This is a genomic window from Colwellia sp. SU-HH01217, from assembly GCF_057543495.1.
Map to the genome: position 1 here is coordinate 1 of NZ_BAAJLX010000010.1, position 57,671 is coordinate 57,671.

A 57,671-nucleotide genomic window follows, 5' to 3' on the forward strand; every position below is an offset into this window, starting at 1 on the left:
AAAGCCCGTTACGAAAGTGACGGGCTTTTTGCTAAAGTTTTAATTATTTAGCTTACTTTATGATTTCTCTTAAAGTTATTTAAATAATTAAAGTTTCTGTCTAGCGACAATAGCGACATAGTCCCACCTGATCCCATTCCGAACTCAGAAGTGAAATGTGTTAGCGCCGATGGTAGTGTGGGAGTTCCCATGTGAGAGTAGGACATTGCTAGGCTTCCTTTTAGAAAAGCCCGTTACGAAAGTGACGGGCTTTTTGCTAAAGTTTTATTATTTAGCTTACTTTATAATTTTTCTTAAAGTTATTTAAATAATTAAAGTTTCTGTCTAGCGATAATAGCGAAATAGTCATACCTGATCCCATTTCGAACTCAGAAGTGAAATGTGTCAGCGCCGATGGTTGTGTGACTTATGTTACAAAAAAGCCTATATGAGAGCGTAGCGTGACATTGCTAAACTTCTAATTTAAGCCCTTGTCTATCGACAAGGGCTTTTTTCGTTTAAAGTTTATATTATTTTAATTCGTAATTTTATTATCAAACAAGAAAATCAGGATCACTTATATGTCATGGCAACCAACACTTTCTTGGGAAAATGCAAAGGAACGTATGAAAATACTTCAATCGATCAGATCGTTCTTTATAACGCGAGATGTGGTAGAAGTTGAAACGCCACAGTTAACAAGTAACACTACGACAGATGTTCATTTAGAAGCTTTTACATGCAACTATAAATTTCTTAGCGATTCATGCGATGAACAGTCCACTCCACTTTATTTACAGACTTCACCTGAATTTGCCATGAAACGATTAATTGCCGCTGGTTATGGCTCTATTTTTCAAATCTGTAAAGCTTTTAGACATGAAGAATATGGGCGATTTCATAACCCTGAGTTCACAATACTTGAATGGTATCGTTTAGGCTTTGATCATTTTGAATTAATGGATGAAGTAGCAGAATTACTGATTGTAACTCTTAAATGTGAAAAACCTGAAAAAATTACCTATCAAGATGCTTTTTTAAACATTGTTGATATTGACCCTTTAACGGCATCTCGTAACCAGTTAATTAAGATAATTAAAGACAATAACAAGTTATCTAACTGGTTAGAAGTTGAATCTAATATTGATACCTTATTGCAGTACGTTTTTAGCGAAATTATTGAGCCTTGTATAGGGCAAGAAGTTCCTTGTTTTGTTTATAATTTTCCAAGCTCTCAAGCCTCCCTTGCGCAACTTTGTGAGGATGATCCACGAGTTGCGCATAGATTTGAATGCTACTTTAAAGGGGTAGAGTTAGTTAATGGTTTTAATGAGTTAACTGATGCTAAGCAGCAGTTAACTCGCTTTAATTTAGATAATGAGAAGCGGAAAGCAAATGGCCTTGTTGAAAAGCCGATTGATAGAAAATTTTTGGCAGCGCTAAATTCAGGTCTGCCTCAATGCTCCGGTGTAGCTTTAGGGATAGATCGCTTGTTAATGTTAGCATTAGATTTAGAGCATATTAAACAAGTGATGAGTTTTACTGTAGAAAACGGGTAAATTAAATAATGTGATATTATATCAATTGTGATACTATCTCATATTGAAATTTCATGATCCGATAGTTTGCTTACAGGTTTTAAATTAATGCTCGATAGAATAGGAATTACAGCGACATCGTTATGTGCCTTACATTGCATATTGCTGCCTGTGTTGTTACCTGCTTTACCTTTATTAGGGTTGGGCTTTTTAGCTGATCATTCTTGGGAACATATGTTCTTAATCTCTACTGCAATCTTAGGCTCAATTGCTTTGTTTTCAGGATTTAAACGTTATCATCGTAAACTATACCCATTTTACTTACTTTTTTTAGGCGTTGGAATTTATTGGGTTAAACATGATTTTTCTGAAGAACTAGAAGTGTTCTTCATTGTTATAGGTGCTTCATTAATTGTTGCTGCCCACTTTATCAATTTAAAACTATGTAATAGTTGTAAAGCATGTACAGATGAAGGTTGCCAATCTAGCTAATTAATTAGCAACCTACATATTATTAAACGCTGCTATAGCGTAATATCTAAATCTTTTAATTTTCTTGTTAAAGTATTTCTTCCCCAACCTAGTTTTTTAGCTGCTTCTTGCTTATGTCCTTGAGTGTAAACTAAGGCTCTATCGAGCATAATTCTTTCAAATTCAGGCAGAGCATCATCTAAAATAGCACTACGTCCCGAGGCCAATTGTTCATCCATCCAGAAGCTAAGTGATTCCTGCCAAGTTTGTCCTGTAGTTACTTCCGTCGCGCGTTGGTTTAATTCTGAAGGCATATCTTCGACAAGAATTTCTTTACCGCTCGCCATTACTGTTAAGAATCGACAAATATTTTCTAATTGTCGAACATTGCCAGGCCAATTTGATTGAGTCAGATATTTAACAGCATCTTTATGTAGAAGCTTCTGTTCGACACTGAGTTCCTGTGATGCTAATTTTAAAAAGTGATTTGCAAGCTGTTCTATATCTTCTTTTCTTTCTCTTAAACTTGGTAACTGTATTCTGATTACATTAAGTCGATGAAATAGATCTTCTCTAAATTCATTCTTGTTAACTCTTTCTTCAAGATTTTGATGGGTTGCAGCAATTATTCTAACATCTACTTTTATCGGAGAGTGACCGCCAACACGGTAAAATTGCCCTTCAGCTAGTACACGTAAAAGACGGGTTTGAATATCAAGGGGCATATCGCCTATTTCATCAAGAAAGAGTGTGCCATTATGGGCTTGTTCAAATCTTCCGTGTCTAACAGCATTTGCTCCTGTAAATGCACCTTTCTCATGGCCAAAAAGCTCTGATTCGATTAAATCTTTGGGTATTGCAGCCATGTTAAGGGGGATAAAAGGTTGTTTTGCTCTAGGGCTATGCATGTGCAAGGCGTGGGCAACTAACTCTTTACCTGTTCCAGATTCACCATTGATTAATACACTAATACTTGAACGTGATAACCGACCGATAGCACGAAAAACCTCCTGCATAGCTGGAGCTTCACCAATGATCCCAACAGGTGCAGGGGAATCATCTTGTTTCTTATTTTTGGCTTTTGTCTCTCTAGCATGTGTAATTGCACGTTTACTTAGGGCGACAGCGTCATCAATATCAAAAGGTTTTGGCAGGTATTCAAAGGCCCCACCTTGGTAAGCATTTACAGCACTATCAAGATCAGAATGTGCAGTTATAATAATAACGGGTATATTAGGATGTTGTTCACTAATTTTATTGAGTAAAGTCATCCCGTCCATATTCGGCATACGTATATCTGAAATAATAACTTCAGGTTGATCGTGTAATAATGCGCTAAGTAAATTATCCGCACTGTCAAAAGAAGCTGAGCTGATATTGGCGCCTGTTAATGCCTTTTCAAGGACCCATCTTATCGAACTGTCATCGTCTACTATCCAAACTTGTTCAGTGTTCATGATTAATTCTCTGCGCTATAGTTTTCAAAAAGGGGTAATAAAATTTTAAATTCTGTGTGACCGGGTCGACTAATACATGATAATTTTCCTTGATGTTGGTGTATAAGGGTTTGTGATATAGATAAGCCTAAACCCGTACCATTTTCTCGGCCCGAAACCATTGGATAAAATAGTGTATCTTGTATGTTTAAAGGAATACCTGGCCCATTATCGATAATGCTTATTTGAATACATAACTTTATGCGCTTACCATTAATGGTTTGATTACTCGCAATTCTAGTTTTTAAAGTAATGATCCCTTTATGATCTAATACTTGGCTGGCATTGTTAGCTATATTTAATATAGCCTGTTGTAACTTGTCTTCATCGAAGACAATATCAGGAATAGAAGGGTCGTAGTCGCGTTTTAGCGCGATTCCTTTACTTTCATCATATGAAATAAGCTGATGGACTTTTTCTAATACTAAATGGACATTTTGTTCAGTCATTTTAGGAAGTTGATTAGGGCCTAACAAACGGTCAACTAAGTTGGTGAGTCGGTCTGCTTGCTCAATAATCATTTCGGTATATTCTTGCTGATCTTGATTCAATTCTTTACTAAGTAACTGTGCAGCACCTCTTAATCCGCCTAACGGGTTTTTAATTTCATGTGCTAACCCTTTTATTAAGTCTCGAGCTGATTCCCATTGCTGTTGTTGAAATACATCTAAACTGATTTGTTTTTGTTGATCTATGCGCTTAAATTCTAATAAAAGGTGATTCGTTTTATTAAACTCAACAGAGGATGCTGTTACTTCAATCGTAATACGGCCTCCATCTATAAACTCAACAATAACATCGTTATTAGTAAACTCTTGCCCTGTATCAAATAACTCTGTTAAGCAATTACTGTCAAGTTCTTTGGAGAGAAAAACATCAGTAAATTTTAAACCGAATAGTTTGTTTAAACTTTTTATTAATAACGCTTCAGCTGCAGGGTTTAAATATTGAATGGTTAATTTTTCGTCAAGTACCACAACAGCGTTAACCATTTGATTGGCTAACTGTTGTTGGTAACTTAATTTCAAGTCTTGAATTTTCTGGCGATTGTGCAAGCTAAAACCTTTTGCACCAATTTGGTGCTCTATTTAATTCAGTTTACTGAATAATTGCTTTATTTGCACTGAATAGGCTAATTAACCGAGGCTCTGTGCATATAAAAGGTAGTTACCTCTGATGATGCAATAACCTTGCCTGCTTTATCAATTAGTTCCATTTTGATTTGATGTTCACCTCTATCAATATTTTTTAATGAAAATAGGGTGTGTTTTTGTGGTCCTTGGTGAGCTTTACCATCTACGTATAGCTGTATTTTAAAACCCCGTTGAAAGATAGGCTTTATTCCCCCGCTAATAAATATTGATCCCGTGTTATCTCTTATGGTGGCATTATTTTTAGGTTGAGTTATTATAACACTATATTCATCGTTGAGTTCTTTGGGCTTTATATCAAGAAGGGAAGTTTCGACTTTCATCATTGGTACTACGGCAGATTCTGGTTTTAATTTTACTTCTTCAGCGCCAGCACGAGGGCTGTCAGAAAAAACTAATACACCAGCTTCATTGCGCCAAACGTATATTTTCGTCGAGGCCGCCCACACAGGTGTTGCGAGGCAAAAGATTAATAAAGTTGCGACGAAATATTTAATCATGATTTAATTTACTGTCTCCATACAAGTAATTATTTAATAATCTATCCAAATTATCGTATATTAGCTACAAAAAAGCTCACCTAAGTGAGCTTTTTTTATCATTACGAGTAAATAAAACGTAATATTAATAATTCATTAACAATTAAACGCTGTAATATAATTCAAACTCTAATGGATGAGTTGTCATGTTTACAAGTTGAGACTCTTCACGTTTAAGTTGAACATATGCATCAATCATGTCTTTGTCCATTACACCACCTGCAGTTAAGAATTCATAATCAGCTTCTAAACTTTGAAGTGCATCTTCAAGCGATGTAGCTACTTGAGGGATCGTTGCTGCTTCTTCTGCCGGTAAGTCGTATAAATCTTTATCCATAGCATCGCCAGGGTGGATTTTATTTTTAATACCGTCAAGGCCAGCCATTAATAAAGCAGTGAAAGCTAAATATGGGTTAGCTGCTGGATCAGGGAAGCGAGCTTCAATACGCATAGCTTTTGGAGAAGGAACAATTGGAATACGAATAGACGCAGAACGGTTACGAGCTGAATAAGCAAGCATTACCGGTGCTTCAAAATGAGGAACTAAGCGCTTATAAGAGTTAGTTGAAGGGTTAGTAAATGCATTAAGTGCTTTAGCATGCTTGATGATACCGCCAATGTAGTAAATAGCTAATTCAGATAAACCGCCGTATTTATCACCAGCAAATAAGTTTACACCGTCTTTCGCTAATGATTGGTGAACATGCATACCTGAACCGTTATCGCCAACAAGTGGTTTAGGCATAAAGGTAGCTGTTTTGCCGTATGCATGAGCTACGTTATGAACAACGTATTTATAAATTTGAACTTCATCGGCTTTTTTAACTAAAGTATTAAAACGGCAAGCGATTTCATTTTGACCACAAGTAGCAACTTCATGATGATGTGCTTCAACAACTAAGCCCATTTCTTCCATAACTAAACACATCGCAGAACGTAAGTCTTGTGATGAATCCACTGGTGATACTGGGAAATAACCGCCTTTAACACCAGGACGATGTCCCATGTTGCCTTCTTCGTATTCTGTACCTGAATTCCAAGCAGCTTCTTTGTCATCAATTTTGTAGAAAGAACCGCTCATGTCAGTACTAAAACGTACGTCATCAAATAAGAAGAACTCTGGTTCAGGACCAATTAATACAGTATCTGCAATACCCGTGCTACATAAATATTCTTCAGCACGCTTTGCAACAGAGCGTGGATCGCGGCTATAACCTTGCATTGTATTTGGTTCAACAATGTCACAACGGATATTTAAAGTTACCGCATCAGTAAATGGGTCTAATACCACAGAATCAGCATCAGGCATAAGCACCATGTCAGACTCATCTATACCTTTCCAGCCTTCAATAGATGAACCATCAAACATTTTTCCATCTTCGAAAAAATCTTCATCAACTTGGTGATGAGGAATTGAAACATGTTGTTCTTTACCTTTCGAATCAGTAAAACGAAGGTCTACAAATTTAACATCCTGTTCTTTGATTAGATCTAAAACTGCTTGTGACATAAATTGTCTCCGATATTTTTAGTAAGTTTATGTATAAATTAATCTGTTAGCCCTATAAAGCTAGAACCATGCCAATGATAATGTTATTGATATTTAAGACTTTTTTGTTTTCCTTATCCATCTTTTGCACTGTGTTGGTGCGTTCGGTGGATCAGGTTGGTGCACTCTGGTTTTTGTTGCACTAAATGTAAGCTATAGCTTAACGATAGTTGGTAAAATAGCCATCTTTTTTGATATAAAACTAATTGTTATCTTTATTTGAATTACTCCTGTATAATATGCGCCCAATTAAAGCCCTATTAAATTTTTGAAATATTCTAGAGCTATTTTAGAATTATTTTTATTAAAGTGAGTAACGCCAGTGTTAGATAAATTACGTAATGTAGCCATCATCGCCCATGTCGATCATGGTAAAACCACCTTAGTTGATAAGTTACTTGAGCAATCAGGGACTTTGGATGCACGTGTAGGGCATGACGAACGTGTAATGGATTCAAATGATATCGAAAAAGAACGTGGTATTACGATTCTAGCCAAGAATACGGCTGTAAACTGGAACGATTACCGTATTAATATCGTAGACACTCCTGGTCACGCCGATTTCGGTGGCGAGGTTGAGCGTGTTATGTCGATGGTTGATTCAGTGTTATTAATTGTTGATGCTCAAGAAGGCCCTATGCCACAAACGCGTTTTGTTACGCAAAAAGCTTTTGCTCAAGGGTTAAAGCCTATTGTTGTTATTAACAAAATTGACAAGCCAGGTTCTCGTCCTGATTGGGTAATGGATCAAGTATTTGAATTGTTTGATAACCTTGGCGCTACAGATGAACAACTTGACTTTAAAGTTGTCTATGCATCAGCAATCAATGGTTGGGCTACATTAGATGAAGGTGAAACAGGCACAGACATGATGCCATTGTTTAACACTATTGTTAGCGAAGTTCCTTCACCACAAGCTGATCCAGATGGTGCCTTCCAAATGCAAATTTCTCAACTTGATTACAGCTCATATTTAGGTGTAATTGGTGTTGGACGAATCACTCGTGGTAGCGTTAAGCCTAACCAACAAGTGACAGTAAAATGTGCAGCAGGCAACCTACATAACGGTAAAGTTGGTAAAGTGTTTGGTTACCTAGGACTTGATCGCCATGAAACAGAGCTAGCTCAAGCAGGTGACATTATTGCGATTACCGGTTTAGGTGAGTTAAAAATTTCAGATACGATTTGTTGTCCAAATGAAGTTGAAAGCTTACCAGCGCTTTCAATCGATGAGCCGACTATCAACATGACTTTCCAAGTAAATACTTCACCATTTTGTGGTAAAGAAGGTAAGTTTGTTACTTCAAGAAACATTAAAGATCGTTTAGAAAAAGAATTAGTACATAATGTTGCGCTTCGTGTTGAGCAATTAGATGATCCGGATAAATTTAAAGTATCAGGCCGTGGTGAACTTCACCTAGGTATATTAATTGAAAACATGCGTCGTGAAGGTTATGAGTTAGCGGTATCTCGTCCAGAAGTTATTGAACGTGAAATTGACGGCGTATTACACGAACCTTATGAAACGGTAACGATTGATGTGGAAGAACAGCATCAAGGTTCCATCATGGAAAAAATGGGTGTTCGTAAAGCTGAACTAACAGACATGGCACCAGATGGTACTGGCCGTATCCGTATGGATTTCATTATGCCAAGTCGTGGTTTAATCGGTTTCCAAACTGAATTTATGACATTAACGTCAGGTTCAGGCTTAATTTATCATACGTTCTATGAATATGGCCCCCATAAAGGTGGCGATATTGGTCAACGTTTAAATGGTGTAATGATAGCGAATGCGACAGGTAAAGCATTAACCAACGCATTATTTAATTTACAATCTCGCGGACGCATGATGATCGGTCATGGATTAGAAATCTATGAAGGACAGATTATCGGAATTCATAGTCGTGATAACGATTTAACTGTTAATGCACTTAAAGGTAAGCAGTTAACTAACGTTCGTTCATCAGGTACCGATGAAGCACAAGTATTAACACCACCTATTATTATGACGTTAGAGCAAGCTCTAGAATTTATTGATAATGATGAATTAGTTGAAGTTACACCTGAAAGCATACGTATTCGTAAAAAATTCTTGAAAGAGAGCGATCGTAAGCGTGAAGGCAGAGCTGCTAAATAATTGGTCATGTTATTAATTTAAAAGCATTGCGATAAAAAAAACCGTGTAATAGCTTAATATTACACGGTTTTTTTTATTAAGCGCTAAGTCATTGTAGATAAGTCAATCTTCAAATTTAGTTAACGGTTTATCCACCACTAATGATATGTTTTTTAATGACTTTACTCATCGATAACGCTTCGTTTTCAGGTAAAGGCTCAAAACCAGCTAAAAAGTAAATAACCTTTTGTCCTTTCTCTGCTAATTCAATGGCATGCTGAAAATTAATCATCAGTGAGGAAGCAATACTTTGCGGGTATTTATCAGCATCACGTCTTACATACTCAATTAACGCAATATTAACTTCATCATCATAAAATACAGCATCGGCAAATTGTAATTCCCTATGCGCTTTTAATGTTAGGTTATCTGGATTTCCATCTTGAGTATGAACGAAAACAATCTCACCTGTAGGAGGAAGGACTTCGGTTTTTAAACTGCTAATAAGTTGTTGCTCAGCAGAGTTTGTATCTCCTGCTAAAATTTGTTCTCCAATAGCGCCTCTTAAAGTGTTTTCCCAAAAAGTACGACGATTTCTAATTCCTTTAATTCTTGCTTTTACATGATCACGAAATTTTAAAGAAAAATCGGCAAGCAAGCCGTAATTGTCTGGTAATACTTTCTCTATTTGCTCACGCAACATCCTGATCAAAATTGGTGCACTGCCAGAACTCGACAACGCGATGATCATCGGGGCACGATCAATTATCGAAGGCGTGATGTAGCTACATAATTGAGGTTGGTCAACAACATTAACCAAAATTTTTAACGCACTTGCTTCTTGATATACTAATGTATTGATTTCGGTATTGTCAGTGGCAGCTATCACTAAATTCTTGTCACTGAGTAATCCAGCTTGATAATTATGGGGCAACCAAGTTAACTGATGCTTATCTATTAAAGCATCAACACTGGCGCTCAGTTGCGCTGACATAATAGTAATTTTAGTCGTCGACTTTAACAATAAGTCAATTTTACGCGCGGCTACATCACCCCCGCCAATAATTATTGCGTTAATGTTTTTAGCATCAAGGAAAATAGGAAAATATTTCATTGTAATATCATGGTTAACTGTAAGGGAAATTCGCTTAACTATCCTACTATGAAGACTTTGCTGAGTATAGCTTCTAACAACAAGATGTTGGATAGCACTATATTTTGTTGAGTCATGAATGATAAACTAACGCAATAAAATATTTAACAGATCAACAGAGATTTATCATGCCTTGGATACAACTTAGATTAAGTGCCGATGAAGAAACCGCAGAAAAGTACAGTGATTGGCTTTCTGCTTGCGGTGCAAAGGCAGTCACTTTTATTGATGCGCAAGATACTCCAATATACGAGCCATTACCTGGCGATGAAGTCATTTATTGGTCGAATACCGTTGTTATGGGTTTGTATGATGCAAGCTACGATATGGATAAAGTATTAACTTACCTCAAAAGTATCCATCCTGATAAAGAATCGATGCAATACAAGCTAGAGCAACTCGAGGATAAAGATTGGGAGAGGGAATGGATGGATAACTTTCACCCAATGAAATTTGGCGAGCGATTATGGATCTGTCCTAGCTGGCGAGATGTACCTGAGCCTGATGCTGTAAATGTTATGTTAGATCCAGGTTTGGCTTTTGGTACAGGTACTCATCCAACAACGGCATTGTGTTTAACTTGGTTAGATGGTTTAGATTTAGCCGATAAAACGGTTGTCGATTTTGGTTGTGGCTCAGGAATTTTATCACTTGCTGCATTGAAATTAGGCGCGAAAAAGGTCATCGGAATTGATATTGACCCACAAGCATTGCAAGCGAGTCTGGCTAATGCGCAACGGAACAAGGTTGAAGACAGACTTGAGTTGTATCTACCAAAAGATCAACCCAGCTTAACGGCCGATGTAGTCGTGGCTAATATTCTGGCCGGTCCATTACGAGAATTAGCGCCCACCATTATGCAATTTGTCGGTGAGAAAGGCGATTTAGCACTTTCGGGAGTACTGGAAAACCAAGCTCAGGAATTACAAACTATTTATGGGCAATGGTGCAATATGTCTCAGGTGACAATTCAAGAAGAGTGGGTGCGATTAAATGGCACGCGTAAATAACAAAATCTACTAGAAAATTCATTAAAAATGTGTACGAAATTTGTGATTAAACGTACGAATTTCGCACGCATCAATCATTTAGAAAAAGTCAATATTAAAAACGCGAAAAAAATCAAATATTGTTCAATTTATATGCTTTGCAATTGCAATAAAAACGCGTACACTGAGCGCCCTTTTGACCAAGAGCTCAAAAAAACAGCACTGTGAATATAGGTCCTTACCAATTAGCCAATAATGTAATTTTAGCGCCCATGGCGGGAATTACTGATCAACCTTTTAGACAACTGTGTTGTCGAATGGGGGCTGGTATGGCGGTATCCGAAATGCTTTCAGCTAACCCTAAAGTATGGAATACCGAAAAATCTAAACTCAGAATGTTACATGGCGATGAGGCAGGAATTAGAGCGGTACAAATCGCGGGTTCTGATCCTGAAGAAATGGCACATGCAGCTCAGGTTAATGCAAATAATGGCGCTCAAATTATTGATATCAATATGGGGTGCCCTGCAAAAAAGGTAAATAAAAAATTAGCGGGATCTGCATTACTTAAAGCTCCATCACAAGTTGAACAAATTGTTAAAGCTGTGGTGAATGCGGTAAGTATTCCAGTCACTCTAAAAATTCGCACAGGTTGGTGTGAAAATTCGCGCAATGGTATTGAAATTGCGAAAATTGCAGAAGCTAATGGTATTCAATCTTTAGCTGTACATGGTCGAACTCGCTGTGACTTTTATAAAGGTGCAGCTGAATACGATACGATTAGAGCAATTAAGCAAGCAGTGTCAATTCCTGTTGTTGCGAATGGTGATATAACCTCAGTAGAAAAAGCTGAGCAAGTATTAAGTTACACCGGAGCTGATGCAATAATGATTGGTCGTGCAGCCCAAGGACGTCCTTGGATATTCAGGGAAATTAATCATTTCTTGAAAACTGGCACGCATTTATCGGCTCCAACTATAGAAGAAGTTGGTTCAATTTTAATTGGCCACGTAAAGGAATTACACGCCTTCTATGGTGAATTTATGGGTGTAAGAATTGCCCGAAAGCATGTTTCTTGGTATATGCAACAGCATGATCAAGAGAAAACGTTTAGATCTGCTTTTAATGGTTTGTTGTCAGTTGAAGAACAACTCGAATCATTAAATTTGTATTTTGAACACTGATTTTATTTAATTTAAGAAAGAGTCTAACTTTTATGTTTGAACAAAATATTTCCTCTCCATTTGTTACCGGTGACTTACAAGCACAAACTAAAGCTTCACCATTGCGCACACAAGCTAAAATAGCGATCAGTAACTACTTATCGCAATTAAATGGCAATGATGTTGATGACATGTACGACCTTGTACTTTCTGAAATTGAAGCGCCGATGCTTGAAGAAGTAATGAAGTATACGCGTGGTAACCAAACCCGTGCAGCTAACTTGTTAGGTATTAACCGCGGTACTTTACGTAAGAAGTTAAAAAAATACGGCATGAATTAATAGTAAGCAATTATTGTTTGCTTTTGAAAGCACCTTCGGGTGCTTTTTGACATTTTAAAGGATTAAAATGTAGGGAAGGAAAAAAGTTTTCTTTCACACTCTCAAATGAGAACCGCCAAGGATATATGTCATAGGCCAGACACAACTTATTTTAAGGTTACAAGATAGTAATGGATACTCCACGCCCAATTAAACGCGCACTACTTAGTGTTTCTGATAAAACTGGTATTGTTGATTTTGCTCGTAGTTTAGCTCAAAAAGGTGTTGATATTTTATCAACTGGCGGTACTGCCAAATTATTAGCCGACAGCGGCATTAAAGTTACCGAAGTTTCTGAATACACCGGACACCCTGAGATTATGGACGGCCGTGTAAAAACGCTTCACCCTAAAGTACACGGTGGGATCTTAGCACGTCGTGGTACAGACGAAGCTGTGATGGCAGAAAACAATATTAGCGCAATTGATATTGTAGTGGTTAACTTGTATCCATTTGCTAATGCAGTAGCTGATGAAAACTGTTCATTAGAAAATGCGATTGAAAACATCGATATCGGCGGACCGACAATGGTACGTGCGGCAGCAAAAAATCATAAAGATGTTACCATCGTTGTTAATGCAAGCGACTATACACGCGTATTAGCAGAAATGGACAGTAACAATGATTCATTGTCTTACCAAACACGTTTCGATTTAGCTATTGCCGCTTACGAACATACTGCTGCTTATGACGGCATGATTGCTAATTATTTTGGTAAAATGTTACCGGCTCATCATAGCGAAGCAGGCACTGAAGCAAGTAAGTTTCCACGCACGTTTAATAGTCAATTTATTAAAACTGAAGATTTACGCTATGGTGAAAACTCTCATCAACAAGCAGCGTTTTATGTAGAAGCGAACCCTGAAGAAGCATCCGTATCAACCGCAAAACAATTACAAGGTAAAGCATTATCGTATAATAATATTGCTGATACAGATGCAGCACTTGAATGTGTGAAAGAATTTGATGAACCTGCTTGTGTTATTGTTAAGCACGCTAACCCTTGTGGTGTTTCAATTGGCGATAATATTTTAGCTGCTTACGAAGGTGCCTATAAAACCGATCCAACGTCAGCCTTTGGTGGTATTATTGCTTTTAACCGTGAATTAGACGCTGATACTGCAGAAGCTATTGTTTCTCGTCAATTTGTTGAAGTGATTATTGCACCTAGTGTATCAGCTGCAGCAGCACAAATTGTGTCAGCTAAACCTAACCTTCGTTTATTAGAGTGTGGTCAGTGGGATACTCAAACAACAGGTTTAGATTATAAGCGCGTTAATGGTGGCTTATTGGTTCAAGATCGCGATCAAGGCAGTGTTTCAAGTGATGACTTAAAAGTAGTCACTAAACGCCAACCTACTGAAGACGAATTTAGAGATTTACAATTTTGTTGGAAAGTAGCTAAGTATGTTAAGTCAAATGCGATTGTCTATGTAAAAAACAGTATGACTATTGGTGTAGGCGCAGGTCAAATGAGCCGAGTATATTCTGCTAAAGTTGCCGGTATTAAAGCAGCAGATGAAAACTTAGAAGTAAAAGGCTCTGTTATGGCATCTGATGCATTTTTCCCATTCCGTGATGGATTAGATGCGGCGGCTGAAGCCGGTATAACTGCTGTTATTCAGCCTGGTGGTTCAATGCGTGATGATGAAGTTATTGCCGCAGCAGATGAGCATGGCATTGCTATGGTCTTTACCGGTATGCGTCACTTCCGTCACTAAGCTTGTTGAGGCTCGCAAGAGCCTCATTTAAGAGTTAATGCATGACATTTAGATAAAGAGTCGTTATCACACGATAATTACACTTTATCTATAAGTTATTTCTGTTATAACTAGTCTAGTTCTTTTGAGTTACTCAAATAAATTCGCCTATTTACTTAAAGTTAATGGAAAATAAACTATGTTATTTACTAAAAAAGTATTCAAAAAAAATAATCTAATGTCAATATTAAGCGCATCTGTGCTTAGTGTGAGCCTTTTATCATCCGGTTTAGCTAACGCTCATGGCCCTACAGATCTTCAAAGTGCTATTGAAAGCGGTGCCCGAAGCGATAAAAATAAAGCGCGTGATGTTTATCGCCATCCAGAAGCAACATTAAAATTCTTTGGTTTTGAGCCATCAATGACAGTTGTTGAAATTACTCCTGGTGGTGGCTGGTATACTGAAATTCTAGCGCCTGCTTTAAAAGATCATGGTAAATTATACGGTGCACATTACCCTGATACTGGTGAAGATAATTACTACAGTAAATCACGTCAACGTTTAGAAAAAAAGATTGCCGATAATGCTATTTTTAGTGAAGTAGAATTAACCGATTTTACCCCTAAAAAAGAAAGCACTTTAGCGCCGAAAAACAGTGCTGATTTAGTCCTTACATTCCGTAATTTACATAACTGGGGTGAGGAAGGGGTTGCCCAAGTGTTTAAAGACTCTTTTAATGCATTGAAAGCGGGTGGCATTTTAGGTGTCGTTGAACACCGTATGCCTGCTTCTCAAGATTGGGAAGCCAACAAGAAAAGCGGTTATATGCCTACAGCCATGGTAGTTAAATTAGCGAAAGATGCAGGCTTTGTATTAGCTGCTAGTAGTGAAATAAATGCTAATGCTAAAGATAATGCCAACCACCCTAAAGGTGTTTGGACATTACCGCCAAGTTTAGCTTTAGGCGATAAAGATAAAGAAAAATACCTCGCGATTGGCGAAAGCGATCGCATGACATTAAAATTTATAAAGCCAGCACTTAAATAAGTGCTGTTTCTAATATTCTAGGAAATAAAAATGAAAGTATTGGTTATTGGTGGTGGTGGTCGTGAACATGCTTTGGCGTGGAAAGCAGCGCAATCGGCAAACGTTTCACAGGTTTTTGTTGCGCCAGGTAATGCAGGCACAACAACAGAAGATAAGTTAGAAAATGTAGCAATTAGCGCTACCGATATTCCTGCTTTATTAACTTTTGTTAAAGAAAATAATGTTGAATTAACCATTGTTGGTCCTGAAGCACCTTTAGTTGATGGTGTTGTTGATACTTTCAGAGCACAAGGACTCGCTATTTTTGGACCGACTAAAGGCGCTGCACAGCTTGAAGGTTCAAAAGCTTTTTCAAAAGATTTCTTCGCTCGTCATAAAATACCTACGGCGACTTATCAAAACTTTACTAACATTAGTGAAGCCAAAGAATATGTTCGTCAACAGGGGACGCCTATTGTCATTAAAGCGGATGGTTTAGCAGCAGGCAAAGGCGTTATTATTGCTGAAAATGAACAACAAGCTTTTATTGCCATTGATGATATGCTTGAAGGCAACAAATTCGGTGATGCTGGCTCTCGTGTGGTTATTGAAGAGTTTTTAACAGGTGAAGAAGCGAGTTTTATTGTCATGATTGATGGCGAAAATATTTTGCCATTCGCTTCATCACAAGATCACAAAGCTCGTGATAATGGAGATAAAGGTCCAAACACAGGTGGTATGGGGGCTTATTCTCCGGCACCTGTTGTTACACAAGCTGTGAATGACTGGGCAATTGAAAATGTAATACGTCCAACAGTTGATGGCATGAAAGCTGAAGGCAATACTTATACTGGTTTTCTTTATGCAGGATTAATGATTGCTGAAGATGGCACAGCTAAAGTTTTAGAGTATAACTGTCGTTTTGGCGACCCTGAAACACAACCTATTATGATGCGTTTGCAATCTGATTTAGTTGAGCTTTGTTTAATGGCTTGTAATGGCGAGTTAGATAAAGCAACAATCGAGTTTGATCAACGAGCAGCCGTTGGTGTTGTGTTGGCAGCAGGCGGTTACCCTAATGATTATGCTAAAGGTATGGTTATTTCTGGTTTGCAAACAAATACCCGTGAAAACGCTAAAGTGTTTCATGCTGGTACTTCAATGAAAGGCGGAAACGTTGTTACCGCAGGCGGTCGTGTTTTATGCGCTACTGCTTTAGGTCATTCAGTTACAGAAGCTCAGCAGCTTGCTTATGAGTTAGTCAATGAAATAAGTTGGGACGATATGTTTTATCGTACCGATATTGCTTATCGTGCGATTTCTCGAGAAATAACAAAATAGTTTAACTGATAATCCAAGTTAATCTCTGGATCGGTGATCGTTATATTTCAGGTAGTTAAAAGATTTTCACCAAGATCGAATTAATTATTATGCAGGTTAAAGCTCGGATCTTTACCTGCTTTCCAAAACACCTCTCGGATCACCTTTATAATTAGTACGTTTTTTAATCAGTCTGGCTATGATTAATAAATCAAATTTTACCACGCAGCCCATGTATACCAACACATGTCACTCTTTAATAGTATACTAAAAATCTAATATTTTCCATTGTTTTTGACTGTGTTCCAATTGTTGATTGTGACTGTTAATAGGGAGTGTTTTGAAGAGGGAGTTATAAAGGAGTTTATTCATTTCGGAAAGAAACTTATAAAGTGAGTGAGGATAGGATGATTATCTGATCTTATAATTTGATGAAAGCTCATCAATCATTTGAAACTATATCGTTTGCGTTGATTAGACTACCTTTCAAGCCATGTCATGAATTGAGGTTTAGATACTATTATTGAATCTAACATCAAAGGAGACGCCATGCATCCATTAATGTCACCTGTCCAAGTTGAATGAAGTAAATCACCATAAGTTAGATTATTTTTTATTAATAATGGCTCGCTTGCATTAACTGTTATTGTTTCTCCCTCTCCTTTAATATTTGTACTCATATGTTTTAGTAATAACTTGGCAACATCCAGGGTATTAAAAAGTCGATTTTCAATAGTTTCAGCGTTAACAGCACAAGGAATAAAGCCGTCACTGGTTAGATAATTTAAATCAGCAACAGACAAACCTAATGAAGTGGCTAAATTGAAAAGATTGATATAATAACGGCCTATATTTGGTTCTTGCTCAGCTTCATCTTTTGAATCTTCTTTAACTTCGTATTCATTTCGCTCAACTAGTGGATATTTTGGAAGCCTGCGACCATTTTTTAAAAGGGTATTATACCCTACATGCCTTTTGAACATACTAATGGGGCTTGGCTCATTTGGTAAAGCTCTCTTTCGGTTATCAGTTATTGCTTGCTCCCAATCAGGAAACGTTTTTCGGTGTAAAACTGACATTGCTTGCAAGACCAGCGTTGAGTGTTCTTTAGTATAAGGCATTGTGGCTCTTGGAACATAAGCTGTATCAAATGGTCTAGCCATTGCAGCAATTGCTGCACAAATATGAGACAAATATATTGGTTGTGTAATATCTCCGGTTAAACTTGGCCAAGTAGCCTTTTCTGCACCATATCTGCGAATTACAGGAGTTGTCGGTACTGGTAAATCAGCCCATTTTAATTGGCAATTAGGACAACATTTTAAAATGTTGCTATGCCACTTATATGCCTTGTCGCATAATGGGCAAGTATCTAAGAGGTTGCACTTATGCTCATAACAACGGGCAACTGTACCTAGTGACCAGCGCCAATCGAAACGTTCATGCTCAAGTATGCATTTTGGACAAACCCTTGGGAAATCAACTAGTAGCTTTTTGAACATTCTACCTGGTTCATTTAGCCAAGATAAATCTCCAATTGTCATTAAACTATTTATTTCTTCAGTCATATCTCTACGGCAGACCTTTGATAATGCTGAAATTAAATTCTGTTGTTGTTGCGTGTTCCACTCATACCATCTAGTGAGCTTAGGTTTTTCCATGCCTATTGCTTGTAAGAATTGAGGTAGTGTTCCTATACCGTGTGCATAGGCTAATCTAAGTAAGTAATCTATATGTGTATCTCCCTGCAAAGGTGATGGGCGATAACCTAAGAGCGCATTCAAGATGACTCTCCCTCTCTAGTGCCTGGTTTAGCTGAAGGTTTTTTCGGTTTCTCTTTCAACGAATCGATATAAGCGAGATATTTTGTTTCGACAATGGTGAGTGTAGCTTCAAAAGGGTCAAACTTACCTAAATGTTCATTAATACACATAGTTTGGTAAACTGAGCCTATATCCTCTTTAGTAATGACTGGTTTATTTGGGTTGCGAATAAGTGTCTTTAATAGAAGACGAGAGATAAAACGAGGTATGCCACGTGTTGCTAATAGTAGTCTTATTAACATATCAGGATCAGATAAAGGAATAATTGAAAAACCAAGTTCAGTAAGTGTATTATCTATGGACTTAACAAACGCAATAAAATCTAACTTATTTTCTTCTTTTACTACATTAAACGGAGTTAATGTTACTCGCTCAGTACAAACGCGCTGGTTAAGCTCAGGAAACATTTTTAAATAGTCAATGCCTTCAGATGAGCCAGAAAAAACTACTGATAAGCCTAAATCATCTATTAGCACTTTCATAAAGGTGACTACATCATTGGTAGATACTTGAGCATATCTGCGAAGTAAATGTTGAAATTCATCAAAGATGATCATGCGTACTTGTTGATATTCAATCATCCGGTATAACTTAACTAAGATAGAATCTGTTTTTTTACTTGATGGAGAAATATGTACGCCATTGTAAAGCAGTTTTTCTGCTACTCTATTGACTGTGGGCCTGCCTGGTACTCGAATTTTTAAAATTGGCAGTTTTGTAAGCTCTTTTGTAGGTTGATACTGTTCAAGCGCATATATTTCACCGATAAATGTTTCTAGAGCAAAAGTTTTACCGACTCCTGGTGAGCCATCAATGACGCAACCGATACCATCTGTACCTCCCAATAGGCCCATTTGAAAATTTTCATGTAATACTGAAATGGCGCGTTCAAAAGTATTGTGCTTAATGGTTGCGTGGTAAAATGAACGAATATTTTCAGGTAGTAAGCTTGGATCAAACTTGGCGGTGTTATGATGGCTTAGCCTAATAGGAACATGTTCAAACATTTTTATGTGCCTTAGTGTTATTGATGTCGTCAGCGCTGAAAATAGAGCCGGATTGAGTAGAATCATTTGATTCTGGTGTATTCGTTGGTGTATTTGATTCACCTGGTTTGTATTGCTCTTCTGCGTTAGCTACTGCTTGTTCAATATCTTCTGGGTTGGCGTCACGCTGCTTTTTGCTGATATTTGCTTTGCGTTGTTTCTCTGATTGTTTCTTTGCTTCTATCAACATTTGGTTGTCAGTTAGTACATTACCGCCAGTGAAGCCTTTGTTTTTATAAGGAGAAGGGGCTATTGCGTTAAACTCAGCCAAAGACATACCAGGCTTAACTCTTGGATCTTCAGTAACAACTACAAATTCATCCCCCATCACATCATCGATGACCGTGATTGAGTACAAGTCAACAGTGGAGTATTTACACTTAACTGTTGGCGGCTCTCCAGAAGCTTTTAAACGCATACCTATTGCCTTTATACGCCCATCCCAGTCGTTGTATTTAACGCGGTTAATCACTACACCGTCTTGAGAGTCGTCTCCTAAAATACGTGCTACTCGTATTTGTCCTGCTGGGTGCATTATTCTTTCATGATTAACTGGTGTTTCTGGTGTCCATCCATCGGCAATGCATTGGTCGTATTTTTCTTGAGGGGATAATCCATTAAGACCTGAATGAGAGCGTTGGTGGTAATCGTCTGTTACCCAAAGTTCAAATAAGTCACGCACCTCTTTAGCGGTTAAAACAGCTTCAGTTTCTGCATCAAAGTCAGTTTCTTTTTGCTCCTCAACAGTACCTCCATATCCTGCAATATTAACTGCATAACGTTTACGAATACTGTAATTTAGACGCTCAATAAATGGCTTGAGCCAAGGAGCGTAGCTTTGTACGATATTTATTGTACTACCTGACATTAATACAAAGCCCTGTGTCTCCATCGCGACAAATCCTGGGCCACCATCAACCACTAGTTCTTCAATCACGCCATAAAGTGGCATTCCATTGGTGCATTCAGGATTTAAGCTTTCTTTAGGCTTTGGACAAATGGCGTGTCGAATCGCAGATACGACAGTCGAGGCAGGCTCTCCTTTTCCTATTTGCATCTCATATCCCAATATCATACGTGTGTGACAGTCAATCAAAATTATAAACAGCAATGTACCTAGGTAATTGCCTTCTTCATCTCTGACACCAATAGCCAAATTCAACCCATCGGCTTCCACGCGTTGGAGAGGGCGGGAGGTGATGTAACGCTTTACAGAGTTTCTCAGGATGCGCTTGACTTCTTTACGGCTTAAATGCTTTTTAATTAACAATTCAGGAGATAGTCCGTGTACCCAATTGCGAAAAGTCTCTCGACAAGGAAGCTGATCTAAAGTCAATTTAAGAGTATTCTTGGCTCTAATTATAAAGGCATCAAAGACATCTTGAATTGAAGGTGGGCGGGGCTTTAAAAACAACTCATCAACGACTTTAAGTGCAAAATGTTTAATTTTTTCATCGTACTTAGACTTTCTAGTTTTATGGCCTGTTTTCATTACAGAAGCTGCTACACCCATTGAGTGTGTATTTTGAAGTCGTGCCCATTCACCTAACTGTGAAATGCTTGGTGGTTTTCTACCACTAAATTGTGCTTTACTGTTAAGTGTTTCCGTGGCATTGCGTATAGCTTTTTTACGAACTTCTACACCGCCCACTTTGCCAGGCCCAGTTAGTTTGTGAAGCTCATCGACAAAAAAACGTCTATATTTAGTTTCAATTTGTTGTTCAAGTGTTAGTGTATTAGAGCCTTGGAAAGGTGATTTGTCTTCAACAAAAAACAAATGATTATTGAGTGCATTATCGTATTCATCATTGGTCATCATCTGCGGTGTTAAACTTTCGTCATCAAATGCGATCGCAACATGATTTGTATCGACTATTTTCAATGTGCCGTTCTGGTCATGATAGCGAATACGTGCGCCTGTTATTTTTTTATTCATATCGTTACTTCCAGCTCAAAACAAGATTCGACCAATGTTGTGTTAGATCACAGTCAAAAAGTTTATGAGCAATACAGCGCTTTACTAACCAAATTGGTAGCTTCTTCTTACTAGCAGTCTCTTGTAGTGCTTCGATATGAAGGCGCTTCCATTTAAGCCCATGTACTAATTGATTAAATAAAGCTTGTGGTGGTTCATGTAGGGTTGAAGGATGTAATTGACGAATATTATCTACGCGATACCCTACACGAATGTCTACTTCCGTCATCACTCGAAAAATATTATTTTTATTCAAGGCTTTGTAATGAAGTTTTAACAGTCCATGCTTGATTAAATTTTCCGGCTCATTTGCATTTTCTACGTACTTAATTTCATCTTTGTAGTTTAAAGTGCTTTCATGGTATGCGCCATCAGGTGTGTAGCGTTGAAGGTTACCATTGATATCATGATATTCAGTATGCTCTGGTTGCATCATAAAGCCTGAATCAGCGGGTAGATCAAATCGCTTCCATTCAAAATAGTCCCGCTCTAAATCACTATCGAATATCCCAGCTTTTCTGTGTGTATTTGAAAAACCAATTCTGGTGTTCCTAACAAAGGATTGTTTTGCTTGAATTCGTGCTTTCATTTTTTAACCTATTAATGAGTCATATATCTTTATAGTCTAGTAGATAAAAATCATTTTTAAACAGGTAAGATGTTGAATTAATTGTATATAAAATAAATTTAGATTTATTTTATATATTTTGAATGTGAGATAAATAATTGAATATAGAAGGATTAATATGTGAAACAAAAAAGTGAAATTAATAAGGCTTATAATATATCTAATTAACTGTTTTAAAACTAAATTCAACTTTTTTTCAGTGTGTTGGCGGTAAAATTAAAGAAAATAGTGAATTAATAAACATTATAATATTTATAAATAGTCATGAAGTTTGAAATATCATTATATTTCAGTTTGATAGTGTTTTATTCTAAAAAGGAAGAGAATGATGCCTTACTCGACCTTTGTTGAAAAAGGTAGGGATGAAACGATTAAAGCGCTATATCATCTGAAATATTACAGAAACTTCGTTGTTTTTTAACTGTATATGCCCAATCGAAGGTTATTTAAATAAAGTAGTGCGCGTGGCTAGAGAGGAGGCATCAGATTAAATACTTTGTCCGTCACCCAAAGTAAGTTGACGGTGTATACCCTATAAAATCTTACCTGACCTTAAGAATGCAAATATTGTAATTATCAAGTAAGTGCCTAAAAGATATTGACATAATAACTTTAATTAGATGATAATCGTAACAATGGTCGGCTCAACCAGCGGTTGAATTTTACTTCTTTCAAACAAAGAGTCATCCCCTAAAATTATTCAGGGTTACTGTTTTTATATCCTTAAGCCAAGGAGTAAGGCGATTTGCGTCTGGCAAAGTTACAGGTGTAAACCATGAATAATTCTACTTCGACACGCTCGAAAAAAAATAATGCACAAAACTCATATCTAGTATTTAATGAATTCCACTTCGCTGAATTAAGAGGTTTGTCCCCAGACTCTATTAAGTCAACTGCGAAAGATGTTAGTCAAAACTCTAAAAAACATAGTAATGAACATCGGAAGCAAATTAAAAAAACAACTGCTCTTAATTGGATTGCAAGAACTCTAGGTGTTAAAGGAGGATTCTCTGGTTACAACAAATGTTATCAAGATGAAATCCTTCCTTTTATGGCTAAACATAACCTACTAAATAGAAGTGATTTGTTTACTTTTAGGCAGAAGGGCTACTGCATGCCTGTCACAAGTATTTCCCCACAAAAGTTATCAGAACGTTTGTTTTTTAACGGAACCAAAGTACCTTCAAAAATTTTCACAGGATATAACTTTCCATTTGATAACACTTTTTCTGATGGGCATTACTTGGTTAATGTTTACGGGCCTGAAACGGTTGATGACCTTAAAACGGTGGGGATAAAAAGAATAACGACTAAGTGTAAGTCCTCTATTGATAAAGATCAGAAGATTGTACAGCAATATCGTAATGTAACTCTTAAGCATTTGCCAAGCGACTATAAAAATCGAAGCGTAATTGATGTCATTATTGGTAAATATTTGATGGATTTGAGGTTGGGTTTCAATTTATTAGGTGATCTGCTTATTGAGCCAAATAACTATGGTGTCGAACTTCAACTGTATTCAACAAAAGATCATGATTGTGAAGTTGAATCCTATATTGCAACTAAGGCATGTGAGTTATTTGGTGAGCGAATAAGAGAGTTTTCCGAGGGGTGGTTAGAAGTCATTCCTTTTAATGAAAGTTTGATTTTTCTGAAAGGACAAAATGGTGAATATGATTTTGTCTTTAAAAATATGCGTGATAAACCTTTTGTGTTCAACTTTCGTGATGGTGCTCTTAAGCTAAAAGACTTACCTACTTGTATTAATGATTATGACTTTTCGCGTTGGTATTATTTTAACTATCAAGGGCAAAGGGAGCTTGATGAACATCATGCAGAGCAGCTCCACTACCAATGTGGTGGTAGTGGAATGGATTATCCTGACTATAGCTTACTTAAGGCTTTCTACACTGAAAATGAGACCTACTCAAGTGAAAGACATAAAACAACTACAGCAACACCTAGAGGTGATGAGTTCAAGGCTGTTTCTAATACGGGCTTAAAAATTACAGATTTAGTTACTATTGCGGAATTTGATGAATTTATTAATGCTAACCCCGAATATTATCGATATCGAGAACAGAGCTTTCCTTGGGAGCGAGAAGAGAAAGAAATAAAAGGGATAGATAGAAATAATTTAGATAAGGATAAGTCTCTTCCTGTAGCCTGCACTTGGTATGATGCTATGGCTTATATCAACTGGAAAGAGCAAAAAACTGGAATTCCGTTAAGGTTACTTACAAAAGTTGAGTTTGAAACCATTCGTGGAAAAGGGGCATTACTTACTAATAAAAAGCCAAAGGATAATTTACCCGGCATAGAGGTTCGTGAAAAAAGGGAAGTAGACATGGATGTTGTCGAAAAGGAGATGGGGGGGCCAGATACATTTGTTAGATTCCCTAGAGAATTAAAATGGGATGTCATGGAAGATGGTACTAAATTTATTCTATTAAACTTTTTCGCAGAATGGGTAATGGAAAATACTTGTGTAAGAAGTGGGGACTTATCTAGTTTCTATGGTGATCATTGCTTTAGAGGTATGAGTCTAACAACAACAGGTGCATATAAGAAAACAAAGATAGGCTTTCGTTTGTGTTACGAGGTTGAACACGAAGAGTAGTTTCGTTGAATTCGAAATTTAACTTTTATGTAATCAATCTTTATAACAGGAATAAAAAATGTCTTATATTGACGAAAGCCAAGCCAAAGGGCTTGTTAAACGTATATTTAGAAGCTTATATGCAGCCCGAGATAAGTTCTATGTCCATAGCTTAGACTCATCTCAAAGAAAAATATGCAAGAAAATCAAGAGGGAGTGCCAAGATAAACCAAGTACAGTGTTTATAGCCGAGCGTTTTGAGAATACGAATAAATGGCAGGTAATTTGGGGGGAGTGGTGTTTATTTAGTACAAGTGTTGATGTCTTTTCAGTGTGTAATGATATAGAGAATTACGACAAAATTGCATTTGATTTGACTATTAATGTAAAAGGAAAGTTTAGCTTTAAAAACTTTTATGTTGTGTTATCTAAACACGCATTAAAGCGCTTAATCATGAGGAGTAAGGAATCCTTAAAAAACTCTCATGATTTGAATATGTTTCTAAAAAAACTGACAAAAAAACTAGTTTTTTCCGCGGTCGAATTGTCAGATCAATTTATCAAAAACAGTGGGAAACCTGTTAGTGGTTATACCGTAATTGATGATGTATTTTTACCGCTAGCTTTTGAGATGGGAATAAATAAAAGTGGAAAGCTAGCTGCAACTTGTACGATTAAAACGTTCATGCCTGCACATTATGAAGGTGCAGTAGCAGAATTAAAGAAAAGGAACCCTATAAAATATAAAGCAAACTTTTTTGATTATGAAAGTAATTTTATCATCTTAGATACCTGAAATTAATAATTATAGTAACGCAACCAATTGTTTTGGTTGTGATTTCCTCACTCTGTCGGTTGTCAAGCGAACGAGTGAGGATGGTTATGAGAAGAGCCAACCCTATTTTGAAACTACTCATATTGATTTAAAAACTCTTCATTCTTTTTGTTGTTATTTTCTACATCGGCCAGTAACATCTCTTTTTCATTATCACTTAATATCGATAATAATGACCTAGAGTGTTCCTCAAGGTAGTTATGTAACTTAACTCGTTGCTCTTTGTTCATTTCTTGATAAGTCGAATACAATGGATAGATATTGATAAAATAGACAGTTTATCAATCGCTTTTGATCATAAGATGATTATTGAACAAGCCAAAGAGCGCCTTCAACAAAAAGCACTTTATTCGGTGGTTCTTGTTTATGGTTTACCTGAGTATTTCACTATGGGCCAGCTAAAGTCTGTTATTGAAACGATCATCGGAAATACGATACAACGTAAAAGCTTAATTAGACGTATTGAATCGGCAGACATGTTTGAAACAATCGGTGAAAAAGTAAAATCAGGTGGTCGTTTAGCCCAGCAGTACAAAGTGAAAGCTGGCGTTGATATAGTTAATTTTGAGCGTAATTTGAGTAGTTAAGTTTTGCTACCCCCAAGGATAGGATAAGGTTTATTTTGAAACTAGTATTATTACCAGGAATGGATGGAACAGGAGAGCTATTTGATGAGTTCTTGTCATACCATGATGGTGATTATTTAGTTATTGCCTTGCCACAACAGGGACCTCAAGATCATTCTTATTTAGCTAAATCATTAGAGAGGCAACTGCCAAAAGAAGACTATATCTTACTGGCAGAGTCGTTTTCGGGGGGCATAGTTCCAGAGTTACTAAAGCAAGGTCTCACTAATATGAAAGGGGTTATATTTGTAGCTAGCTTTCTAAGTTGTCCTAATAGATACCTGCTACCGTTAGCTAAGGTTTTGCCAATAAAAGCGTTGGCTTCAGCCCCATTATCCCAAATTGGTCATAAGTTCTTATTATTTGGCAAAGGTGCATCAAAAGCACTTCTGTCTAAATTTATAAAAGTAACTGAATCAATCCCCGAGCATATTTTAAAAAATAGATTAGCTGTAATGAACCAGCAAATAGTTCCCTCAACTACCTTTGATGTCCCCACCGTTTATATTCAAGCGCTTTCAGATAGGCTTATATCACCTGGAAAAAGTCGAGAGCTTAGCAATGTATTTAGAAATATTGAGTACATTGAAATAGATGGGCCTCACTTTCTATTACAAGCAAAACCGAAAGAATCCTCACAAGCAGTTGCTACTGCCGCTGTATTAATTATGAATAATCAAGGGAGTTCATAATGCCATTCACGCCAATACACATGGGACCCGGAATCCTCATTAAATCATTACTGCAAGGCAGTTTTAGTTTAATGGTATTTGGCTGGACTCAAATTGTTATGGATATCCAACCACTTAATAAACTGTTAAGATTTTCAGAGAAGAAAAATGACACAATCACATAAACATCATTATGTTCCTGAGTGGTATCAAAGAGGATTTATGTTCGATGGACAAAAATCCTACTTTAGGCTAGATCTATCTCCTGAAACCATTAAAAGACCTGACGGTAAAACAATTAAAAAAGGTGAAATACTCACTAAAGGACCTACTAGGTTTTTCTATGAAAAAGATTTATATACAACCAAATATTTCGAGCACGAAAACGATGATATAGAGCGATATTTATTTGGAAAAATTGACACTGATGGAGCAGCCGCAATACCTGCGATGGCATCACCAGATTGGATGAAGTTAATTCACCCTCATATAGTTAACTACTTTGAATATATGGATGCTCAGCGCCTTAGGACACCTAAGGGCTTGAATTGGTTAATCCAAGAAACTAAGCCTAAAGACTACAATGACTTACTCATGAAAATGCAAGAAGTTCGAAGAATGCATTGCACTATGTGGGCTGAAGCATCTATGGAAATTGTTAGCGCAAATGAGTCAGATGTTAAGTTTATCGTTAGTGATAGTCCTGTTACTTTTTATAATTCTGTATTCCATCCAGGCAATATTAAATGTAAGTTTCCCGCTGATCCTGAAATTTACTTAAAAGGCACAAGAACCATTTTTCCATTGGATATGAACCATTGTGCAATATTAACGAATGTTGAATATGCTCGAAATCCAGGCAAACTTAAAGCTTCTAAGCCTCGAACCAATCCTAGGTATTTTGATGAAACCATTATCAAATATGATGACATAATTCGAGAGCGTGAATTGGATACCCAACAAGTACTTTCAATAAACTACATATTAAAGAGTCGTGCAACCAAATACATCGCGGCAGCAAATGAAGATTGGTTATTTCCTGAGAAGCATCTTAAAAAAAATAATTGGGGATCTTTTGATAAAATATTTATTTCTAACAGTACCAAGTTGTTTGGCAGAGATAAGGAAGTTTTTATTGGAGGAAAAAGCGGAAAACTAATTGCTACTCAAGATGAGTTTGGTCGCAAACCAAAATCGAAAAAAGAGTGGCTAGAAAAGGAGAAGCAGGCTCAAGCAATGAAAGACCATGTGATGAAGTTATTGGCTAAAGAGAAACCTTTCAAGCAGAAGTCCTAAATAGAGTGATATTAAATGCAGATTTATTGATAGTCGCAAGTTATTAGATGAGCAATAATCTATTTGTAACATTTTGAAATTAGGTTTCGAACATTATATTCACTTAAAACCCAAAGCCCTCGTGGTGCTTTATTTTTGGCTGCTTTTGAAGCTAAAGGGGGACTTTATTCATAACAAAGCAATTATTGGCTTTTTAAGCTCCCCGATTAATTCAGTGAAAAACTATTACTTAGCATAATTAAAGTTATGACCAATAAAATTTGGTCATATTATTCGCATGACATTGGGCAATTAACTGAAACAAATTTATTAAGGTGTAATTAATGAAAAAAACGATGCTAATAGAAGCAATACTTGTCCTGCTAACTGGAGTGGCTCTAACGTTATTAAAATATTTCGAAGGAGGTATGGATTCAGTAAATGAGTTGGCAGATGCGGTTGAGACTAATGGAGTAGTAATATATTCATCACTCCTATTTCTCGCATTAGCTGTTATAAGCCGACATACTCGTAAAAATTACGGAATTAATGTTTATCATCATAAAGAAAACATGAAATTTGCCGAGGAAGTCTTTGAAGGTATAGGTTCTGGTTTGCTAAGTATTTATAGGCTAATTGTCGGAATTTTAATTACGGTCCCTTTTCTTTGGCTTATAACTGAGCCAGCGACCTTTAATTTTACAAAGGCAGGTCTAATATTTCTTTACGGTATTGCGTTCTTCATTGGCCTACTAATTTTATCTTGGATTAACAACAGTTCAAAAAGTAACTAGGCTATTCAGTAAAATTTCTTAACTCCTGTTAACGGGGCTTATTTGGGGCTGCTTTTGAAGCCAAAAGGAGTGACGTTGGTCTAGGTGTTTTTATTACGAAAAATTAAACAAATGGCTACTTGTTACTACTTTTTTTACAATTTTTATAGCAATATTTATTGGTTAATATCAAGTCTATTACTATTTATTTATGATAGGCTTACGTTAAGTATAATGATGGTATTGTTCGCGTTAGCTAGATTAAGGAATAACAGGCTATGGATAAAGCTTGGATAAAAATAATAAAAATTACGGGTTCAGTTGGGGTCATGGGGCTACTTTTAAGTACCTTGATGATGCATTTATTTAGCAGTGAAATAGTTAACCTACTGGGATCAGATAAGTTATTTTACCTAATAATTATAATTCTCTGCGTAATAGCTGTGGGACTAATTTTCGCTATTTTGAAACCCAAAAAATTAGAAAAAACACCCTCACTAAATGTTACACCGAAAAAAGATGTCAAAGTTACATATGACAATGGCTCCACTCACAACGGTAACAATAACTTTTAGCTATGGAACAGAAAAACGAAGTTACCTATGATGGTGCTGTTCATAAAGGCGATAATAACTTTGTTCCACTTAGTTCATTAGAACAAGCTATAGAGCAAATTAAAAAGAGTCTTGGTGAAGATAAAAGTGCGGTAGATATTATAGAAGAATTGGCTGATTATATTACTGATCACCCGACAAGAGAGATTATTGGGCTTGAAAACAAGCTAATTAAAGGTAAACGAGAAGATCTATTAGATCGAGCTACGTTGCTAAAGAATAGGTTTGAACGTAGAGTCGCCAAAAATCAAATGTCTTTAGCTGAACAACATGTTTATGTTCAAATTCTTTCAACTATAAGTACCGTGTGGTATTCCAAAATTAAGCCATTAATAGATATTGAAAGTTCAAAAACAACAATCGATAAAGCAATACAAGAAGAGCTAATTGAGCCTGTTCATAAAGCTGCCGTTAGGTATGACACTCTAGCGACAACAGAATTAGTTAGTGGTATGCTGTATTTCCTTACAGGTAAATGTCACTTAGGTTGGAATAAAGCATGCTAATGTATCACCCAGCACAGGATGTTAATCATTGTGTTTTCAGACTTTTATTAATACTTGAGCATACAGAGCATGAAAAACTCAACACTGATGTTTATCGTTTAATTGACTTCTATACATTATTTCCATCGCTGCTCAAACTATTAAAAACACTCCCTGTGCCAGTTAATAAATGTCGTAAGGCGTTTTCAGAAGTAGAAGAACCTTTTGAATCATTGAAAAATACCAAACGAATTTTACATGAATTGGAAGCATTACAGAGCGTTGCGATACAAAACTTACTTGCTAAACAATTGCTTGATATCGATGAATATAATAAAGGGTATTTAAAACGCAGTGATGTGAAGTTGCCTGAAGTGTTTTTAGGTGCGTTGAATAAGTCAAATATAGTAAGCAAAGAATGGTTTAAAGGTTTAGTAAATGAGTTTCCGAGAGCGAAATTTGTTGGTGGCAGCGGTTTAAAAGCTCGAACTGGTTTAATGGAATATAGATATGATGTGGAGAAACGATGAGCAGGTCTAAACTATTTATTAATCGTTTTGCAGTACATGGTTCAGGAAAGTTTGTTTATGACCAAAAATTTCACCCTGGAGTAAATATTATCAGGGGGGAAAATGGTACAGGTAAATCTACAATTATGGATTTACTTAACTATGCTCTTGGCGCAGAAATATCAGATTGGACAGTTGAACAACAAAAATGTGAATGGGTCGCAGTAGAGGTTTCTCTAAACGGTCATTTTGCAACACTAAAGCGCACTATCACTAGTACAGGGCAAGAAAAAGTATTTTATCTCGATAAAACAATGGATAACGCTCTACTTTCATTGGACGGTTGGCGTAAATATCCGATGAGGCGAAGTAAAGATACACATAGCTTTTCCCAGCATATGTTCGAACTATTAGGTTTGCCTCGTCATAAAACGGATGATGATAAAAACCTAACGATGCACCAGATTCTAAGGCTTATGTATGTAGATCAACTCTCGGCAACGACTAAACTGCTTAAAGAGGACTATAAATTTGACAATGTTACGTTTAGAAGAGCGATAGGTGAGTATTTACTAGGTATTGATGATCTTGAAGCATATAACTTGCGTCAAGAATTAATCGAAGCAAATAGAGAATTTGAAAAAGCTAATGGTGAACTAAAAGCCATTTATCGAATGTTTGGTCACGATGAATCTTTGATCAATGTAGCGGTGTTGAATCAAGACATTGCCGAGGTAACAAAAAATATAGAAAAGTTAAATAAAGAGAAGGTAACAATACGAGCTTCTGTACCCGAAGCAGCAAGCCAAGAAGTTGCTAATAAAGTTAAAGAGCTTGTTAAAATTATTGATACTGAATCTGATAAATTAGCTGCACTGGAGTCAGAAAAACAAGAGTTAACAATTGAAATAAACGAAACAAAACTTTTTCTTAAATCTTTAGAGGAAAGGAAGGCAGCATTAACAGAATCACAGGTGACTTATAGTGTGCTTGGTAATGTTGCTTTTGAATATTGCCCTTCTTGTTTAGAGCCTTTAGAGGTTAACGAAGATGAACATGGTTGTGGACTATGTAAAAGCAATAAGAAGGTAGATGATAAAGATTTTGCTTATTCGCAACTATTGAATGAACTAAACTTTCAAATAAAAGAAAGCAAAAAAATAATTGAAACCTTTGAAAGTGACGTAGTAAAAATTGTTGCAAATACTCCAAGTATTAAAGAAAAAATATTAGCAGCAAAAACTGAATTAAAAGATTTTAACACCTCTACTGATGACAAAGATGCTTTATTGCAAGATATTTCGACTGAAATTGGTTTTAGCCGTAGTCAAATTTTGTCTCTAGAAGATAAGCGTGAACAAGTATCTAGGGTAGAGTCGCTAAAACGTAAAAAAGAAGAAGCAAACCGAAATATTCAAAAAATATCGGCTAAGTTAGAGCGCATATCTATTTTGCAAGAAACACGACATACGACCGTTTTTAATTCCATTGAATCTAAAGCAAAATCATTACTTAAACTTGATGGTGGGTATGAAACTGAGTTTGATAATGCTGAGGATGTTGTATTCGATTTTGCTAGAGACAAAATGTATGTAAATGGAAGAAGTAAATTTTCTGCTAGTTCAATGGTTGTCATGAAAAATAGTATTCGCTTTGCTATGTTTGCTCAATCTGTTGATGACCGTTTCTCTAGATTTCCTAACTTGATTCTTATGGATAATATTGAGGATAAAGGGATGAGGGAAGAACGAAGCCAAAACTTCCAACGTCAAATGGTTGATGTTTGTTCAAGTATAAAAGATGAATTTCAGCTAATTTTTACAACATCTATGATAGCTGGCGAACTAGATGATACAGCCATGTGTGTTGGCCCTTCTTATCCTAAAGGAACGCACACTTTAGAATTTTAGTTAATTAAGCTATTGCTTTTAAAGAAGCTAGCGGAAGCTGGTTTTTTATCTAACGGCTGCTAAGAAACTTAAATCAATATTAGTGGAGTTTGATCGTTGTTAGATTTTACAAGTGGTTTATCGCACGTTACGAACGATTTGATAAATTATAAATATTGTGGTCACAAAATAATGACTGAATAATTGATCCAGCATTTAGTTTGCGAAAGACTATTTTACACATTTTGATATTTTGCTGTAGGCCATGAAAACATTAGGATTTTGTTCGCAAGTTAATTTTGGATCGGTTCAGAAACTAACTTGGATTATCATAACGACTATTACTTATCAAGCCTCTTCATTCTATAGTGGAGTTTAGGGGCTTTTTTATACTTAATTTGTAAGACATGTCTTAAGTTATTAAAGCTTAATTATCTTTAATTGAAAATCCTTTAAATAAATTTATTTGTAACTTAATGATTTTTAATAACAATATTTATATTTCATTGGCTTGCGTTGTTTTTGGATACAGTATTCTAAATTTAAAGGGGTGGGTACTGGTGAATTTATCCATTATTGATATGCTTGGTGTATAAGTTGTAAAGCATTAAAAAATGAAGAGCTAGAAATTCCAAGGAACGGATTTATGTCACCAGAACAGCTTCAGCAGTTACAAAAGCTTCGTGCTTCTTTCGAAAGTGGATTCGCGACCTCAGCGGATATTAAAGAGCTATCAGAATTATTAACGTTAATTAACCACCGCCATGAAGACGAAATATTTAACAAAACTCAATTAGACTTTGACTCATTTAGCTAACTTTCCAGTTAGCCTATTTGTTAGGTTTAACAATCAAGTCATCAGTGAATGAGTAACAAGCTTGTGTCGCTAACTAATAATCGGAAGTGGTAAATTTAGCCGCATCAATTATCGACCATAAATGAAACACTGCGGCAATAACTGCAGGAAAAACTAAAATCCACAACGCATATCCACCCACGGTCACGATGGCAAAAATTAATGCTGCCAATAAACGCCCTTGAACTAATTGTCCTAAACCGGGAAAAAAGACATTACAAATCGCCGCAATTACATTTCCGCCTGAACCTTGCTTTGACATTTTTACTCCTTTTTTAAGTAATTTATAGCCTAAATGTGTTGGTATAAGCTAACATTTACATCATAAGATATTTTAATCATTTATAAAGCCAATATTTGTTAAAAAATATGAATTTAAATAATTACCTAGAACAATTACCTTCTTTTCATCAAATCGTTAGCTATTTAAAATATTTGATTAGGCGTGTAAAAAGAGAACAGATCCATGTGGTTGCTGGCTATCTTGCTTATGTCAGCTTGATGTCTCTTGTGCCATTAATGATTGTTATGTTGTCAGTCATGACTGCCTTTCCTATTTTTTCTGATCTTCGACAAATCATTGAAAATTTTGCCTATAGCCATTTTCTACCTACTGCAGGTGAAGTTATTCAACAGCATATCAATGGTTTTGTTGAAAATGCCTCTAAAATGTCTGCGGTCGCTATTTCATTTTTATTTATGTTAGCACTTTTATTAATCTCTTCGATTGATAAAAGTTTAAATAAAATATGGCGCGTTAAAGATAAACGACGTTTTATTATTGCTTTTTCGATGTACTGGATGATATTAACGTTAGGCCCTGTGTTGGTTGGCAGTGGTATCGCAGTAAGCTCTTATTTAGTGTCGTTAGTTTCTTTGGGAGATTATGATGTATTAGGTACGGTGAATATATTTGTCCGCTTATTGCCTATGCTTACTTCTATTGCCGCCTTTGTACTTTTATATGTGTTAGTGCCGTACAAGCACGTACCTATAAAGTATGCGCTTATTGGTGGAGGATTAGCGGCTATGTTATTCGAATTTGCCAAAAAGGCATTTGTTATTTACGTAACACAACTGCCTTCTTATCAAGCGATTTATGGAGCGTTAGCGATTATTCCGATCATGTTCTTGTGGGTTTATTTATCTTGGCTGATTGTCTTAGTTGGCGCAGTATTTACGGTTTCATTGCAAGAGTTTGTCGAGAAAATGATGCATAAAGTAAAGCATGAGCCTAATGTTTAGTGTCACAGTATAAATCATCAATTGATTATTGGGCGAATTACTGTATTAGGGTATAAGCTTATTTAATTAATAAAACAATAGGGTTACCTTATGTCTCGCACCTTATTTCCTAAGTTATCAAGCTACCAGAAGGAATGGTTTTCCGTTGGTGAAAAGCATCAACTTTACCTAGAGCAATCGGGAAATCCAAATGGTATACCCGTATTGTATCTGCATGGCGGTCCAGGAGGAGGTTGCAGTAAAAATCATCGCCGTTATTTTGATCCAAGTAAATATCGCATAATTTTATTTGACCAACGAGGTTGTGGTCGCTCTAAACCTTCGCCAAGTATTGAAGAAAATACGCTGGAGTATTTGATCAGTGACATCGAAAAAATTCGCCTTTATTTAGGAATTGAACAATGGCTCATTACTGGCGGTTCGTGGGGCACAACACTCGCTTTAGCTTATGGTATTGAACATGCAGATAAAATATTAGGCTATATTTTACGCGGAATTTTTTTGGGGACACAATCAGAATATCATTGGCTTTATAATAAAGATGGAGCAGCCAAGTTTTATCCCGAATATTACCGTAAATTTATCGCACAGCTTTTCAAGCATGAACGCGAAGATCCCTTAGCGGCGTATCATCATGTATTGTCTTCAAGCAATGAGGTGGCCGTTATTGCTGCAAGCAAAGCGTGGTGTTTATGGGAGTTACAATTATCGACATTAGAACACCATAATATTGGAATGGCTCAGGTCGACGATCCTCATCAAGCGCTGTGTATGGCAAAAATCTCGAGTCACTTTTTTTATCATCGATGTTTTATACAAGAAAATTATATTCTCAATCATATTAAAGCGATAGAAAATATCCCTGCCATTATCCTCCATGGTCGTTTTGATATGGTGTGTCAATTATCAGTGGCTGATAGCTTAGTGAATCTATGGGATAATGCTCAATTACAGATTTTACCTTGTGCCGGGCATAGTGGCTTTGAAAGCCAAACTATTGATGCATTTTGTAAAGCGAGTGATGTTATGGCGAATTTTATCGAAGAAAGTGAACAGGATTAAGCGTTTAAATGATTGCATTATTACAAAGAGTTAGTGAAGCAAGTGTCACAGTAAATGAGAATGTTATTGGTGAGATTGAACAAGGGTTATTGGTGTTTTTAGCGATAGAGCCTGAAGACACTCAAGAGAAAGCCAAGCGGTTAGCGCAAAGAGTTGCTGGTTATCGGGTTTTTGAAGATGAACATGGCAAGATGAATTTAAATGTAAAACAAAGCGGCGGTGACATTTTGGTTGTCTCGCAGTTTACTCTAGCCGCTAATACTAATTCAGGCTTAAGGCCAAGTTTTACCTCGGCAGCTTCGCCAGACTTTAGTCGTCAGCTTTATCAATATTTTTGTCAGCAATTAAGAGTATTAGGTTTTGATGTGCCAACGGGGGAGTTTGGGGCAGATATGAAAGTAAGGTTGCTAAACGACGGACCTGTTACTTTTACCCTGACTATTTAATGTAAGGGTAACAAATTGTTTGTCTGAGATGTTAGGTTGCTTCCGTTTAGCCTTTACGCTTGAGTTAGCGCGATACCAAAGATTAAATTTCTTTTAAGTGTTGCCAAAACCTTAATCCGTGTTTGTAAGTTCTTTTTGGCAAATAAGATTGCGTATTCTTTTTTAAGGGAAAATCAATTGGCCAGTGAACAGGCACAAGGTGAATAATAACATTGAGGTAGTTAGGCACATGAAAATAAACAATTCGATGGTGTTTTTGTATTTGCTGTAAAACTGTTAAACACAAATTAACGTCTTGATCGCTTGAATCAGGTAAGTTAATCGATAAACATGTATTGTTAGATAATGTATTGATAAAAATCTCAAGCAGTTTAATTGTTTCAGAAAAGTCACTCAATTGTTGCTGATAAACGTCACAAATAAGCCAATCGAGGTTTTTAGTTATCTTGTGATGCAATGTTTCATCGGTAAGCCAATGTTCGGCGCGATTTTCAATAATGTTAATAGTGCTTGCTTGAGGATTAAAATATTTTTCGAAACAAGCAATAACAATAGGATTACACTCGATTGTCGTGAAAGATATATTAGGAGTTAATTGCGTTAAATATCGTGCAAAATTACCGCCACCTAATCCTAATTCAACAATATTAGAGGGTTTAAAAAATAGCAGAGGTAGTAACATCGCACTTTGATGGGGTAACGTTAGTTGGCTAGGTTTCCTCTTGTGCATAACACTTTGTATGACATCTTCAAAAGTTATCCACCGATAATGCTCATTTTCACTGACGGAAATCGCCTCAAGATTTTTATCATCATTATTTTTACTTAGATAAAGAAGTTGCCCATTTTCTATATGACGTGCTAGCTGCATAAATGATAAGTTAACCCTTTAAGTAACGATATCCATTACCCAAGTATTGAGAGAGAATGAATAACACTATAACACCACAAACAACTCAAGAGCTTAAAAACTACTATCATGTTCGTTGGAAAATGTTACGAGAGCCTTGGCAGCAGCCTAAAGGCAGTGAACAAGATGAATTAGAGCAACAATCGACGCATTTAATGACGGTTGTCGATGAGCAAGTAGTTGCGGTAGGTCGCATGCATAAAACCAGTCAAACGAGTGGACAAATTCGATATATGGCTGTTAGCGAGAGCATGCAGGGAACAGGCTTGGGAAAAACAATGGTTAATGCCTTAGAGTTAGCTGCTAGCAGACAAGGAGTAACAGAAATAAGTTTGAAAGCTCGTGAGTCGGCAGTGAGTTTTTATCAAAAACTAGGTTATCAATTGCAAGGTTTTTCTCATTTGCTTTACAATGAGATTCGGCATTTTACGATGACAAAAGTCATCAATAAACCTACCTCGCATCAAGCTGAACTTGCGGATAAGCTACAAACTATTTGGCATAACACGATCCCTATGAGTAAAGCGATGGATCTTAATATTAGTTTCTATGATCAAAAAAAATTATTAACCCATTGTGAGCCAAATTTTAACCAAAACCTCCATCATACAATGTTTGCAGGCAGTATTTACACGCTTGCTACTTTAACAGGCTGGGGTTGGGTGTTCTTTCAACTTGAACAAAAAGCACTGGCGGGGGATATTGTATTAGCTGAGGCGGATATTCGTTACATAGCGCCAATAAAGGGATCAGGCTACGCGATAACTACTGCTGAGCAAACAGCCGGTAAGTTAACACCATTATCATTAGGGAAAAAAGCCCGTTTAACAGTGCAGGTTAATATTATGTCTGGTGATACTGTGGCTGCAACTTTTAATGGCACGTATGTTGTGTTACCTAAATCGAATAATTAAAAGCTTTTGTTTAAAAGATAAAATTAATTTTTAGGTCATCAAATTAAACCAATAACTTACAAAGAAAGTTACATTAATAATAAAAGGAATAACATGAAGAATCTTATCGGTTTTATTTTATTTTTCACGGCCAGTTCTTTTGTTCTAGCTAACGAAAGAATTGAACAAGTGCTGAATAACTTCCACCAAGCGGCAGCAAATGCTGATGCTAAGACATATTTTAATTTATTGACTAAAGACAGTGTTTTTTTAGGCACAGATGCCACAGAGAGATGGACTAAAGAAGAGTTTAAATCTTTTGTTATTCCATACTTTGAAAAAGGAGTAGGTTGGGCTTACACCCCAACGCAGCGTAATATTACTATTACTCATGAAGGCGATGTCGCATTTTTTGATGAACTACTGTCGAATGAAAGTTATGGGACTTGTCGAGGCTCAGGAGTGCTTTTTAAAACAGCTAATGGATGGAAAATTGCCCAGTATAATTTGTCTATTCCTTTGCCTAATGCTCTTGCAAAAGAAATCACATCAACAATTAGTCAGCATGAAATTGCTGTAGAGACCGAGTTAAAGAAATGACAAAATCTGTAGGAATTATTGGTTGTGGCTGGTTAGGTATTGCTCTAGCGAAAAAACTAATAGCTGCATCTGATAGTGTTTTAGCAACAACGGCACATACAAAAAGTAGTGATAAGTTAAGGGCTGATAGTATCCCTAGTCACCCACTTAGCTTACCCAGCCAATTATCAACCACAGCTTTAGCTAAAGCGCCGATTTTCTCTAGGTCTCAGTTGGTTATTTGTTTGCCACCACGTATTAAATCTGGGCAAAGTGATTATCCAGAAAAGATTAAGCAAATTGTTGCAGCAGCTGAAATTGCAAAAGTAGAGCACATTATTTTAATTAGCAGTACCGCTGTGTATGGTGGTTTGTCGGGTAAGGTCAATGAAGACAGCCAATTAAATTTTTCGGCTCCTAAAGTACAAACTATGCATGATGCAGAGCAAGCTGTACTTAATTTTTCTCAGTTTGCTAACGTGATTAGGTTAGCTGGTTTAGTTGGGCCTAATCGTCATCCTGGACGTTTTTTATCGTCAGCTAAAACCAGTAAGTTGAGTGATAAAAAATTATTAGCTAACCCATTGGCTACGGTGAACCTAATTCATCAAACAGATGCCGTAAGTTTGATTCAAGCTGTACTAAATAGCGCAGACAAGCAGCAACTTAACAAGGCTATTTTTAATGGTGTTAGCAATACTCATGTAAGTCGAAAAGATTTTTACCAAACAGCAGCGCAAGCGTTAAACTTAGCTGTGCCCGAATTTGTTGATGCACAAGAAAGTAGCCATGTTATGTCTAAAGAAGTGTTAGGAGACAAAGCGGTAAGCCAGTTAAAGGTATCTTTTGTTTATAATGACTTAGTGCAATGGGTTAGACAGGGTATACTGTCGGCAGATTTATAAATGAATTGATTGGAATAACATTGTTTTCTGCTAAATACTCATCAAAAAAACCAGTGATACTTTTTTTAGTGATCTGGCTGCATGTGACCTTGCTTGATTTACTTTATGTTAATAGACATGGGGCTTATCTATTGTGGAAAGAAGGTATTAGATCTTCAACATTGCTTACTCATTTATTAATTGCCACTACCACTGTATTTTTCTACTTACTGGTCATTAAGTTAAATGCTAGCCTCAAAAAGGAGCAGGATGGTGTTGATCACAAGGCGTGGCTATATTGTTCCGCTATTATGATTTTTACACTTGGGTTGTTGATGTATTAGTTAGCTAGTGAAAGTCAGTCAACTGAAGAAAATCAGAGTAAAAAAGCACAGTGAAGCAATTGATAACACTGTGCTTAATATTGCTACGATTAGAAGCTAGGCAATAAACCTTGTGGCATTAAGTGGTTTAAGTCTCCATCTGCAATAATAACAGAAGCCTCGGCTATATCTGGCGCAAAGTATCTATCTTTATCATAGAAGGTTACCGTTTCACGTAACAGCGCTTTTGCTTGTTCTATTTTCTTAGAGCCTTTAAGTGGCGCTCTAAAATCTAGTCCTTGAGCCGCAGCTAAATATTCAACCGCTAATACTCCTGTCGTATTCTCTCCCATGTCAGCTAAACGACGGCCTGCAAAAGCAGCCATAGAAACATGATCCTCTTGGTTAGCTGAAGTCGGTAAACTATCGACAGATGCAGGGTGAGCAAGTGTTTTGTTCTCTGATGCTAAAGCTGCAGATGTAACTTGTGCGATCATAAAACCAGAATTTACACCGCCGTTTTCAACTAAAAATGCTGGTAACTTGCTTAAATTAGCGTCTATCAGTAAGGCCATACGACGCTCAGATAGTGAACCTATTTCAGCAATGGCTAAGGCTAAATTATCTGCTGCCATAGCAACAGGCTCAGCGTGGAAGTTACCTGCTGAAATAAAGTCACCTTCATTAGCAAAAACCAGTGGATTATCTGTTACCCCGTTTGCTTCTACATGAAGCACTTCTGCCGCTTGTCGAATTTGAGTCAAGCAAGCACCCATAACTTGAGGCTGGCAGCGAAGTGAGTATGGATCTTGAACTTTTTCACAGTCAATATGTGAACCACCAATTTCAGAGTTTTCTTCAAGTATTTCACGGTACGCAACGGCAGCATCTATTTGGCCTTTTTGACCACGAACTAAGTGAACACGTTCGTCAAATGGTGCGCGGCTACCAAGTGCTGCTTCTACTGACATGGAACCAATAGCAACACCAGCGGCAAATAAATCTTCAGCGTAGAATAAACCTTCCAGTGCAAAGGCAGTAGATGCTTGCGTTCCATTTAATAACGCTAAGCCTTCTTTAGCAGCTAATGAAATAGGTGCTAGCCCAGCAATTTTTAACCCTTCTTCTGCAGATATCACTTCATCTTGATATGACATTTCACCTTCACCCAACAGTGGCAACACCATGTGAGATAAAGGCGCTAAATCACCCGATGCGCCAACAGAGCCTTTTTTAGGCACACATGGATATACTTGAGCATTAAGTAAAGTGATCAGGGCTTGTATCACTTGTAAGCGTATACCTGAGAAGCCACGAGATAATGAGTTAATTTTCAATACCATCATTAAGCGTACAGTTTCGTCTTCCATGTATTCGCCAAAACCCGCTGAATGTGAAAGTACGATTGAGCGTTGTAGTAATTCCAGCTCTTCTGACTTTATTCGGGTGCTTGCGAGCAAGCCAAAGCCCGTATTGATACCGTACACTACACGATCTTCACGAATAACTTGTTGTACTGCTTCTGCGCTTTTATCAATTTCTGCAAAAGCACTGTTGTCTAATGAGTAAGTAATATCGTTGTATCGTACAACATCACGCAATTGCGCTAACGTTAATTGTCCTGGAACTATATTCAGTTTTTTTATTGGTGTTGTTGTCATGGTTATGCTCCTTTTTTGCCGTTAGCGCCATCAATCATAGGTAAATCTAGGCCTTGTTCTTTTGCACAATTAATAGCGATTTCGTAACCCGCATCAGCATGGCGCATTACGCCTGTAGCAGGATCATTCCATAAAACGCGTGAAATTCTATCGTGTGCCTCTTCAGTACCGTCAGCTACAATTACAATGCCGGAGTGTTGACTAAAGCCCATTCCTACACCGCCGCCGTGATGAATGCTCACCCAAGTAGCACCACCGGAAGTTGATAATAAAGCATTAAGTAATGGCCAATCTGAAACTGCATCAGAGCCGTCCATCATACTTTCTGTTTCGCGGTTAGGTGAAGCAACCGAGCCTGAATCTAAATGATCGCGACCGATGACAACAGGCGCAGATAATTCACCATTTTTCACCATTTCATTAAAAGCTAATGCTAAACGGGCGCGGTCTTTTAAACCAACCCAGCATATGCGTGAAGGTAAGCCTTGAAAAGCAATACGCTCTTTCGCCATATCTAACCAATTATGTAAATGAGCATCGTCAGGTATTAACTCTTTAACCTTGGCATCTGTTTTGTAAATATCTTCTGGATCGCCTGAAAGTGCTACCCAGCGAAATGGTCCAACACCTTCACAAAATAAAGGACGAATATAAGCAGGTACAAATCCTGGGAAATCAAAGGCATTAGTTACACCTTCTTCGAGCGCCATTTGGCGAATATTATTACCGTAATCTGTGGTTGCAGCACCTGCTGATTGTAAATCAAGCATCGCTTGCACCTGAATCGCCATGGATTGTTTGGCAGCTTTAACTACTGCCGCTTCATCTTTTTTACGCATCTGTGCAGCATGCTCCATGCTCCAACCTTGAGGTAGGTAACCATTTAAAGGATCATGAGCAGACGTTTGATCAGTAACGACATCAGGCACAATTCCACGCTTAACTAATTCTGGAAATACATCTGCAGCATTGCCAAGTAGGCCTACTGATATTGCTTCGCCTTTAGCGGTTGCTTGATTAATTATTGCTAATGCTTCGTCGAGATTGGTGGCTTTTACATCGACATAACGTGTTTGAATTCTAAAATCGATTCGAGTTTCGTCACATTCAACCACTAACGCAGAAAAACCTGCCATGGTTGCTGCTAGTGGTTGAGCACCACCCATACCTCCTAAACCACCAGTAAGTACCCACTTACCTGACGCGTCACCATTAAAATGTTGCTTTGCCATCGACACAAATGTTTCGTAAGTTCCTTGAACTATGCCTTGTGAGCCAATATAGATCCAAGAGCCAGCCGTCATTTGGCCGTACATCATCAGCCCTTTTTTATCGAGTTCGTTAAAGTGCTCCCAGTTGCCCCAGTTAGGTACAAGGTTAGAGTTGGCAATTAATACACGCGGTGCGTTATTGTGGGTTTTGAATACGCCGACAGGCTTCCCCGATTGCACCATTAATGTTTCATCATCTTCTAGACGATCTAAGGTTTCAATAATTTTGTCATAACACGCCCAGTTTCGAGCTGCTCGACCAATACCACCGTAAACGACTAATGACTGTGGATGTTCGGCGACTTCAGGATCTAGATTATTCATTAACATGCGCTTAGCGGCTTCTGTTAACCAACTTTTTGCGGTAATTTTACTGCCTCGAGCTGCTTTTATTACACGGCTTGTATCTAAGCGTGAGCTTTCAATGTTGTTTTGTTCAATATTCGTGGTCATATTTTTTTCCTTACTTGCACTTGCTATCTGTTACTGCATTTAAAATTGAGTCGTTATGACTAAAATATTAAATGGCTACCTAAACGATATTTATTACCGGGCGATGTTAATGTGGCTAAACTGACAACACCTTGACTAGACCATGTACGACGCTTAACTTGAAGGCATGGTACAGTGGCAGCGATCGCTAAATGCTGACAAACATAAGCATCAGCTAAAACAGCTTCAACCTCATGGGTTGCTTCGGTTAGTGGCGCTTCACTTGATAAATATTCATGGGGGGTTGTACTTGAAAAATCTTGGCCTAAATAATCAGGCACTAAATTGCGATTAACAAAGCGCTGCTCTAGTTGAATTGCTTCATTGTTTTCAAAATGCAAAACCTCAGAGTAAAAAACTTTATCGCTTGTTTTGAGGTTAAGTAATATGGCAATCTCTTCACTAACATCAACTTCTTTTAATAGAATTTGCTTCGCGCTATATAAGTGACCGCGATCGGCAATCTCATCGGCAATATTTCTAATTTCTAACAAAGAAGATTGTGATTTGAAGGTGGCAACGAAAGTACCTGCACCTTGGGTTCTTACTAGCAAGCCTTGTTCTGTCAGTTCTTGTAAAGCACGCCTAGCAGTCATGCGTGAGACACTAAACTCTGAGGCTAATTCATTTTCTGATGGCACTTTGCTATGCTGTTGCCATGCACCAGATTCAATATTGTCACAAATATGCTGTTTAATTACGGTAAACTTTGCTTTGGTTACTGGTTTTGTCATATTAATTTCAAATGCTACTTAACTTGTATATACAATTACATAATCTAAATGAAATTGCAATAGTTGTATATACAAGCTTGCTTGTTAAATTATCTTCGGGTAAAGTAATTGTTATTAACGGTTAACGCATGAATGTCTATACATAGCTTCAACAAGCATGCTGTAACTAAAAGTTAGTTAAACTTTAGTTCAAACGCGTAAACCTTACTGACTATTTATCGATTTTAATTAAACTTTCATACTGGACTCATCATGAGCACTTCACATTGGCAATCACTTTGGACGAATATTCACTTAGCAACTATGACAGATGGTAGTAGCAGTTATGGTGAAATTGAAAATGGTGCTTTAGCCATTAGTGAGGGGAAAATTGCTTGGCTAGGTAAAGCACAAGATATTCCTGAGTATGATGTTAAAAAAGTACAGGTTATCGACGGTAAAGGACAATGGATGAGTCCAGGGTTAATTGACTGTCATACTCACTTAGTTTATGGCGGTAACCGTGCGAATGAATTCGAAATGCGCTTACAAGGTAAAAGCTACCAAGAAATAGCGAATGCCGGTGGTGGCATTGTCTCTACAGTTAAAGCCACTCGCGCTGCAAGTGAAACAGAATTACTTAACAGTGCTTTATCTCGATTAACTGCGTTACACAAACAAGGTGTTACTACAGTTGAAGTTAAATCAGGTTATGGATTAGATACCGAAAGTGAGATAAAAATGCTGTCAGTGGCAGGTCAATTAGCAGAGCACTTACCCGTTACGATTAAACGCACTTTTTTAGGTGCGCATGCGTTACCTACTGAATATAAAGATCAGCCCGATGCTTATATTGATTTAGTGTGCAAGGAAATGATGCCAACAATTGCACAGCAACAATTGGCTGATACCGTTGATGTTTTTTGTGAAAATATTGGTTTTAATCTTGAGCAAACAGAGCGAGTATTTCTAGCAGCTCAACAAAATGATTTAGCGATAAAAGTACATGCTGAGCAACTGTCGGATTTAGGAGGAACAGCACTGGCTGCAAAATATCAGGCTTTGTCTGCTGATCATGTTGAATTTTTATCTTTTGAAGGCGTAAAAGCTATGGCGGCGGCTAATATGACTGCCGTGTTATTGCCCGGTGCTTATTATTTTTTACGTGAAACACAATTGCCGCCCATTGATGCGTTACGAGAACAAGGCGTGTCAATCGCGATTGCTACAGATGTTAACCCGGGTTCTTCGCCAATTTGCTCACTACAACTCATGTTAAATATGGCATGTACTTTATTTCGATTAACTCCAGCAGAAGCAATAGCAGGGGTGACTTGTCATGGTGCAAAAGCTTTAGGTCTTAGCAACTCAAAAGGGCAATTAAAAGTGGGGTATGATGCTGATTTAGCGTGTTGGGATATTAAACAGCCGGCAGAGCTTTGTTATCAATTTGGTGTTAATCCATTAACTTCTTTAATTAAGAACGGGGTAGAGGTGATTAGCTCTTCGACAACTTAAATTGATAATAATCAATTATTTTAATACCTCAAGCTAGTTTTACAGTTATTGTAAAGCGATAACTATTAACAATTACTGTACAAAATTGTAACTTTTGATTAGGCTTAAGGCACGTGTAGTTAGAGCTTTAGGCTTAATATGGGTTGTTTTAAATTCCGTCGTTTTTTTTCCTCTTCGTTAAGTGTTATTGCCGCTTACCTTTTATTGTTTTCATTTCCTGTATTTGCCGCAGAAGTCTCTTTTGACTTTATTGAATTTAGTCTTTCTTTTGTGCTTGGTTTAACGTTGCCGGCTTTGTTAATAGCTGTATTAATGAAACCTAGGGTGACTGCCAATTGGCTACTTCCATGCGCACTTTCGACAAGTACTTTAGGTGTTTTACTTTCTGTTATTTATTTGACTGATTTTCAAGTTGTCGCGGTATTATCTTTCTCAATGCTATTTTTGACCTTGCTATATTTATGGCCACTGGTAAATGAGTTAATCCAAAGCCAAGATGTTTATGAAATAAAGCCTATTAAATTATCTATTTATCTTATTAGTGGAAGTGCGGCGCTTTATCTACTCTTACTGTGGTTTGCACCTGCGATAGAAGACCATTTTTCTTGGGTTGTTGTTAATTTAATCTTGCTGATTATTGGTTTAATACAAGTGGCTAAATTATCAACGAAAAAAGCACGTCAAAATTTATACCGTTTAACGACACCATGGGGATTGGGTGTGATATTTGCTGTGGTGATGTATTTAGGCGTGTTAGGTAAAATTGACCTCATTTGGGGGGTAGTACTACTTGTCTTAACGTTTATGGCTGCCTTAATAAATGGCAATTGGCTGCTCATACAGCAAGTGATTAACTCTAAACCTGAAAATACGTCTATTGCTAACATTAGTAAAGAGGAGTTATTTGCTTTTACTCATGACCCGTCGACTAACTTACCGAACTATCAACAAGCAATTAAGTGCTTTGCCCATAAAGTGAAAACGATTCAACACAGTCAATATGCTGCTATTGTTTTTAAACCAATAAACTTTCATCAAGTTAACTCAGTATTAGGGCGTCATAATTCAGATATTTTATTATTACAGCTTGCCTATTGTTTGCAAAAAAAAGTGGCTAATCATGCTGAGTTATTAGCGTTAGACATTAATGCGAGCAACATACGCCTTGCTCGCTTGCAAAGCTTGCACTTCTTGGTGGTGCTTGATTTATCGAATATAAACCACAATAAAAAAAGTATTGTTGATGAGCTTTGCCAACAGTTGTTATCTTCGGTTCCTGAAGCGATGAGTTTTAAGAGTTTTTCTTTAAATTTTGAATTGGCCTTTGGCGTCGCTTTTACTGGAGAGCATGGTGATAATGTAGCTGAAGTGATTGAGCATGCAACAGATGCATTGTTGTTATCGGAGAGTAATCAATTACCAATTAATTACTACGATCACAGCACAACACTTTATACCGAACGTCAATTATTAAATATGGAGCTGCTTAAACAAGACCTTGCAGATGATAACTTTCATTGGTATTTACAGCCTCAAATAAATGTCAATGATAAAAATATCAAAGGCTTTGAGCTTATGGTGCATTGGTACAATAGTGGTGATGAACCGTTAGAGTTGCATGAATTTATTGAAATAGCTGAGCACAGCGGTGATGTTTATTCATTGACCCAAAAAATGATCACTCAAGCTTGTAGTGCCTTGTTTAATTTATCCAAGTTTGGCATTTATCAACCTGTTTCTATCAATTTATCGAGTAAAGATTTATTAGAACCTGAACTGGTTGACTTTATCGAAACTCAAACCGCTAAATTTGGTGTTTCAACAAAATATTTAATCGTTGAGCTAAGCGAGTCGGTAATGCTTACCGCTAATGTTCGTGCAAAAGCAATGATTGATCAATTAAAGGCACTGGGTGTGGGTATTGCCATCGATAGTTTTTCTGGTAGTTATGAAGCTCTACGTTACTTAAGGAAAATGTCGATTAATCAAGTTAAAATAGATTGCCAATTATTGGGAAATACTGAAGAAAGCCGTGCAGAAAAAGCAATTGTGAATGCATTAATCAATCTTGCTAGAACAATGCAACTCCCGTTAATTGGTTATGGAATTGACAATAAAGTCGTGGAGCAAACATTTTTAAGCATGGGCGGTGATGTTGCTCAAGGAACGTTAATTAAACACGGTGTTGTGTTTGATGAACTTGAGATCTGGTTAAATAACTGGTTTAGAGAATATCCCAATGCAAAGCCTGCCAAACATTAATGTTGTCGTTCAGCGCAATATGCAAAATAAATTCATATAGACCGTAAAAGTCTATGGTCTATTCAATATCTAAAGGGTCGGGAGATAATATAATACCGGTATTATCGGCATATATATGATCGTCAGGTAAGAAGGTTACGCCGCCAAAGTTTATGGCTACATCACTTGCCCCGTTGTCATCTATATCTGCCCCAACAGGGATAGATACTAAACTTTGAATGCCAATGTCAACATCCTCTAAGGCATCCACTTCTCTTATACTGCCGTAACAGATAATACCTTCCCAGTTGTTTTCATAAGCTTGGCTAGCAATATCAAAATCAATTAGCGCTCTGCGTGTTGAGCCGCCGCCGTCTATTACTAATACTTTTCCTGTACCATCACTTGATACTATTTGAGATATTAGACCGTTGCTTTCAAAACACTTTATGGTAACCACTTGTCCACCAAAAGAGCTTCTTCCACCATAATTGCTAAAAATTGGTTCTACAACATCGATCAAATCTGCGTAGATATTACATAGTTCAGAAGTATTGTATTCCATTGTTTTCTCATTAAGCGACACACTAAATTGGTGTAGTCGATTATAACCTAGCTAGTTAACTATTCAACAGAGCCAAGAATAAAGAGTGCTGAATTGAATAAAAAGGGTTAAAAATAAATATTCAGTCTATACTCAAGTAAGTGAATATCTTTATTATTATTTTTGGAAGATTATGTTAATTAAACACAAATTAATTGCGAATAGCGTCATTCTTGTTATCGCTATGTTATTGATGCTTATTTTGTTGAATTTTTCCGTTACCTCTTTAGAAAAAGATGTTGATGTTGCCAGACAAATAGGTGAAGTCGAGTCTCTCGTATTGCAATTACGAAGAGATGAAAAAGATTTTATGATGCGTAAAAACTTAAAACATTTTGATGCTTATACTAAGCATATGAAAGACTTACAAAGTAAGGTTAATACACTCGATAAGGCATTTATTGATATAGGGCAACCATTGCCTGAAATTGGTGGGATAAGAAGTGTATTAAGCGAATACAGTAAAAATTTTAATGCGTTAGTTGAGTCTCAAAAACGTATTGGCTTGACTGCTCAGGATGGCTTGTATGGTGAATTAAGGGCTGCTGTTCATAATATAGAAGCGCTTATTGGCGAGCAAGACTATGAACTGCTTAGCCAGATGCTTAAATTAAGGCGTAATGAAAAAGACTTTTTACTAAGAATGGATGAAAGTTATGCTGACAAATTATCAAATAATATTAGTGTGATGAGCAATACTATTGATGCGAGTAATTATACAGCGAGCCAAAAAGAGCAAGCGAAAACTATGCTCGACAATTATTTTATCGCTTTCAAGCATTTAGTCGCGGAACAACGCGCATTAGGTTATTCATCCGAACTTGGTTTAAGGGAAACAATGCGTAAAGCAATCCACCAAGTTGATGAAAAACTGGAAAAATTACTAAGCAACAGTAAAAAGAATGTTGAAGAACACAATGTCTTCGTCCATCAGTTAGCCTACAGTGTGTTTTTCCTTGTACTTATTTTAGCCACAGCTTTTGCGCTTTACGTGAGTAAAAGCATATTATCTGGCATTACAAAACTTAAAGATACTATGGTGAATGTTGCGCAGACTAATGATTTAAGTATTGTTATTGCTGTCGAAGGCAAAGACGAATTAGCAGAAATGGCCAATGTGTTTAATAACATGATTACTAGCTTTAGAAATCTTATTGTTGAAGTAGGGCATTCAGTATCAACGCTTAATGAAGTGACTCAAAATTTAACTGAAAACATACATACAGCAAACTCAGGTGTAGATGCCCAAATACAAGAAACGGATATGGTAGCTACAGCTGTTACCGAAATGGTTGCAACCGTAGATGAAATTGCTAGCAACACCAGAGAGGCGGCAAGTAAAGCAGAAAGTACAAACCAAAATGCAGACGAAGGGCGTAAAGGGGTAGAAAAAACAATAAACCAAATTGATTTACTTTCAAAGCAGTTGTCTGATGCTGAATCGGTTGTACATGAACTAGAAAAAGATAGTGTAACGATTGGTTCTGTTTTAGATGTTATTCGAGGGATTGCTGAACAAACTAATTTATTAGCGCTTAATGCTGCTATTGAAGCTGCCCGGGCAGGAGAACAAGGAAGAGGTTTTGCTGTAGTTGCTGATGAAGTAAGAACCTTAGCCAGCCGAACACAAGACTCGACACAAGAAATTGAAAGTATTATAGGCTCGCTGCAAAGTCGAACTACAGACATTGTTAAGAATATGGCGAGTTGCCGTACTCAAGGTCATGAAAGCGCTAATGAAGCGGGATCTGCAGGAAAGATGCTGGAAGAAATTACTCAAGATGTATCATTAATTATGGAAATGAATGCCGCTATTGCCAATGCTATTCAAGAACAAAGTTCAGTAGCTTCAGAAGTGAACCAACATGTTATCTCAATAAGGGATGTTGCTGAGCAATCAGGACAATCATCACACCATAATGCACAAATGAGTGAAGAGTTATCACAACAAGCCAATGTATTAAATAATGAAATTAGTCGCTTTAAAGTATAGAAATTATCTGGGTTAATATTAAAAGTGGCAAATGATTCACGATCATTTGCCACTTTATTTTTATGCTAATTGTTTTGTTGAGACATATATTAAAGCTCAACACTGCAATGTTTAATATTACACTTGAGTGATGTTAATCATTGCTTCACGACTATGACCACTTGCTTTTAACTCGGCAAGGTATTGTTGCCAGAGTTCTTGATAGCGGTAGCCCAGTCCATGTAAATAACTTTCACTATAAATAGCACTATACTGATCATCAAAAATCAATCGATAACCGTGCTTGCCTACGGATTCAATCGATAAAAGTCTGACTTCTTTTTTATGAGTAACAAGCGCTTTTCCTTTATTACCACTCGCATCTTGTGGTGCAAAGACCCGAACAAATTCATAACTTAATGTTAGGGTTTGTTCTGGTGATACTTTATTCGCTGAAAAATTAATTTCAAGTTCTGCAGCACTATTATTTAAGGTAAAACGCTCTATATGAAACATAGTTATCTAATGATTAATTTATAAAATAAAACGGCTCAGATCTTCATTTTGTACTAGCTCAGTTAATGTACTGTTTACAAAGTTCTTATCGATGACTAAGGTCTCGCCTGAACGATCATTGGCATTAAATGAAATATCTTCAATTAATCTTTCCATCATGGTGTGTAATCGACGTGCCCCAATATTTTCAGTATTTTCATTAACTTGCCATGCAGCATTAGCAATTGCATTAATGCCGTCATCTGTGAATTCTATGGCTAAACCTTCTGTTGCCAGCAAAGCAATATATTGTTCGGTTAACGAAGCAAAAGGTTCAGTTAATATACGGACAAAATCTTCTGTCGTTAAGGCCTGAAGCTCAACTCTGATAGGGAGGCGGCCTTGCAGTTCAGGAATTAAATCTGATGGTTTTGCCATTTGAAATGCACCAGAAGCAACAAATAAAATGTGATCAGTTTTGATCATGCCATGCTTTGTGCTAACTGTTGAACCTTCAATTAAAGGTAATAAATCTCGCTGAACTCCTTCACGAGATACGTCTGGGCCAGAAGAATCGCCACGCTTACAAATTTTGTCGATTTCATCAATAAAAACAATGCCATTTTGTTCAACGGCAAAAATCGCCTTTTCTTTGATGTCATCTTGATTAACTATTTTAGCAGCTTCTTCTTCTTGCAGTGCTTTTAAGGCATCTTTGATTTTTAGCTTACGCTTTTTAGTTTTGTCACTTGAGATGTTTTGAAACATATTCTGTAACTGTGATGTCATGTCTTCCATGCCTGGAGGCGCCATGATTTCAACGCCCATTTGTGGCGCGGCTAAATCAATTTCAACGGTTTTGTCGTTTAACTGACCTTCGCGTAATTTTTTGCGAAATACTTGACGAGTTCCTGAGTTATCCGCAGGTGTATTATCACTAAAGTCTTCAATCGGCTTAGGAAGTAATATATCAAGAATGCGTTCTTCGGCGGCTTCTTCAGCTAAGTGCTTAACGCGAGACATTTCTTGTTCTTTCGTGATTTTAATAGCAACGTCCGCTAAATCACGAATGATAGTTTCAACTTCTTTACCCACATAACCTACTTCGGTAAATTTAGTGGCTTCAACTTTAATGAAAGGCGCATTCGCAAGTTTAGCTAAACGACGTGCTATTTCTGTTTTTCCTACCCCTGTTGGGCCAATCATTAATATATTTTTAGGTGTCACTTCTGCACGCAAATCTTCATTTAATTGCATTCTGCGCCAGCGATTTCTTAATGCGATAGCAACGGCTCGTTTGGCATCGGCTTGGCCAACAATGTGACTGTCTAATTCGTGAACTATTTCACGCGGGGTCATACTCGACATAAAATTTTACCTATAAATAAAGTAGTGTGTGGGCTAGTTATAGCTCATCTATAGTAGGGTTATGATTGGTAAATACACAAATATCGCCTGCTATCTTAAGTGATTTTTCAACAATTTCTCTTGCTGATAACTCGGTGTTTTCTAATAATGCTGTAGCTGCAGATTGGGCAAAATTTCCACCACTGCCAATAGCAATTAAATCGTTTTCAGGCTGAACTACATCGCCATTACCTGTAATAATTAACGAAGCGGTTTCATCGGCGACTGCAAGTAAAGCTTCAAGTTTTCTTAAGGCCCGATCGCTTCGCCAATCTTTTGCTAGCTCAACGGCAGCTTTGGTTAAGTGCCCTTGGTGTTGTTCAAGTTTGCTCTCAAAGCGTTCGAATAAAGTGAATGCATCGGCAGTACCGCCAGCAAAACCGGCTAATACTTTGTCATTATATAAACGTCGAACTTTTTTAGCGTTACCTTTCATTACGGTATTGCCAAGAGAAACTTGGCCGTCGCCACCAATGACAACTTTGCCATTGCGTCTTACTGATACGATAGTAGTCACATTTAACCTCAATCTATGGAGCGACAATATAGTATTGTCGCTTTATTTATATAAGATTAAATTGGGGAGGGTTTTGTGCTTTTCAAGAGGAAAGGTAAATCTAGTGAGATTTATCTCCAAGTCCAAATCTGGCAATGGTTAACTTTGGATTTGCTTAATTGGTGTTTATCTTTTTCAGCATTACGCTTGCGAGAGTATGGCCCTAAAATAACCTTATACCAAATGCCCGTGCTACCTTTTACTTGTTTGACTTGAGATTCAATACCAGAAAAAGCAATAGTTGCTTTAAGTTTATCTGCTTGAGCTTTAGTTCTAAAAGAGCCACATTGCATTTGGTAAGGTCCACCATTTTTTACTTCATACTCACCAACTTCAACTTCTTTTGTTTTTAGTTGATCGACATAAGTCCACTTTTCCTTGGGTGGTTTAGGGAGTGATGAATCGCCTGATTTATTATCTTCTTTTGTATCTACTTGTGAATTAACTGGTGTTTTGGATTTAGTAACAGACGGACTAACATCTTTAATAGACCACAAAAAATAGGCAGAAGCCGCGATTAATATAATAGTAGTTAAACCGATCAGTTTAACTTTTAACCCGATGCTTTTTTTCTCAGGTGCTGCTTTCTTTTTATAAGGATTCTTTTTTTTGTTTGTTGCACGAGGGCGGGATACATAATCCTGATGAGCCATGGGGAAATACTCTTAAATAGCTTGCTTAATATCAATCTCATTAATTATGTGATCATTTCTACGGGTTAAAATAACCAACTACTGTGTTATTTATTTAATAATTAGAACAACTAGTTTTTAAAATAAATGCTTTGTATTTGGTAATTTTTCTTACGTATAAAGTAGATCACTTAGTTAATTAAATTGGTATAAATGATAATTAGACGGAAAATTTTTTTGTTATTTTAACTGAGTAAATTTAAAATGATACAACTTTGTTATGTCATTTACACTCGAATGGCGAGTAAGGAGCAGGAAGTCATTAATCATTTTCCCTCCAATTTACCAGCTCAAATCTTGTGGATCGACATCCAGTGACCATCGCACTTTTTTTTGCCATTCATTCATGGTGATTTGTTGTAAAAGGTGATGCAAACCTAAATGTAATTGTTTTCGGCTTTTGGCTTGAACAATTAAGTGATAACGAAATTTTCCAGCCTTTTTTTCCATTGCAGCCGGCACAGGTCCTGCAAATTCACAACCTTCAACGCTGACACTTGATAGTGAACGTAAAAATTTGTCTGGATAAGAAGGGTAGTTTGCTTCAGCTCTAAATAAAGCTTGATAACTAAAAGGCGGTAATAATGCTTGGCTACGTTCAATTAGTGCATGTTGTGCAAAGTGGTGGTAACCATTGTTGACTAAGTCTTGTAATAAAGGGTGTTCGGGATAATGTGTTTGAATTAATACTTTACCGGGTTTGCTTTCTCTTCCTGCTCGTCCAGCTACTTGAATAAGTAATTGTGCCATTTGTTCTGCGGCTCTAAAATCAAAACTAAATAAAGCTCCGTCTACATCTAATACCGCCACTAAAGTAACATCTGGAAAGTGGTGTCCTTTAGCAAGCATTTGAGTGCCAACTAATAATTGGTGTTTTTTGTCACTCACTTCTTGTAACAGTTTTGCTAACTCGCCTTTTTTTCGTGTGCTATCGCGATCAATTCGTACCACAGAGTAATCTTCAAACATCTCACTTATGCGGTCTTGCAATTGTTCAGTGCCATGGCCAATTGGTTTTATTCGCACGCTACCGCAACTAGGACATTGATAAGGCACACGTTTTTGGCTACCGCAATGATGACAGATTAATAACTGTTTTCCTTGATGCAAAGTGTATGGCTTATCACAACGTTGGCAGTCGGCTATCCAATGACATTCTTGGCAATTAATGGCTGGCGCGTATCCTCGGCGATTTAAAAATAATAAAACTTGTTCACCGCGGGCGAGTGTTTGTTTTATTTCTTGTTTTAACGTGCCAGAAAGACCATGCTCCACTTGTTGTTGAGCCATATCAATGAGCGCCATTTTAGCGACATTACTTTTACCTGCACGTTTTAACAATTGATGGTAATGATATTTACCACTCAGTGCATTTTGTAGGGTTTCTAAACTTGGGGTAGCACTTCCTAATACAATTGGAATATTTAACTGTCTTGCACGTAATATTGCAATATCGCGAGCATGGTAACGAAAACTATCTTGTTGCTTTAAAGAGCTGTCGTGCTCCTCATCCACAATGATCATTCCTAATTGATGAAAAGGAGAGAAAACTGCGGAGCGAGTGCCAATAACAATGGCAGCAATATTTTGCTTAGCAGCAAGCCAAGTATTTAATCGTTCATTGTCGTTAAGCGCTGAGTGGTGCAAATATATAGGCACATTAAAACGTTGTTCAAAGCGCATTAACATTTGTGGTGTTAAACCAATTTCAGGAACTAACACCAACACTTGTTGATTATCTGTTAATGCTTGTTCCATCGCTTGCAAATAAACTTCGGTTTTACCACTGCCTGTGATCCCTTCGATTAAATGACAACCAAAAACTGACTTAGATTGATTGACCGCTGAAACAATCACCGCTTGCTCTACAGATAATTTATGCTTATCTGCTTGGTTTAAGTCACGGGTGTGCCATGTAAATTTTTGAGGGTGTTGTGTTTTTTCAACAATAAGCGATTTATCTTTTAGGGCATTGAGTTGCACTTTACTGAAACCTAAAGTACGCAACTCAATCCAACTGATTGCTTTATGCGATTTTATCAGCTCAAATAAGTGAAACTGCTTAGGTGCTTTGTTTGCTAATGCATTAATTGTTTTTTGCTCTACCGCTTGCGAACATAACCATAAAGTAGAAGGTACAATTTTGGGCGGCTCAATTTTTCGAAGTAACACAGGTAACGCTTGCTGAAATACATCGCCCATTGGATGGTGATAATAACTGGCACAGGCTTTTAAAAAATGCAGCATCTGCTCATCTAAATTAAATGAATGTTGCATTCTTGATAGGACATTTTTAAGCTTATTTGCAGGAATGTCGCATTCATTGGTAATTTTTGTAACAATACCAACTACTTGCCTTGAACCAAATGGCACAACAACGCGTTCACCCAATGCAATGATAGGTGATTGTAGCTTTCCTGGTAAGCAATAGGTAAACAGCTGCCGCATAGGTACGGGAATTGCTACTTCTACATAGATGTTTGCATCTTCAATAGTCATTTAAAAGAAAGCACTACATTGTCATTAAATATAATCCGTTATTTTGACTGTTCATGGCTCTTGTGCCAAGTGACATTTAACTTAACGACAAAAAACTTAACTATTGTTTATTTATTTGTCAGTAACTATTGATGTTGGCGGGGCTATTGCTTATAATTCGCGCCCATTAATTAACTCGTATGGTATTTGGCAGCTTAATTTATTTCCTTAAGATTTAAATACTGACCAAGTGGCGATGCGGCTTATTAATTAGTTTGATTACTATTCACCTAACTAAAATAGGGTCAGCTAGTTAATATAAATATAGAGGTTTCTATGAAAGAAGGTATTCACCCTAGTTACGACGAACTAAAAGCAACTTGTTCTTGTGGTAACGTTATTGTTACTCGCTCTACAGCGAAAAAAGATATTCATTTAGACGTATGTTCAGAATGTCACCCGTTCTACACTGGTAAGCAAAAAGCTGCTGAAACTGGTGGTCGTGTTGATAAATTCAACAAACGTTTTGGTGCTCTTAGCGCGAAGTAATTCAGCTAAAATAACCGAGCATTCAAAATCCGTAATTAGGGAACTAATTACGGATTTTTTTATGGTTGGAATAAAATCTTACTGTTAATTACTCAATATTGTGTAAAATTAAGAGATTAAAAGAAAAATTTGTCTACATTTTTGTTTAAGGTATCTTCATGGCGAGAGAGCAATTTGGTATTTGTGCAGAGCCTAATCTGCATGGCACATATTTATTATTTAATGTATTAGAAGATAAAACACCTTATATTCGTGAAGCTTTATCGCGCTTGCCTGCTTTGTTTGATATGTATGCAGATAGATTTTCTGAAGCCAACCTTATTGGGGTTGTTGCTATTGGCGCTAATTATTGGGACGAGTTTAATCCTGAGTCAAGACCTAAACTGCTCGCACCATTTCCTGAAATGGCGTGTGAAGATCGTATCGCCCCATCTAACAACATAGATCTCTATATTGAAATTCGAAGTGATCGACAAGATACCAATCATATTGTTAGTACTAAAGTGTGCGATTTGCTTGCTGACAGTGTAGAGCTTATTGAACAAGTTCAAAGTTTTAGATTTTTAGATGGCAGAGATTTAACCGGATTTGTTGACGGCACAGAAAACCCGCAAGGACAACAACGACGTAAAGTAGCATTAGTGTCAGAAGAGCAAGATGCTGAGTTCTCTAGTGGCAGTTATCTGCATATTCAGCGATACCGACATAATTTAACGTTATGGAATACGATTGAGCAGCACAAGCAAGAAGATGTTTTTGGTCGTACTAAAATGGATAATATTGAATATTCATCACAAGACAAACCCCATACCGCTCATACCAAGCGTGCTAATTTAAAAAATGAAGCAGGGGAGACTATCGAGCTTTTAAGACAAAGTATGCCATATGGCGATATGAAGAAAAAAGGTTTGTTCTTTGTGTCATATTGCAGCACACCTAAGTCATTTGAAATTTTACTAGAAAGTATGATTTTTGGAGATGAGCAAGGTAATTTCGATCACTTGCTTAAATATACTGAAGCAGAAACTGGCGCCGCTTTTTTTGCGCCAAGTTTAAACTTTTTATCGGCATTGTCTGATGGTAACAATGCCTTAGAGATTGATAGTTTGGACGTTACGTTAGATTTTTAGAAAAAAGTAACTCTAAGCGATGGATCGTTTCTTCAATTGCCTTAACGTCTGTTGGGGCAATAAAAATAGTATCATCACCGGCAATAGTACCTAAAACGCCATCGCTTTTACTTAAGCTGTCTAATAATCTGGCAATTAGTTGTGCGGCGCCTGGACTCGTTCTGATAATGATCATGACATCGTTATGCTCAATGTCTAAAACTAATTGTTTTAAAGGGCTTTTAGCGGTGGGAACACCTAATTCTGCAGGTAAGCAATACACCATGTCTTGGCGTGCGTTACGAGTGCGAACTGCACCAAATTTACTGAGCATACGCGAGACTTTTGATTGACTGATGTTGTCAAAACCTTGCGATTTCAATGCTTCAACAA

The 57,671-nt window shown here is 37.0% G+C and carries 53 protein-coding genes and 2 rRNA genes (1 of these 55 running past the window's edge); 34 read left to right on the forward strand and 21 right to left on the reverse strand.

Features of this window, described 5'->3' with window-relative positions:
- The first annotated feature begins 99 nt into the window (after positions 1-99).
- The 4 genes from rrf (AC27G3_RS12530) to AC27G3_RS12545 all read left to right on the forward strand — a co-directional run bounded on the left by rrf (AC27G3_RS12530) (position 100) and on the right by AC27G3_RS12545 (position 2,009).
- Positions 100-214, forward strand: a 5S ribosomal RNA gene (gene rrf, locus AC27G3_RS12530).
- A gap of 109 nt (positions 215-323) precedes the next feature.
- A 5S ribosomal RNA gene (gene rrf, locus AC27G3_RS12535) occupies positions 324-455 on the forward strand.
- A gap of 105 nt (positions 456-560) precedes the next feature.
- Positions 561-1,538, forward strand: a complete 978-nt coding sequence (gene epmA, locus AC27G3_RS12540) for an elongation factor P--(R)-beta-lysine ligase (RefSeq protein WP_487122026.1) — start codon at positions 561-563, stop codon at positions 1,536-1,538.
- Between the two features lie 87 nt (positions 1,539-1,625).
- Positions 1,626-2,009 carry a MerC domain-containing protein gene (locus AC27G3_RS12545; RefSeq protein WP_487122027.1) on the forward strand — a complete coding sequence of 128 codons (384 nt, stop codon included), beginning with the start codon at positions 1,626-1,628 and terminating at the stop codon, positions 2,007-2,009.
- Between the two features lie 32 nt (positions 2,010-2,041).
- Here AC27G3_RS12545 and glnG read toward each other — a convergent pair whose 3' ends face one another.
- The 4 genes from glnG to glnA form a co-directional block, all read right to left on the reverse strand.
- Complete coding sequence (gene glnG, locus AC27G3_RS12550) at positions 2,042-3,445, reverse strand: nitrogen regulation protein NR(I) (protein WP_487122029.1); 1,404 nt, start codon at positions 3,443-3,445, stop codon at positions 2,042-2,044.
- 2 nt (positions 3,446-3,447) lie between these two features.
- Complete coding sequence (gene glnL, locus AC27G3_RS12555) at positions 3,448-4,539, reverse strand: nitrogen regulation protein NR(II) (RefSeq protein WP_487122030.1); 1,092 nt, start codon at positions 4,537-4,539, stop codon at positions 3,448-3,450.
- 77 nt (positions 4,540-4,616) lie between these two features.
- Entirely contained in the window at positions 4,617-5,135 is a 519-nt protein-coding gene (locus AC27G3_RS12560) for a DUF4124 domain-containing protein (protein ID WP_487122032.1), read from the reverse strand.
- 142 nt (positions 5,136-5,277) lie between these two features.
- Positions 5,278-6,684, reverse strand: a complete 1,407-nt coding sequence (gene glnA / locus AC27G3_RS12565) for a glutamate--ammonia ligase (protein WP_487122034.1) — start codon at positions 6,682-6,684, stop codon at positions 5,278-5,280.
- 361 nt (positions 6,685-7,045) lie between these two features.
- Between glnA and typA the strand changes: the two genes are divergently transcribed.
- The gene (gene typA, locus AC27G3_RS12570) at positions 7,046-8,863 is read left to right on the forward strand and encodes a translational GTPase TypA (RefSeq protein ID WP_487122036.1); all 1,818 of its coding nucleotides are present in this window, start codon (positions 7,046-7,048) and stop codon (positions 8,861-8,863) included.
- A 127-nt stretch (positions 8,864-8,990) separates the two neighbouring features.
- Here the strand turns inward: typA and AC27G3_RS12575 are convergent, their stop codons facing one another.
- Complete coding sequence (locus tag AC27G3_RS12575; protein WP_487122038.1) at positions 8,991-9,956, reverse strand: precorrin-2 dehydrogenase/sirohydrochlorin ferrochelatase family protein; 966 nt, start codon at positions 9,954-9,956, stop codon at positions 8,991-8,993.
- A gap of 167 nt (positions 9,957-10,123) precedes the next feature.
- Here AC27G3_RS12575 and prmA point away from each other — a divergent pair, with 167 nt between their 5' ends.
- The 6 genes from prmA (at position 10,124) to purD (ending at position 16,595) form a co-directional block, all read left to right on the forward strand.
- The gene (gene prmA / locus AC27G3_RS12580) at positions 10,124-11,005 is read left to right on the forward strand and encodes a 50S ribosomal protein L11 methyltransferase (protein WP_487122040.1); all 882 of its coding nucleotides are present in this window, start codon (positions 10,124-10,126) and stop codon (positions 11,003-11,005) included.
- 203 nt (positions 11,006-11,208) lie between these two features.
- Positions 11,209-12,168 (forward strand): tRNA dihydrouridine synthase DusB, encoded by a 960-nt coding sequence (gene dusB, locus AC27G3_RS12585; RefSeq protein WP_487122042.1) that lies wholly within the window; start codon positions 11,209-11,211, stop codon positions 12,166-12,168.
- A gap of 32 nt (positions 12,169-12,200) precedes the next feature.
- Positions 12,201-12,488: a DNA-binding transcriptional regulator Fis gene (fis, locus tag AC27G3_RS12590; RefSeq protein WP_487122044.1), complete on the forward strand. Its 288-nt coding sequence runs from the start codon at positions 12,201-12,203 to the stop codon at positions 12,486-12,488.
- A 170-nt stretch (positions 12,489-12,658) separates the two neighbouring features.
- Positions 12,659-14,248, forward strand: coding sequence for a bifunctional phosphoribosylaminoimidazolecarboxamide formyltransferase/IMP cyclohydrolase (gene purH, locus AC27G3_RS12595; protein WP_487122046.1), 1,590 nt, complete (start codon positions 12,659-12,661; stop codon positions 14,246-14,248).
- Positions 14,249-14,465: 217 nt separating this feature from the next.
- A complete protein-coding gene (locus AC27G3_RS12600) occupies positions 14,466-15,275 on the forward strand; it encodes a class I SAM-dependent methyltransferase (RefSeq protein WP_487122048.1) in 810 nt (269 codons plus the stop codon).
- A 30-nt stretch (positions 15,276-15,305) separates the two neighbouring features.
- The gene (gene purD, locus AC27G3_RS12605; protein ID WP_487122049.1) at positions 15,306-16,595 is read left to right on the forward strand and encodes a phosphoribosylamine--glycine ligase; all 1,290 of its coding nucleotides are present in this window, start codon (positions 15,306-15,308) and stop codon (positions 16,593-16,595) included.
- Between the two features lie 458 nt (positions 16,596-17,053).
- Here the strand turns inward: purD and AC27G3_RS12610 are convergent, their stop codons facing one another.
- From AC27G3_RS12610 to AC27G3_RS12625, 4 genes are read right to left on the reverse strand one after another with little or no spacing between them, the layout of a single operon-like run.
- Entirely contained in the window at positions 17,054-18,358 is a 1,305-nt protein-coding gene (locus AC27G3_RS12610; RefSeq protein ID WP_487122051.1) for a TniQ family protein, read from the reverse strand.
- On the reverse strand, positions 18,355-19,404 hold the full coding sequence (locus AC27G3_RS12615) for a TniB family NTP-binding protein (RefSeq protein ID WP_487122052.1): 1,050 nt from the start codon (positions 19,402-19,404) through the stop codon (positions 18,355-18,357). Before AC27G3_RS12615 ends, AC27G3_RS12610 begins: the two co-directional genes overlap by 4 nt.
- Positions 19,397-21,379 (reverse strand): hypothetical protein, encoded by a 1,983-nt coding sequence (locus AC27G3_RS12620; RefSeq protein WP_487122053.1) that lies wholly within the window; start codon positions 21,377-21,379, stop codon positions 19,397-19,399. The genes AC27G3_RS12615 and AC27G3_RS12620 overlap by 8 nt, the downstream gene beginning before the upstream one ends.
- Before the next feature lie 4 nt (positions 21,380-21,383).
- Positions 21,384-22,007 carry a hypothetical protein gene (locus AC27G3_RS12625; protein ID WP_487122055.1) on the reverse strand — a complete coding sequence of 208 codons (624 nt, stop codon included), beginning with the start codon at positions 22,005-22,007 and terminating at the stop codon, positions 21,384-21,386.
- An 814-nt stretch (positions 22,008-22,821) separates the two neighbouring features.
- Here AC27G3_RS12625 and AC27G3_RS12630 point away from each other — a divergent pair.
- The 12 genes from AC27G3_RS12630 (at position 22,822) to AC27G3_RS12685 (ending at position 33,139) form a co-directional block, all read left to right on the forward strand.
- A complete protein-coding gene (locus tag AC27G3_RS12630; protein WP_487122057.1) occupies positions 22,822-24,666 on the forward strand; it encodes an SUMF1/EgtB/PvdO family nonheme iron enzyme in 1,845 nt (614 codons plus the stop codon).
- A gap of 58 nt (positions 24,667-24,724) precedes the next feature.
- Positions 24,725-25,441, forward strand: coding sequence for a hypothetical protein (locus tag AC27G3_RS12635; RefSeq protein ID WP_487122059.1), 717 nt, complete (start codon positions 24,725-24,727; stop codon positions 25,439-25,441).
- Positions 25,442-25,713: 272 nt separating this feature from the next.
- On the forward strand, positions 25,714-26,067 hold the full coding sequence (locus tag AC27G3_RS12640) for an NrtR DNA-binding winged helix domain-containing protein (protein WP_487122061.1): 354 nt from the start codon (positions 25,714-25,716) through the stop codon (positions 26,065-26,067).
- A gap of 35 nt (positions 26,068-26,102) precedes the next feature.
- Positions 26,103-26,798: an alpha/beta fold hydrolase gene (locus AC27G3_RS12645; protein ID WP_487122063.1), complete on the forward strand. Its 696-nt coding sequence runs from the start codon at positions 26,103-26,105 to the stop codon at positions 26,796-26,798.
- On the forward strand, positions 26,798-26,962 hold the full coding sequence (locus AC27G3_RS12650) for a hypothetical protein (protein ID WP_487122065.1): 165 nt from the start codon (positions 26,798-26,800) through the stop codon (positions 26,960-26,962). The genes AC27G3_RS12645 and AC27G3_RS12650 overlap by 1 nt, the downstream gene beginning before the upstream one ends.
- On the forward strand, positions 26,946-28,073 hold the full coding sequence (locus AC27G3_RS12655; RefSeq protein WP_487122067.1) for a DUF4238 domain-containing protein: 1,128 nt from the start codon (positions 26,946-26,948) through the stop codon (positions 28,071-28,073). The genes AC27G3_RS12650 and AC27G3_RS12655 overlap by 17 nt, the downstream gene beginning before the upstream one ends.
- 323 nt (positions 28,074-28,396) lie before the next feature.
- Entirely contained in the window at positions 28,397-28,846 is a 450-nt protein-coding gene (locus AC27G3_RS12660) for a hypothetical protein (protein ID WP_487122068.1), read from the forward strand.
- A gap of 257 nt (positions 28,847-29,103) precedes the next feature.
- Entirely contained in the window at positions 29,104-29,400 is a 297-nt protein-coding gene (locus tag AC27G3_RS12665; protein ID WP_487122070.1) for a hypothetical protein, read from the forward strand.
- 2 nt (positions 29,401-29,402) lie between these two features.
- A complete protein-coding gene (locus AC27G3_RS12670) occupies positions 29,403-29,945 on the forward strand; it encodes an ABC-three component system protein (protein WP_487122072.1) in 543 nt (180 codons plus the stop codon).
- Positions 29,939-30,454, forward strand: coding sequence for an ABC-three component system middle component 5 (locus AC27G3_RS12675; protein WP_487122074.1), 516 nt, complete (start codon positions 29,939-29,941; stop codon positions 30,452-30,454). The genes AC27G3_RS12670 and AC27G3_RS12675 overlap by 7 nt, the downstream gene beginning before the upstream one ends.
- On the forward strand, positions 30,451-32,343 hold the full coding sequence (locus AC27G3_RS12680) for an AAA family ATPase (protein ID WP_487122076.1): 1,893 nt from the start codon (positions 30,451-30,453) through the stop codon (positions 32,341-32,343). The genes AC27G3_RS12675 and AC27G3_RS12680 overlap by 4 nt, the downstream gene beginning before the upstream one ends.
- Positions 32,344-32,968: 625 nt before the next feature.
- Positions 32,969-33,139 carry a hypothetical protein gene (locus AC27G3_RS12685; protein ID WP_487122077.1) on the forward strand — a complete coding sequence of 57 codons (171 nt, stop codon included), beginning with the start codon at positions 32,969-32,971 and terminating at the stop codon, positions 33,137-33,139.
- A 73-nt stretch (positions 33,140-33,212) separates the two neighbouring features.
- Here AC27G3_RS12685 and AC27G3_RS12690 read toward each other — a convergent pair whose 3' ends face one another.
- Positions 33,213-33,440 carry a hypothetical protein gene (locus tag AC27G3_RS12690; RefSeq protein WP_487122078.1) on the reverse strand — a complete coding sequence of 76 codons (228 nt, stop codon included), beginning with the start codon at positions 33,438-33,440 and terminating at the stop codon, positions 33,213-33,215.
- 107 nt (positions 33,441-33,547) lie between these two features.
- Between AC27G3_RS12690 and AC27G3_RS12695 the strand changes: the two genes are divergently transcribed.
- The 3 genes from AC27G3_RS12695 (at position 33,548) to dtd (ending at position 35,931) form a co-directional block, all read left to right on the forward strand.
- On the forward strand, positions 33,548-34,423 hold the full coding sequence (locus AC27G3_RS12695) for a virulence factor BrkB family protein (protein WP_487122080.1): 876 nt from the start codon (positions 33,548-33,550) through the stop codon (positions 34,421-34,423).
- 90 nt (positions 34,424-34,513) lie between these two features.
- Entirely contained in the window at positions 34,514-35,485 is a 972-nt protein-coding gene (pip, locus tag AC27G3_RS12700; protein ID WP_487122081.1) for a prolyl aminopeptidase, read from the forward strand.
- 8 nt (positions 35,486-35,493) lie between these two features.
- Entirely contained in the window at positions 35,494-35,931 is a 438-nt protein-coding gene (gene dtd, locus AC27G3_RS12705; RefSeq protein ID WP_487122082.1) for a D-aminoacyl-tRNA deacylase, read from the forward strand.
- Positions 35,932-36,013: 82 nt separating this feature from the next.
- Here the strand turns inward: dtd and AC27G3_RS12710 are convergent, their stop codons facing one another.
- The gene (locus AC27G3_RS12710) at positions 36,014-36,802 is read right to left on the reverse strand and encodes a class I SAM-dependent methyltransferase (protein WP_487122084.1); all 789 of its coding nucleotides are present in this window, start codon (positions 36,800-36,802) and stop codon (positions 36,014-36,016) included.
- A gap of 56 nt (positions 36,803-36,858) precedes the next feature.
- Between AC27G3_RS12710 and AC27G3_RS12715 the strand changes: the two genes are divergently transcribed.
- The 3 genes from AC27G3_RS12715 (at position 36,859) to AC27G3_RS12725 (ending at position 39,218) form a co-directional block, all read left to right on the forward strand.
- Entirely contained in the window at positions 36,859-37,755 is an 897-nt protein-coding gene (locus tag AC27G3_RS12715) for a bifunctional GNAT family N-acetyltransferase/hotdog fold thioesterase (protein WP_487122086.1), read from the forward strand.
- A gap of 93 nt (positions 37,756-37,848) precedes the next feature.
- Entirely contained in the window at positions 37,849-38,334 is a 486-nt protein-coding gene (locus AC27G3_RS12720) for a nuclear transport factor 2 family protein (protein ID WP_487122087.1), read from the forward strand.
- On the forward strand, positions 38,331-39,218 hold the full coding sequence (locus tag AC27G3_RS12725; RefSeq protein ID WP_487122089.1) for an NAD-dependent epimerase/dehydratase family protein: 888 nt from the start codon (positions 38,331-38,333) through the stop codon (positions 39,216-39,218). The genes AC27G3_RS12720 and AC27G3_RS12725 overlap by 4 nt, the downstream gene beginning before the upstream one ends.
- Before the next feature lie 412 nt (positions 39,219-39,630).
- Here the strand turns inward: AC27G3_RS12725 and hutH are convergent, their stop codons facing one another.
- The 3 genes from hutH to hutC are packed head-to-tail and all read right to left on the reverse strand — an operon-like array spanning position 39,631 to position 43,678.
- Positions 39,631-41,181, reverse strand: coding sequence for a histidine ammonia-lyase (gene hutH, locus AC27G3_RS12730; protein WP_487122091.1), 1,551 nt, complete (start codon positions 41,179-41,181; stop codon positions 39,631-39,633).
- A gap of 2 nt (positions 41,182-41,183) precedes the next feature.
- Positions 41,184-42,905: a urocanate hydratase gene (gene hutU, locus AC27G3_RS12735; RefSeq protein ID WP_487122093.1), complete on the reverse strand. Its 1,722-nt coding sequence runs from the start codon at positions 42,903-42,905 to the stop codon at positions 41,184-41,186.
- A gap of 59 nt (positions 42,906-42,964) precedes the next feature.
- Positions 42,965-43,678, reverse strand: a complete 714-nt coding sequence (hutC, locus tag AC27G3_RS12740) for a histidine utilization transcriptional repressor HutC (protein ID WP_487122095.1) — start codon at positions 43,676-43,678, stop codon at positions 42,965-42,967.
- A gap of 252 nt (positions 43,679-43,930) precedes the next feature.
- On the opposite strand from hutC, the gene hutI reads away from it, so the two are divergent.
- On the forward strand, positions 43,931-45,175 hold the full coding sequence (gene hutI, locus AC27G3_RS12745) for an imidazolonepropionase (RefSeq protein WP_487122097.1): 1,245 nt from the start codon (positions 43,931-43,933) through the stop codon (positions 45,173-45,175).
- A 138-nt stretch (positions 45,176-45,313) separates the two neighbouring features.
- Positions 45,314-47,437, forward strand: a complete 2,124-nt coding sequence (locus AC27G3_RS12750) for an EAL domain-containing protein (RefSeq protein WP_487122099.1) — start codon at positions 45,314-45,316, stop codon at positions 47,435-47,437.
- Positions 47,438-47,495: 58 nt separating this feature from the next.
- Here AC27G3_RS12750 and rraA read toward each other — a convergent pair whose 3' ends face one another.
- Positions 47,496-47,981, reverse strand: coding sequence for a ribonuclease E activity regulator RraA (gene rraA / locus AC27G3_RS12755; RefSeq protein ID WP_487122101.1), 486 nt, complete (start codon positions 47,979-47,981; stop codon positions 47,496-47,498).
- Between the two features lie 172 nt (positions 47,982-48,153).
- On the opposite strand from rraA, the gene AC27G3_RS12760 reads away from it, so the two are divergent.
- Entirely contained in the window at positions 48,154-50,013 is a 1,860-nt protein-coding gene (locus AC27G3_RS12760) for a methyl-accepting chemotaxis protein (RefSeq protein WP_487122103.1), read from the forward strand.
- 117 nt (positions 50,014-50,130) lie between these two features.
- Here the strand turns inward: AC27G3_RS12760 and AC27G3_RS12765 are convergent, their stop codons facing one another.
- From AC27G3_RS12765 to priA, 5 genes are all read right to left on the reverse strand, one after another.
- On the reverse strand, positions 50,131-50,508 hold the full coding sequence (locus tag AC27G3_RS12765) for a gamma-butyrobetaine hydroxylase-like domain-containing protein (protein ID WP_487122105.1): 378 nt from the start codon (positions 50,506-50,508) through the stop codon (positions 50,131-50,133).
- Positions 50,509-50,526: 18 nt separating this feature from the next.
- Positions 50,527-51,855: an ATP-dependent protease ATPase subunit HslU gene (gene hslU, locus AC27G3_RS12770; RefSeq protein ID WP_487122107.1), complete on the reverse strand. Its 1,329-nt coding sequence runs from the start codon at positions 51,853-51,855 to the stop codon at positions 50,527-50,529.
- Positions 51,856-51,892: 37 nt separating this feature from the next.
- On the reverse strand, positions 51,893-52,411 hold the full coding sequence (gene hslV, locus AC27G3_RS12775; RefSeq protein WP_487122109.1) for an ATP-dependent protease subunit HslV: 519 nt from the start codon (positions 52,409-52,411) through the stop codon (positions 51,893-51,895).
- 110 nt (positions 52,412-52,521) lie between these two features.
- Complete coding sequence (locus AC27G3_RS12780) at positions 52,522-53,103, reverse strand: SPOR domain-containing protein (protein ID WP_487122111.1); 582 nt, start codon at positions 53,101-53,103, stop codon at positions 52,522-52,524.
- A gap of 321 nt (positions 53,104-53,424) precedes the next feature.
- The gene (gene priA / locus AC27G3_RS12785) at positions 53,425-55,641 is read right to left on the reverse strand and encodes a primosomal protein N' (RefSeq protein ID WP_487122113.1); all 2,217 of its coding nucleotides are present in this window, start codon (positions 55,639-55,641) and stop codon (positions 53,425-53,427) included.
- A 315-nt stretch (positions 55,642-55,956) separates the two neighbouring features.
- On the opposite strand from priA, the gene rpmE reads away from it, so the two are divergent.
- Positions 55,957-56,169 carry a 50S ribosomal protein L31 gene (rpmE, locus tag AC27G3_RS12790; protein WP_487122115.1) on the forward strand — a complete coding sequence of 71 codons (213 nt, stop codon included), beginning with the start codon at positions 55,957-55,959 and terminating at the stop codon, positions 56,167-56,169.
- A gap of 158 nt (positions 56,170-56,327) precedes the next feature.
- Positions 56,328-57,299, forward strand: a complete 972-nt coding sequence (locus tag AC27G3_RS12795) for a Dyp-type peroxidase (RefSeq protein WP_487122117.1) — start codon at positions 56,328-56,330, stop codon at positions 57,297-57,299.
- Here AC27G3_RS12795 and argR read toward each other — a convergent pair.
- Positions 57,283-57,671, reverse strand: partial view of a transcriptional regulator ArgR gene (gene argR / locus AC27G3_RS12800; protein ID WP_487122119.1) — the 3' portion only. Its footprint extends 85 nt past the window's final position; 389 of the gene's 474 nt are visible here — the last part of the coding sequence; the start codon falls outside the window, past its right edge; the stop codon is at positions 57,283-57,285. The two genes, AC27G3_RS12795 and argR, sit on opposite strands and share 17 nt — an antisense overlap.

What these genes read in the sequence shown, in the direction of transcription:
- hutI (WP_487122097.1), top strand. Translation starts at nt 43,931, where the DNA reads ATGAGCACTTCACATTGGCAATCACTTTGGACGAATATTCACTTAGCA.
- AC27G3_RS12660 (WP_487122068.1), top strand. Translation starts at nt 28,397, where the DNA reads ATGAAAAAAACGATGCTAATAGAAGCAATACTTGTCCTGCTAACTGGA.
- AC27G3_RS12560 (WP_487122032.1), bottom strand. Translation starts at nt 5,135, where the DNA reads ATGATTAAATATTTCGTCGCAACTTTATTAATCTTTTGCCTCGCAACA.
- AC27G3_RS12650 (WP_487122065.1), top strand. Translation starts at nt 26,798, where the DNA reads ATGCCATTCACGCCAATACACATGGGACCCGGAATCCTCATTAAATCA.
- AC27G3_RS12670 (WP_487122072.1), top strand. Translation starts at nt 29,403, where the DNA reads ATGGAACAGAAAAACGAAGTTACCTATGATGGTGCTGTTCATAAAGGC.
- AC27G3_RS12750 (WP_487122099.1), top strand. Translation starts at nt 45,314, where the DNA reads ATGGGTTGTTTTAAATTCCGTCGTTTTTTTTCCTCTTCGTTAAGTGTT.
- hslU (WP_487122107.1), bottom strand. Translation starts at nt 51,855, where the DNA reads ATGTCGAGTATGACCCCGCGTGAAATAGTTCACGAATTAGACAGTCAC.
- glnA (WP_487122034.1), bottom strand. Translation starts at nt 6,684, where the DNA reads ATGTCACAAGCAGTTTTAGATCTAATCAAAGAACAGGATGTTAAATTT.
- hutU (WP_487122093.1), bottom strand. Translation starts at nt 42,905, where the DNA reads ATGACCACGAATATTGAACAAAACAACATTGAAAGCTCACGCTTAGAT.
- AC27G3_RS12720 (WP_487122087.1), top strand. Translation starts at nt 37,849, where the DNA reads ATGAAGAATCTTATCGGTTTTATTTTATTTTTCACGGCCAGTTCTTTT.
- AC27G3_RS12655 (WP_487122067.1), top strand. Translation starts at nt 26,946, where the DNA reads ATGACACAATCACATAAACATCATTATGTTCCTGAGTGGTATCAAAGA.
- AC27G3_RS12680 (WP_487122076.1), top strand. Translation starts at nt 30,451, where the DNA reads ATGAGCAGGTCTAAACTATTTATTAATCGTTTTGCAGTACATGGTTCA.
- AC27G3_RS12690 (WP_487122078.1), bottom strand. Translation starts at nt 33,440, where the DNA reads ATGTCAAAGCAAGGTTCAGGCGGAAATGTAATTGCGGCGATTTGTAAT.
- AC27G3_RS12695 (WP_487122080.1), top strand. Translation starts at nt 33,548, where the DNA reads ATGAATTTAAATAATTACCTAGAACAATTACCTTCTTTTCATCAAATC.
- dtd (WP_487122082.1), top strand. Translation starts at nt 35,494, where the DNA reads ATGATTGCATTATTACAAAGAGTTAGTGAAGCAAGTGTCACAGTAAAT.
- rraA (WP_487122101.1), bottom strand. Translation starts at nt 47,981, where the DNA reads ATGGAATACAATACTTCTGAACTATGTAATATCTACGCAGATTTGATC.
- AC27G3_RS12710 (WP_487122084.1), bottom strand. Translation starts at nt 36,802, where the DNA reads ATGCAGCTAGCACGTCATATAGAAAATGGGCAACTTCTTTATCTAAGT.
- AC27G3_RS12675 (WP_487122074.1), top strand. Translation starts at nt 29,939, where the DNA reads ATGCTAATGTATCACCCAGCACAGGATGTTAATCATTGTGTTTTCAGA.
- priA (WP_487122113.1), bottom strand. Translation starts at nt 55,641, where the DNA reads ATGACTATTGAAGATGCAAACATCTATGTAGAAGTAGCAATTCCCGTA.
- AC27G3_RS12765 (WP_487122105.1), bottom strand. Translation starts at nt 50,508, where the DNA reads ATGTTTCATATAGAGCGTTTTACCTTAAATAATAGTGCTGCAGAACTT.
- purH (WP_487122046.1), top strand. Translation starts at nt 12,659, where the DNA reads ATGGATACTCCACGCCCAATTAAACGCGCACTACTTAGTGTTTCTGAT.
- AC27G3_RS12625 (WP_487122055.1), bottom strand. Translation starts at nt 22,007, where the DNA reads ATGAAAGCACGAATTCAAGCAAAACAATCCTTTGTTAGGAACACCAGA.
- AC27G3_RS12615 (WP_487122052.1), bottom strand. Translation starts at nt 19,404, where the DNA reads ATGTTTGAACATGTTCCTATTAGGCTAAGCCATCATAACACCGCCAAG.
- prmA (WP_487122040.1), top strand. Translation starts at nt 10,124, where the DNA reads ATGCCTTGGATACAACTTAGATTAAGTGCCGATGAAGAAACCGCAGAA.
- AC27G3_RS12635 (WP_487122059.1), top strand. Translation starts at nt 24,725, where the DNA reads ATGTCTTATATTGACGAAAGCCAAGCCAAAGGGCTTGTTAAACGTATA.
- AC27G3_RS12575 (WP_487122038.1), bottom strand. Translation starts at nt 9,956, where the DNA reads ATGAAATATTTTCCTATTTTCCTTGATGCTAAAAACATTAACGCAATA.
- rpmE (WP_487122115.1), top strand. Translation starts at nt 55,957, where the DNA reads ATGAAAGAAGGTATTCACCCTAGTTACGACGAACTAAAAGCAACTTGT.
- pip (WP_487122081.1), top strand. Translation starts at nt 34,514, where the DNA reads ATGTCTCGCACCTTATTTCCTAAGTTATCAAGCTACCAGAAGGAATGG.
- fis (WP_487122044.1), top strand. Translation starts at nt 12,201, where the DNA reads ATGTTTGAACAAAATATTTCCTCTCCATTTGTTACCGGTGACTTACAA.
- AC27G3_RS12620 (WP_487122053.1), bottom strand. Translation starts at nt 21,379, where the DNA reads ATGAATAAAAAAATAACAGGCGCACGTATTCGCTATCATGACCAGAAC.
- AC27G3_RS12760 (WP_487122103.1), top strand. Translation starts at nt 48,154, where the DNA reads ATGTTAATTAAACACAAATTAATTGCGAATAGCGTCATTCTTGTTATC.
- hutH (WP_487122091.1), bottom strand. Translation starts at nt 41,181, where the DNA reads ATGACAACAACACCAATAAAAAAACTGAATATAGTTCCAGGACAATTA.
- glnG (WP_487122029.1), bottom strand. Translation starts at nt 3,445, where the DNA reads ATGAACACTGAACAAGTTTGGATAGTAGACGATGACAGTTCGATAAGA.
- hutC (WP_487122095.1), bottom strand. Translation starts at nt 43,678, where the DNA reads ATGACAAAACCAGTAACCAAAGCAAAGTTTACCGTAATTAAACAGCAT.
- AC27G3_RS12725 (WP_487122089.1), top strand. Translation starts at nt 38,331, where the DNA reads ATGACAAAATCTGTAGGAATTATTGGTTGTGGCTGGTTAGGTATTGCT.
- AC27G3_RS12665 (WP_487122070.1), top strand. Translation starts at nt 29,104, where the DNA reads ATGGATAAAGCTTGGATAAAAATAATAAAAATTACGGGTTCAGTTGGG.
- AC27G3_RS12795 (WP_487122117.1), top strand. Translation starts at nt 56,328, where the DNA reads ATGGCGAGAGAGCAATTTGGTATTTGTGCAGAGCCTAATCTGCATGGC.
- AC27G3_RS12715 (WP_487122086.1), top strand. Translation starts at nt 36,859, where the DNA reads ATGAATAACACTATAACACCACAAACAACTCAAGAGCTTAAAAACTAC.
- purD (WP_487122049.1), top strand. Translation starts at nt 15,306, where the DNA reads ATGAAAGTATTGGTTATTGGTGGTGGTGGTCGTGAACATGCTTTGGCG.
- AC27G3_RS12600 (WP_487122048.1), top strand. Translation starts at nt 14,466, where the DNA reads ATGTCAATATTAAGCGCATCTGTGCTTAGTGTGAGCCTTTTATCATCC.
- AC27G3_RS12630 (WP_487122057.1), top strand. Translation starts at nt 22,822, where the DNA reads ATGAATAATTCTACTTCGACACGCTCGAAAAAAAATAATGCACAAAAC.
- epmA (WP_487122026.1), top strand. Translation starts at nt 561, where the DNA reads ATGTCATGGCAACCAACACTTTCTTGGGAAAATGCAAAGGAACGTATG.
- AC27G3_RS12545 (WP_487122027.1), top strand. Translation starts at nt 1,626, where the DNA reads ATGCTCGATAGAATAGGAATTACAGCGACATCGTTATGTGCCTTACAT.
- AC27G3_RS12685 (WP_487122077.1), top strand. Translation starts at nt 32,969, where the DNA reads ATGTCACCAGAACAGCTTCAGCAGTTACAAAAGCTTCGTGCTTCTTTC.
- AC27G3_RS12780 (WP_487122111.1), bottom strand. Translation starts at nt 53,103, where the DNA reads ATGGCTCATCAGGATTATGTATCCCGCCCTCGTGCAACAAACAAAAAA.